This window comes from Jiangella endophytica (assembly GCF_003427025.1).
In the GTDB taxonomy this organism is placed as follows: domain Bacteria; phylum Actinomycetota; class Actinomycetes; order Jiangellales; family Jiangellaceae; genus Jiangella; species Jiangella endophytica.
Map to the genome: position 1 here is coordinate 1 of NZ_QVAI01000017.1, position 57,671 is coordinate 57,671.

General features: G+C 72.9%; 46 protein-coding genes and 2 pseudogenes (1 of these 48 running past the window's edge). 20 read left to right on the top strand and 28 right to left on the bottom strand.

The window, feature by feature from the left end:
* Nucleotides 1-257: pseudogene (locus tag DZA62_RS27090) on the top strand (carbohydrate ABC transporter permease); the annotation flags it as partial.
* 13 nt (nt 258-270) lie between these two features.
* Here DZA62_RS27090 and dnaG read toward each other — a convergent pair.
* Both dnaG and DZA62_RS27100 read right to left on the bottom strand, forming a co-directional pair.
* Nucleotides 271-2,199: a DNA primase gene (dnaG, locus tag DZA62_RS27095; RefSeq protein WP_116952080.1), complete on the bottom strand. Its 1,929-nt coding sequence runs from the start codon at nt 2,197-2,199 to the stop codon at nt 271-273.
* 9 nt (nt 2,200-2,208) lie between these two features.
* Complete coding sequence (locus DZA62_RS27100; RefSeq protein WP_198664245.1) at nt 2,209-3,081, bottom strand: helix-turn-helix domain-containing protein; 873 nt, start codon at nt 3,079-3,081, stop codon at nt 2,209-2,211.
* Nucleotides 3,082-3,184: 103 nt separating this feature from the next.
* Here DZA62_RS27100 and DZA62_RS27105 point away from each other — a divergent pair, with 103 nt between their 5' ends.
* A complete protein-coding gene (locus tag DZA62_RS27105) occupies nt 3,185-4,678 on the top strand; it encodes an MFS transporter (RefSeq protein WP_116952082.1) in 1,494 nt (497 codons plus the stop codon).
* Here DZA62_RS27105 and DZA62_RS27110 read toward each other — a convergent pair.
* A complete protein-coding gene (locus DZA62_RS27110) occupies nt 4,668-5,894 on the bottom strand; it encodes a deoxyguanosinetriphosphate triphosphohydrolase (protein ID WP_116952083.1) in 1,227 nt (408 codons plus the stop codon). The two genes, DZA62_RS27105 and DZA62_RS27110, sit on opposite strands and share 11 nt — an antisense overlap.
* 80 nt (nt 5,895-5,974) lie before the next feature.
* Between DZA62_RS27110 and lhgO the strand changes: the two genes are divergently transcribed.
* Complete coding sequence (lhgO, locus tag DZA62_RS27115; protein WP_116952084.1) at nt 5,975-7,177, top strand: L-2-hydroxyglutarate oxidase; 1,203 nt, start codon at nt 5,975-5,977, stop codon at nt 7,175-7,177.
* A gap of 86 nt (nt 7,178-7,263) precedes the next feature.
* Here lhgO and DZA62_RS27120 read toward each other — a convergent pair whose 3' ends face one another.
* The 8 genes and pseudogenes from DZA62_RS27120 to dusB form a co-directional block, all read right to left on the bottom strand.
* Nucleotides 7,264-8,010 carry an LPXTG cell wall anchor domain-containing protein gene (locus tag DZA62_RS27120; RefSeq protein ID WP_116952085.1) on the bottom strand — a complete coding sequence of 249 codons (747 nt, stop codon included), beginning with the start codon at nt 8,008-8,010 and terminating at the stop codon, nt 7,264-7,266.
* 143 nt (nt 8,011-8,153) lie between these two features.
* On the bottom strand, nt 8,154-10,880 hold the full coding sequence (ppdK, locus tag DZA62_RS27125; RefSeq protein WP_232827613.1) for a pyruvate, phosphate dikinase: 2,727 nt from the start codon (nt 10,878-10,880) through the stop codon (nt 8,154-8,156).
* 244 nt (nt 10,881-11,124) lie between these two features.
* Nucleotides 11,125-11,703, bottom strand: coding sequence for a hypothetical protein (locus tag DZA62_RS37025; RefSeq protein ID WP_116952087.1), 579 nt, complete (start codon nt 11,701-11,703; stop codon nt 11,125-11,127).
* Nucleotides 11,704-11,977: 274 nt separating this feature from the next.
* A pseudogene (locus DZA62_RS37720) lies at nt 11,978-12,121 on the bottom strand (type IV toxin-antitoxin system AbiEi family antitoxin domain-containing protein); the annotation flags it as partial.
* A 29-nt stretch (nt 12,122-12,150) separates the two neighbouring features.
* Entirely contained in the window at nt 12,151-12,399 is a 249-nt protein-coding gene (locus tag DZA62_RS37030; RefSeq protein WP_232827614.1) for a hypothetical protein, read from the bottom strand.
* A gap of 149 nt (nt 12,400-12,548) precedes the next feature.
* Nucleotides 12,549-14,057, bottom strand: a complete 1,509-nt coding sequence (locus tag DZA62_RS27140) for a glucoamylase family protein (protein ID WP_116952088.1) — start codon at nt 14,055-14,057, stop codon at nt 12,549-12,551.
* 28 nt (nt 14,058-14,085) lie between these two features.
* Nucleotides 14,086-18,348: a ThuA domain-containing protein gene (locus tag DZA62_RS27145; RefSeq protein ID WP_198664246.1), complete on the bottom strand. Its 4,263-nt coding sequence runs from the start codon at nt 18,346-18,348 to the stop codon at nt 14,086-14,088.
* A gap of 773 nt (nt 18,349-19,121) precedes the next feature.
* The gene (gene dusB, locus DZA62_RS27150; protein ID WP_198664247.1) at nt 19,122-20,264 is read right to left on the bottom strand and encodes a tRNA dihydrouridine synthase DusB; all 1,143 of its coding nucleotides are present in this window, start codon (nt 20,262-20,264) and stop codon (nt 19,122-19,124) included.
* Nucleotides 20,265-20,329: 65 nt separating this feature from the next.
* Between dusB and DZA62_RS27155 the strand changes: the two genes are divergently transcribed.
* A complete protein-coding gene (locus DZA62_RS27155) occupies nt 20,330-21,232 on the top strand; it encodes an ABC transporter ATP-binding protein (protein WP_116952091.1) in 903 nt (300 codons plus the stop codon).
* Nucleotides 21,229-22,056, top strand: coding sequence for an ABC transporter permease subunit (locus tag DZA62_RS27160; protein ID WP_116952092.1), 828 nt, complete (start codon nt 21,229-21,231; stop codon nt 22,054-22,056). Before DZA62_RS27155 ends, DZA62_RS27160 begins: the two co-directional genes overlap by 4 nt.
* 9 nt (nt 22,057-22,065) lie before the next feature.
* Here the strand turns inward: DZA62_RS27160 and DZA62_RS27165 are convergent, their stop codons facing one another.
* From DZA62_RS27165 to DZA62_RS27175, 3 genes are read right to left on the bottom strand one after another with little or no spacing between them, the layout of a single operon-like run.
* Nucleotides 22,066-23,445, bottom strand: a complete 1,380-nt coding sequence (locus tag DZA62_RS27165) for a glycine--tRNA ligase (protein WP_116952207.1) — start codon at nt 23,443-23,445, stop codon at nt 22,066-22,068.
* A gap of 34 nt (nt 23,446-23,479) precedes the next feature.
* The gene (locus DZA62_RS27170) at nt 23,480-24,706 is read right to left on the bottom strand and encodes a YibE/F family protein (protein ID WP_116952093.1); all 1,227 of its coding nucleotides are present in this window, start codon (nt 24,704-24,706) and stop codon (nt 23,480-23,482) included.
* On the bottom strand, nt 24,703-25,131 hold the full coding sequence (locus tag DZA62_RS27175) for an antibiotic biosynthesis monooxygenase family protein (RefSeq protein WP_116952094.1): 429 nt from the start codon (nt 25,129-25,131) through the stop codon (nt 24,703-24,705). Before DZA62_RS27175 ends, DZA62_RS27170 begins: the two co-directional genes overlap by 4 nt.
* Nucleotides 25,132-25,241: 110 nt before the next feature.
* On the opposite strand from DZA62_RS27175, the gene DZA62_RS27180 reads away from it, so the two are divergent.
* The 4 genes from DZA62_RS27180 (at nt 25,242) to DZA62_RS27195 (ending at nt 29,464) form a co-directional block, all read left to right on the top strand.
* Complete coding sequence (locus DZA62_RS27180; RefSeq protein WP_116952095.1) at nt 25,242-25,652, top strand: DUF6703 family protein; 411 nt, start codon at nt 25,242-25,244, stop codon at nt 25,650-25,652.
* 143 nt (nt 25,653-25,795) lie between these two features.
* Nucleotides 25,796-26,836, top strand: a complete 1,041-nt coding sequence (locus DZA62_RS27185) for an iron ABC transporter substrate-binding protein (RefSeq protein WP_116952096.1) — start codon at nt 25,796-25,798, stop codon at nt 26,834-26,836.
* Nucleotides 26,837-26,846: 10 nt separating this feature from the next.
* The gene (locus DZA62_RS27190) at nt 26,847-28,418 is read left to right on the top strand and encodes an ABC transporter permease (RefSeq protein WP_116952097.1); all 1,572 of its coding nucleotides are present in this window, start codon (nt 26,847-26,849) and stop codon (nt 28,416-28,418) included.
* Complete coding sequence (locus DZA62_RS27195) at nt 28,415-29,464, top strand: ABC transporter ATP-binding protein (RefSeq protein ID WP_116952098.1); 1,050 nt, start codon at nt 28,415-28,417, stop codon at nt 29,462-29,464. The genes DZA62_RS27190 and DZA62_RS27195 overlap by 4 nt, the downstream gene beginning before the upstream one ends.
* On the opposite strand, the gene DZA62_RS27200 is transcribed toward DZA62_RS27195, so the two are convergent.
* The 3 genes from DZA62_RS27200 to DZA62_RS27210 all read right to left on the bottom strand — a co-directional run bounded on the left by DZA62_RS27200 (nt 29,430) and on the right by DZA62_RS27210 (nt 37,945).
* A complete protein-coding gene (locus DZA62_RS27200) occupies nt 29,430-31,964 on the bottom strand; it encodes an AMP-binding protein (protein WP_116952099.1) in 2,535 nt (844 codons plus the stop codon). The two genes, DZA62_RS27195 and DZA62_RS27200, sit on opposite strands and share 35 nt — an antisense overlap.
* Nucleotides 31,965-32,073: 109 nt before the next feature.
* Nucleotides 32,074-37,278 carry a DUF6351 family protein gene (locus DZA62_RS27205; protein WP_157987942.1) on the bottom strand — a complete coding sequence of 1,735 codons (5,205 nt, stop codon included), beginning with the start codon at nt 37,276-37,278 and terminating at the stop codon, nt 32,074-32,076.
* Between the two features lie 253 nt (nt 37,279-37,531).
* Nucleotides 37,532-37,945, bottom strand: coding sequence for a Fur family transcriptional regulator (locus DZA62_RS27210; RefSeq protein WP_116952101.1), 414 nt, complete (start codon nt 37,943-37,945; stop codon nt 37,532-37,534).
* 218 nt (nt 37,946-38,163) lie between these two features.
* Between DZA62_RS27210 and DZA62_RS27215 the strand changes: the two genes are divergently transcribed.
* From DZA62_RS27215 to DZA62_RS27230, 4 genes are read left to right on the top strand one after another with little or no spacing between them, the layout of a single operon-like run.
* Entirely contained in the window at nt 38,164-39,114 is a 951-nt protein-coding gene (locus tag DZA62_RS27215; protein WP_116952102.1) for a metal ABC transporter substrate-binding protein, read from the top strand.
* A gap of 13 nt (nt 39,115-39,127) precedes the next feature.
* Complete coding sequence (locus tag DZA62_RS27220; protein ID WP_116952103.1) at nt 39,128-39,883, top strand: metal ABC transporter ATP-binding protein; 756 nt, start codon at nt 39,128-39,130, stop codon at nt 39,881-39,883.
* The gene (locus DZA62_RS27225; RefSeq protein WP_116952104.1) at nt 39,880-40,869 is read left to right on the top strand and encodes a metal ABC transporter permease; all 990 of its coding nucleotides are present in this window, start codon (nt 39,880-39,882) and stop codon (nt 40,867-40,869) included. The genes DZA62_RS27220 and DZA62_RS27225 overlap by 4 nt, the downstream gene beginning before the upstream one ends.
* Before the next feature lie 53 nt (nt 40,870-40,922).
* Entirely contained in the window at nt 40,923-42,167 is a 1,245-nt protein-coding gene (locus DZA62_RS27230; RefSeq protein ID WP_116952105.1) for an RNA polymerase sigma factor, read from the top strand.
* A gap of 35 nt (nt 42,168-42,202) precedes the next feature.
* On the opposite strand, the gene DZA62_RS27235 is transcribed toward DZA62_RS27230, so the two are convergent.
* Nucleotides 42,203-42,385: a hypothetical protein gene (locus tag DZA62_RS27235; RefSeq protein ID WP_116952106.1), complete on the bottom strand. Its 183-nt coding sequence runs from the start codon at nt 42,383-42,385 to the stop codon at nt 42,203-42,205.
* A 211-nt stretch (nt 42,386-42,596) separates the two neighbouring features.
* On the opposite strand from DZA62_RS27235, the gene DZA62_RS27240 reads away from it, so the two are divergent.
* Nucleotides 42,597-43,055 (top strand): MarR family winged helix-turn-helix transcriptional regulator, encoded by a 459-nt coding sequence (locus DZA62_RS27240; protein WP_116952107.1) that lies wholly within the window; start codon nt 42,597-42,599, stop codon nt 43,053-43,055.
* Nucleotides 43,056-43,062: 7 nt separating this feature from the next.
* Here DZA62_RS27240 and DZA62_RS27245 read toward each other — a convergent pair whose 3' ends face one another.
* The 9 genes from DZA62_RS27245 to DZA62_RS27285 all read right to left on the bottom strand — a co-directional run bounded on the left by DZA62_RS27245 (nt 43,063) and on the right by DZA62_RS27285 (nt 50,020).
* Nucleotides 43,063-43,848, bottom strand: a complete 786-nt coding sequence (locus DZA62_RS27245; protein ID WP_116952108.1) for an isoprenyl transferase — start codon at nt 43,846-43,848, stop codon at nt 43,063-43,065.
* A complete protein-coding gene (gene recO, locus DZA62_RS27250) occupies nt 43,845-44,573 on the bottom strand; it encodes a DNA repair protein RecO (protein ID WP_116952109.1) in 729 nt (242 codons plus the stop codon). The genes DZA62_RS27245 and recO overlap by 4 nt, the downstream gene beginning before the upstream one ends.
* Nucleotides 44,574-44,743: 170 nt before the next feature.
* A complete protein-coding gene (locus DZA62_RS27255; protein ID WP_116952110.1) occupies nt 44,744-45,523 on the bottom strand; it encodes a sulfite exporter TauE/SafE family protein in 780 nt (259 codons plus the stop codon).
* Between the two features lie 82 nt (nt 45,524-45,605).
* Nucleotides 45,606-46,313: a GntR family transcriptional regulator gene (locus DZA62_RS27260; RefSeq protein WP_116952111.1), complete on the bottom strand. Its 708-nt coding sequence runs from the start codon at nt 46,311-46,313 to the stop codon at nt 45,606-45,608.
* A 3-nt stretch (nt 46,314-46,316) separates the two neighbouring features.
* Complete coding sequence (locus DZA62_RS27265) at nt 46,317-46,796, bottom strand: PTS system mannose/fructose/N-acetylgalactosamine-transporter subunit IIB (RefSeq protein WP_157987943.1); 480 nt, start codon at nt 46,794-46,796, stop codon at nt 46,317-46,319.
* An 11-nt stretch (nt 46,797-46,807) separates the two neighbouring features.
* Nucleotides 46,808-47,974 carry an N-acetylglucosamine-6-phosphate deacetylase gene (nagA, locus tag DZA62_RS27270; RefSeq protein WP_116952113.1) on the bottom strand — a complete coding sequence of 389 codons (1,167 nt, stop codon included), beginning with the start codon at nt 47,972-47,974 and terminating at the stop codon, nt 46,808-46,810.
* Nucleotides 47,975-47,977: 3 nt separating this feature from the next.
* Nucleotides 47,978-48,823: a PTS system mannose/fructose/sorbose family transporter subunit IID gene (locus DZA62_RS27275; RefSeq protein WP_116952114.1), complete on the bottom strand. Its 846-nt coding sequence runs from the start codon at nt 48,821-48,823 to the stop codon at nt 47,978-47,980.
* A 13-nt stretch (nt 48,824-48,836) separates the two neighbouring features.
* A complete protein-coding gene (locus DZA62_RS27280; protein ID WP_116952115.1) occupies nt 48,837-49,601 on the bottom strand; it encodes a PTS mannose/fructose/sorbose/N-acetylgalactosamine transporter subunit IIC in 765 nt (254 codons plus the stop codon).
* Nucleotides 49,598-50,020 (bottom strand): PTS sugar transporter subunit IIA, encoded by a 423-nt coding sequence (locus DZA62_RS27285; protein WP_116952116.1) that lies wholly within the window; start codon nt 50,018-50,020, stop codon nt 49,598-49,600. The genes DZA62_RS27280 and DZA62_RS27285 overlap by 4 nt, the downstream gene beginning before the upstream one ends.
* Nucleotides 50,021-50,141: 121 nt before the next feature.
* On the opposite strand from DZA62_RS27285, the gene DZA62_RS27290 reads away from it, so the two are divergent.
* The 3 genes from DZA62_RS27290 to DZA62_RS27300 all read left to right on the top strand — a co-directional run bounded on the left by DZA62_RS27290 (nt 50,142) and on the right by DZA62_RS27300 (nt 53,536).
* A complete protein-coding gene (locus DZA62_RS27290) occupies nt 50,142-52,145 on the top strand; it encodes a TPM domain-containing protein (protein ID WP_116952117.1) in 2,004 nt (667 codons plus the stop codon).
* A gap of 64 nt (nt 52,146-52,209) precedes the next feature.
* Nucleotides 52,210-52,944, top strand: a complete 735-nt coding sequence (locus DZA62_RS27295; RefSeq protein ID WP_116952118.1) for a PspA/IM30 family protein — start codon at nt 52,210-52,212, stop codon at nt 52,942-52,944.
* A 97-nt stretch (nt 52,945-53,041) separates the two neighbouring features.
* Complete coding sequence (locus DZA62_RS27300) at nt 53,042-53,536, top strand: pyridoxamine 5'-phosphate oxidase family protein (RefSeq protein ID WP_116952119.1); 495 nt, start codon at nt 53,042-53,044, stop codon at nt 53,534-53,536.
* Between the two features lie 588 nt (nt 53,537-54,124).
* Here DZA62_RS27300 and DZA62_RS27305 read toward each other — a convergent pair.
* Entirely contained in the window at nt 54,125-54,970 is an 846-nt protein-coding gene (locus DZA62_RS27305; RefSeq protein WP_116952120.1) for a LysR family transcriptional regulator, read from the bottom strand.
* Nucleotides 54,971-55,063: 93 nt separating this feature from the next.
* On the opposite strand from DZA62_RS27305, the gene DZA62_RS35970 reads away from it, so the two are divergent.
* The 3 genes from DZA62_RS35970 to DZA62_RS27315 form a co-directional block, all read left to right on the top strand.
* A complete protein-coding gene (locus DZA62_RS35970) occupies nt 55,064-55,201 on the top strand; it encodes a hypothetical protein (RefSeq protein WP_157987944.1) in 138 nt (45 codons plus the stop codon).
* A gap of 114 nt (nt 55,202-55,315) precedes the next feature.
* Nucleotides 55,316-56,836: an ABC transporter substrate-binding protein gene (locus DZA62_RS27310; protein ID WP_116952121.1), complete on the top strand. Its 1,521-nt coding sequence runs from the start codon at nt 55,316-55,318 to the stop codon at nt 56,834-56,836.
* 4 nt (nt 56,837-56,840) lie between these two features.
* Nucleotides 56,841-57,671: the 5' portion of an ABC transporter permease gene (locus DZA62_RS27315; RefSeq protein ID WP_116952122.1), read on the top strand. Its footprint extends 123 nt past the window's final position; 831 of the gene's 954 nt are visible here — the first part of the coding sequence; the start codon lies at nt 56,841-56,843; its stop codon lies off the right edge, out of view.

Here is a 57,671-nt window from a genome sequence, read left to right on the forward strand (position 1 = left end):
CACCAATCCTCATCACGGTCGGCGTCTTCCAGACGATGTGGGTCTGGAACGACTTCATCCTCCCCAACGTGTTCATCTCCTCGCCCGAGAAGCGCACCGTCGTGCTGCAGGTCTACAGCTCGGTCGGCCAGTTCTCGACCGATTGGCCGGCGTTCATGACGCTCTCCGTCATCGTGCTGGTCCCGATGGTGGTCTTCTTCGCCTTCACGCAGCGGCACATCGTCAGCGGGCTGCTCGCCGGGAGCGTCAAGGGATGACCTGGAGCCCCGGTCAGCCGGTGGGGCCGATGCCTCGCTCGCGCAGGTCGCGGCGGTGCTTCTCCAGCGCCATCAGCTCGCCGAACAGCCGGTTGTAGACGTCGACCTGCGCCGACGGGTCGGTGCGCTGCAGCTTGGCCTTCAACGCGACCAGCTGGCGCGACACCCACACCTCGTGCAGCCGCAGCACCACCGAGTCGGCGTAGCGCTGGACGGCGCTCTCGTCGACCGGCATGGCCTCGACGGCGAGCTGCGTGACGACGTGCCGGGCGGCGTCGTCGGGCGCCACGGCGAGCAGCGCCTCGACCCACACGTGTCCACCGGCCTGGGTGGCGCAGCCGCCGGCCTTGGCGACGGTCTCGCGGACGGCGCGGTAGGCCGGCGAGAGGAACGCCTCGGGCGCGAGGTCGTCGAAGGTCGGCCCGGCCAGGGCGGGCCGCTGGACGGCGACGCGCAGCGCGGCCCGTTCCAGCTCGAGCGTCTGCGGGTCGACGTTGCCGTGCACCGGCACGCCGAGCGCCTGCTGCCCGGCCACCGGTGGCGCGGCGGCACGGCCCCGTCCGCCGGCGGCGCGGCGGTCGGGCACGCCGGCGGCCCCGCGCACCCGGGAGACGACGTCGCGTTCCCAGTTCTCCGAGTGGCCCTGCGGCGGGCCGACCCAGCCGGACAGCCGGACGGCGTACTGGTCGCGGATGGCGCGGTCGCGGATGCTGGCGATGAACGGGATCGCCTTGTCCAGCGCGCGGGCCCGGCCCTCGGCGTTGTCGAGGTCGTACTCGTCGATCATGCTCCGGATGGCGAACTCGAACAGCGGCCGGTGCCGCGCGATCAGCTCGCGCACGCCGGGGTCGCCGGAGGTCTGCCGGCGTTCGCACGGGTCGAGGCCGTCGGGATCGATGGCCACGTAGGTCTGCCCGACGAAGCGCTGGTCGCCCTCGAACGCCCGCAGTGCCGCCTTCTGCCCGGCGGCGTCGCCGTCGAAGGTGAAGATGACCTGGCCGCGGTACTCGTCCTGGTCGCGCAGCAGCCGGCGCAGGATCCGCGCGTGGTCCTCGCCGAACGCCGTCCCGCAGGTGGCGACGGCGGTGGTGACGCCGGCCAGGTGGCAGGCCATGACGTCGGTGTAGCCCTCGACGACGACGGCCTGCGACGTGCGGGCGATGTCCTTCTTGGCGAGGTCGACGCCGTAGAGGACGTGGCTCTTCTTGTAGATCGGTGTCTCGGGGGTGTTGAGGTACTTGGCCTCGATGCGGTCGTCATCGAACAGGCGGCGGGCGCCGAACCCGACGACGTCGCCCATGAGGTCGTGGATGGGCCACACCAGCCGGCCGCGGAACCGGTCGTACGGGGCGTTGCGGCCCTGCGCGACCAGCCCGGCGGTGATGACCTCGTGGTCGCTGAAACCCTTCTGCCGCAGGTGCTTGCGCAACACCTCGCCGCCCTGCGGCGCGTAGCCGATGCCGAACCGCTCGGCGGCCGCGTGGTCGAACCCGCGCTCGTCGAGGAACTGCCGCCCGGCCACGGCCTCCGGGGAGTCGACCAGCGCCTGGGCGTAGAACTCGGCCGCCACCCGGTGCGCCTCGACCAGCCGCGTGCGCTGCTCACGGTTCTGCCGCGGCGCAGGGCCGGACCCGGTCTCGTCGTAGCGCAGCTGCAGCCCGACCTTGTCGGCCAGCCGCTCGATCGCCTCGGTGAACGACAGCTGGTCGATCTTCTGGACGAAGCTGATGACGTCGCCGCCCTCTGAGCAGCCGAAGCAGTGGAAGAACCCGCGGGCGGGCGTGACGTGGAACGACGGCGACTTCTCGTCGTGGAACGGGCACAGTCCCTTGAGCGACCCGCCGCCGGCGTTGCGCAGCGCGACGTACTCGCCGACGATGACGTCGATCCTGGCGCGCTCGCGAATGGCTGCGATGTCCTCGTCCCGGATGCGACCTGCCACGCGCTGAGTCTACGACCGGGCGACGGCCCGGCGCAGATCCGTCCGGCCGGAGAGCTGGGCCAGCAGTCGCAACGCGACGGCGGAGCCGGCGTCGTTCGGCGTGTAGATCTCGAGCCGGTGGTCGGGGCTGTCCGGCTGGAGCCAGATCTGGTAGTCCACGTGCACCGCGCCGACGGTCGGATGCCGCAGGCGCATCGTGCCGACGGTGCAGTCGGCGACGTCGCCGCCGGCCCAGGTCGAGGCGAAGTCGTCGCTGTGCATCGTGAGCTCGCCGATCAGCGCGGCCAGTCGCGCATCGGTCGGATACCGGCCGGCCGTGAGACGCAGGTAGGCGACGTGGACGCGGGCCAGCTCGAGCCAGTTGCCGTGCAGGTCGCGGGTGAGCGGGTCGAGGAAGAACATCCGCGGGATCGACGGCCGCCGCTCGGGGTCCCCCGGCGCGTCGAACGGGACGTGTTCGGCGACGAGCGCGTGCCCGGAACGGTTCCAGGCGAGCACGTCGCCGCGGCGGCCGAGGACCAGCGCCGGAACGGCGGCGTCCAGCGAGTCCAGCAGGGCGAGCACGCGCGGGTGCGGGTGCTCGCGGCGCGGCTCGGCGAGGCCGGGCCGTGGCTGTCGCCGGGCGAGGTTGTGGAGGTGGACGGTCTCGATCGGGTCGAGCCGGAGCACGCGGGCGAGCGCGTCGAGCACCTGCTCGGACGCGGTGCCCGCCTGTCCCTGTTCCAGCCGGGTGTAGTAGCCCGCGCTGACGCCGGCGAGCTGAGCGAGCTCCTCGCGCCGCAGGCCGGGGACCCGCCGCGAACCGCCGTAGCTGCGCAGGCCGAGCTCGGCCGGGGTCACCCGGCCCCGACGGCTCTTCAGGAACGTCCCCAGACTCTCCACGCCGCCGAGCCTAGGCGGCCGGTGCGACGTCCGCCTGACCCTCTGAGGTGTACCCACGGCAGGTGGCTGGCTGTCCCGGCGGTCCGGCCGGACCGTCGGGACCATGAATCGACAGCACGCGCACGACCCGTCCGGCCGGCGAGCGTGGCTGGGACTCCTGGTGCTCCTCGGGCCGGTCCTGCTGGTCTCCATGGACGGGTCGATCCTGTTCCTCGCGATGCCGCGGATCAACCAGGCCCTCACCCCGACCGCCGACCAGGCGCTGTGGATCCTGGACGCCTACGGCTTCGCGGTCGGGTCGCTGCTGATCGCGTTCGGCAGCATCGGCGACCGTCACGGCCGGCTGCGGCTGCTGCTCGCCGGCGCCGCCGTCTTCGGCGCCGGCTCCGTGGGTGCGGCGTTCGCGCCGACCGCGGAGCTGCTGATCGCCTGCCGGGTGCTCATGGGCGTCGCCGGCGCGACGCTCCTGCCGTCGGCGCTGGCCGTCCTGAGCGAGTTGTTCCCCGACCCTCGGCGGCGGGCCAGGGCGATCGGCGTCTTCGCCGCCGCATTCGCGGCCGGGTTCGCGCTGGGACCGGTCGTGGGCGGCGTCCTGCTGCAGCGGTACTGGTGGGGCTCGGTCTTCCTGATCAACCTGCCGGTCATCGCCGGGTTCCTGGTCGCCGCGCCGGGGCTGCTCCGCGAGGTGCGTGCGACGCGGCCGGGCCGGGTCGACGCCGCCAGCGTGGTGCTCTCGGCCGGTGGCCTGGTGCTCACGATCTACGGCGTCAAGCACGCCGCCGCCGACGGGGTGTCGGCCGGAGCCGTCGCCGCCGCGCTCACCGGCGCCGGGCTGCTGGCGCGCTTCGCCCGCCGCCAGCGCCTGCTCGACCATCCGTTCGTCGAGTTCGCGCTGTTCCGCGACCGCGTCTTCGCCATCGCCATCGTCACCGGACTGCTGCCGCTGGCGGCGTGGTCGGCGGCCGCGTACCTGGCCGGCGTCTACCTGCAGTCCGTCCGCGGGCTGACGGTGCTGCAGGCGGCCGTCCTGGCGCTCCCCGGCGCGACGATGCTCACGCTCATGTGCGTCGTCACGCCCGTGCTCGTCGACCGCATCGGCAGGCGGAACGCGCTCGTGCTCTGCCACTTCTCGATCGCCGCAGGCCTGTCGCTGTTGCTCCTGACAACGAGCACCGGCGGCGCCGGCTGGTACGTCGCGTCCACGACCATCGCCGGCGTCGGCTACGGGATCTCGTTCAGCGTCGTCGCCGACACCGCGGTCGCCGCCGTGCCACCGCACCGGGCGGGGTCCGCGGGCGCGATCGCCGAGACCAGCAACGAGCTCGGCAACGCGCTCGGCATCGCGCTGCTCGGCTCGCTCGCCGCGCTGGTCTTCCGGGTCCAGGGACCGGAGCTCGCCCCGACCCTCGACGAGACGCTCCAGCTGCAGGGCCTGCCGGGCCTCGCGGCGGCCGAGGCGAAGGCTGCGTTCGTCACGGGCCTGCACGTCACCGCGGCGGTCGCCGGGCTGCTGCACGCCGCACTCGGCGTGGTCGCGCTGCGCCTGCTCCCACGCGACCGGAAACGGACGATGAGCGGCCGGCCGGTCAGCGGGTGAGGAGGGCGTGCAGGGCGACGGCGGAGTCGTCGGTCAGGGAGGCGACCTGGTCGACGATCACCCGCAGCCGGGCCGCGTCGCCCGGGGCGTCGGCCCACGCCTCCTGGAAGGCCGGTTCCAGCGACCCCGGCGCCCGCAGCCGCAGCGCCGCGACCAGCTCCTCGATGAGCTCGCGCTGACGGGCGTAGATCGGCGCGCGGTCCGAAGCCGTCATCACGTAGACCGCGGCCAGGCCCTTGAGCACGGCCACCTCGACGCGGGTGTGCCGGGGCACGACGAGGTCCGCGGCGTAGCGGGTGAGCCGCCCGCCGCCGTAGGCCGCATGCGTCGCCCGCTCGGCGTCGTCGCAGAAGCGGCCGATCAGCTGGCTGGTCATGTCCTTCAACGCCGCCAGCGAGCGCAGCCGCCCGTCGTAGGAGGCGACCCAGTAGGGCAGCGCGCGCAGCCGGTCCAGCGCCTCGGTGATCTCGTCGGACGTGGCGTCCGGCAGGTACCACTCGCGGGTCAGCCCGGCCACGCGCGAGCGCTCGTCCGGGTCGTCCAGCCGCGGGCCGGGCTGCAGCCAGTCGCTGACGATGGCGTCCTCGACGTCGTGGACGCTGTAGGCGACGTCGTCGGAGAAGTCCATGACCTGGGCCTCGAGGCAGCGGCGGTCGCCGGCGGCGCCGTCGCGAAGCCAGCCGAACACCTCCGCGTCGTCGTCGTAGACGCCGAACTTGCGGCCCTCGCGCTCGCCCCGGCGCCACGGGTACTTGGTCGACGCGTCGAGGCTGGCGCGGGTGAGGTTGAGCCCGGCGGAGCGGCCGTCGGGGTGGGCGGCCTTGGCCTCCAGGCGGGTGAGCAGCCGCAGCGTCTGCGCGTTGCCCTCGAACCCGCCGATACCGGCCGCGATCTCGTCCAGCACCTGCTCGCCGTTGTGCCCGAACGGCGGGTGCCCGAGGTCGTGCGCGAGACAGGCCGCGTCGACGATGTCGGGGTCGCAGCCCAGTTCCTTGCCGAGCTCGCGGCCGACCTGCGCGACCTCGAGCGAGTGGGTGAGCCGGTTGCGGACGAAGTCGTCGCTGCCGGGCGCCACGACCTGGGTCTTGGCCGCCAGCCGCCGCAGCGATGCCGAGTGCACGACGCGGGCGCGGTCGCGCTCGAACGCCGTGCGGACCGCACGCTTCGGTGGTTCGGCCGCCCACCGCTCGCGGTCCGCGTCGTCGTAGCCGCTCATCACGGCCAGAGGTTACGCTGCCCGGCGCGACGGCGTGTTCGGTACCCTGGCGCCACTGTCACCCGGGGGGAAGTGGCCGCATGAGTGGTCCGTCCAGCTTCGCCGTCGTCGGCGGCGGCATCATCGGCTCGGCCGTCGCCCGCGCGCTGGCCCGTTCCGCCGACGACGCCACCGTCACGGTGCTGGAGAAGGAGCCCGAGCCGGCCCGCCACCAGACGCGGCGCAACAGCGGCGTCGTCCATGCCGGCATCTACTACGCGCCCGGGTCGGCGAAGGCCCGGTTCTCCCGTCGCGGCGTCGGGCTGCTGCGCGCGTACTGCGCCGAGAACGGCCTGACCTACGACGAGTGCGGCAAGGTCATCGTCGCGCTGGACGAGTCGCAACGCGACCGGCTCGACGACCTGCACGGGCGTGCGGTCGCCAACGGCGTCCCCGGCGTGCGCATGCTCGACGCCGCCGGGCTGGCCGAGCTCGAGCCGCACGTCAGCGGCGTCGCCGGACTGCACTCCCCCACGACCGCGATCGTCGACTTCGCCGCCGTCGCCGCGGCGCTGCTGGCCGACGCCGCCGACGCCGGGGCGACGCTGCGGACCGCGTTCGAGGTGACCGGGTTCCACCAGTCCGACGACGAGGTGCGGGTCACGGGCTCGTCCGGCGAGACGCTCGCCTTCGACCGCGTCGTCGTGTGCGCCGGGCTGCAGTCCGACCGGCTGGCCCGCCTCGCCGGCGACGACCCGTACCCGCGCATCGTGCCGTTCCGCGGCGAGTTCGCGCTGCTGCGGCCCGAGCGCCGGCACCTGGTCAACGGCCTGGTCTACCCGGTGCCCGACCCCCGCTACCCGTTCCTCGGCGTGCACCTGACGAAGCGGGTCGACGGCGAGGTGATGGTCGGCCCGAACGCCGTTCTCGCGCTGGCCCGCGAGGGCTACCGCAAACGCGACGTCGACCCGGCCGAGTTGATGCGGCTGGCCCGCTGGAGCGGCTTCCGCCGGTTCGCCTGGGCCAACCGGCGCACGGCGGTGCACGAGCTGTACGGCTCGATGAGCCGGCGTCGCTTCGCCGCGGCCGCCCGGCAGTACCTGCCGACGCTCACGGCCGAGGATCTGGTGCCCGCCCCGGCCGGCATCCGGGCGCAGGCGATGAACGCCGACGGCACCCTGGTCGACGACTTCCGGTCCAGCCGCCGGGGCAACGTGCTGTGCATCCGCAACGCGCCCTCCCCCGCGGCCACCGCCTGCCTCGCCATCGCCGACGACGTGGTCGGCGAACTGCTGGCCGACTGACCGCCCGCCGACCCTCGGCGCGGCCCGGAAACGGGTCAGGCGCCCGGCCCCGTGCGGGACCGAGCGCCTGACCGGACGTGCGGACGTTACGGCTTCACGAACCGGTGCCGCAGCGCGACCAGGCCGGCCGCGACCAGCACACCGGCCGCCATCAGCAGGACGGCCGGGGAGCTACCGGTGTCGGGCAGGTCCTCGCCCGGCGTCTCCGACGGGGACTCGCTCGGGGTCTCCGACGGCGACTCGCTCGGGGTCTCAGACGGCGACTCCGACGGGGTCTCGCTGGGCGTCTCCGACGGCGACTCACTCGGAGTCTCAGACGGCGACTCGCTCGGGGTCTCCGACGGCGACTCCGACGGGGTCTCGGTCGGCTCCTCCGTCGGCGGCTCCGTCGGCTCCTCCGTCGGGGGCTCGGTGGGCTCCTCCGTCGGCGGCTCCGTCGGCTCCTCCGTCGGCGGCTCGTTGAAGTGGACCTTGCAGATCGTGTAGTTGCTGATCGCGGCGGGACCGCCGGACGCGTTGTCCGGGGCCTGCAGGTGGGTGAGGTCCGGGCCGAGGTAGACCGCGGTCTGCGGGCCACCCTTGACCAGGACGGCGAGGTCGATGCCGCTGTTCTCACCCTCGGAGGTGAGGACGACGTCGAGCCACTGGTTGTCGTCGGACAGATCCACGGTGAACCACCCGTGGTGGATGATGTCCGGGACGTCCGCGCTCTCCTCCCAGACGACATCGCCGTCGACGATGCCCTCGCAGGACTTGACGTTCCCGTCGAGGATCTGGTCGGGCTCGTTGTGGTCGGCGGCGGCGGGAAGGGTGCCGAGCAGGGCGGCACCCACGGTTACGGCAGGCAAAACGGCAGCAAAGTACGCAAGACGGCGCATGGTGCCCCTCAAGTATTAAAACGCGCTAATTCGACTCAATCGGGCAGGAGGTTATCGGATCTTCCCACTCGGTCGCAATGTGCCCCGCGGATCCGTTCTCAGCGGCTGTCGCTGCCCTCCGTGGCCAACGCCGCACGGCCCGCCTCGAGCCTCGCGACCGGCACCCGGAACGGCGAGCACGACACGTAGTCGAGCTTGATGGACTCGAAGAAGTGGATCGAGTCAGGGTCGCCGCCGTGCTCCCCGCAGACGCCCAGCTCAAGATCTTCCCGAGTCTCTTTACCCTCCCACGCGGCGATCGAAACCAGCCGGCCCACCCCGTCGGCGTCGATCGACTCGAACGGGCTCACGCCGAAGATCCCGCGCTCGAGGTAGGCGGGGAAGAACGTCGCCTCGACATCGTCGCGGGAGAAGCCCCAGGTGGTCTGGGTGAGGTCGTTGGTGCCGAAGGAGAAGAACTCGGCCGCCTCGGCGATCGCGTGCGCCGTCATCGCCGCGCGCGGCAGCTCGATCATCGTCCCGATCGGGAACCGCAGCGCCGCCCCGGTCTCGGCGGCGACCTCGGCCACCGCGGCCTCGGCCATGTCGCGGATCGCCTCCAGCTCCTGGACGGCGGCGACCAGCGGCACCATGATCTGCGGCCGCGGGTCCAGCCCACGGGCCAGCAGCGACGCCGCCGCCTCGGCGATCGCGCGCACCTGCAGCTGGAACAGCCCCGGTACGACCAGCCCGAGCCGCACGCCGCGCATGCCGAGCATCGGATTCTGCTCGTGCAGCCGCTGCACTTCGGCGAGCAGGGCGGCAGCGTCCGGATCCGGCGCCCCGGTCGCCTCCGCCACCGCCACCCGGACGGAGAGGTCGGTGACGTCGGGCAGGAACTCGTGCAGCGGCGGGTCGAGCAGCCGGATCGTCACCGGGTACCCGTTCATCGCCTCCAGGATCTCGGTGAAGTCGGCGCGCTGCAGCGGCCGCAGCTCGTCCAGGCCGGCGTCGCGCTGCTCCGGGGTGCGGGCGAGGATGACTCGCTCGACGATCTTGCGCCGAGCGCCGAGGAACATGTGCTCCGTCCGGCACAGCCCGATCCCGGCGGCGCCGAGGTCGCGGGCCCGGCGGGCGTCCTCGCCGGTGTCGGCGTTGGCGCGCACCTCCATCCGGCGGCGGTCGTCGGCATGGCGCATGAGCCGCAGGACGGCGTCGACGACCTCTTGCCGGGCGTCGCCCGGCTGGCCTCCATCGGACGAGACCGGCAGCGCCGGCTCCGGCGTGCCCCCGTACAGCGCGTCCACCACGGCCGACGGCGCCACCGGAACGGCGCCGAGGAACACCTCGCCGGTGCCGCCGTCGATGGAGATGACGTCACCTTCGACGACGCGGGCGCCGTCGGGGGTGGTGAACTCCCGCGCCCGCGGGTCGACCCGCAGCGCATCGACCCCGACGACGCAGGTACGGCCCATGCCACGGGCGACGACGGCGGCGTGCGACGTCTTGCCGCCGCGCGACGTGAGGACGCCGCGCGAGGCGACCATGCCGCGCAGGTCGTCGGGGTTGGTCTCGCGCCGGACGAGGATGACGTGGTCGCCGCGCTGGGCCCACTCGACCGCCGTCGCGGAGTCGAACGCGGCCTTCCCGACGGCGGCGCCGGGACTGGCGGCCATGCCGCGGGCGATCGGCGTCCGCTCGGCGGCCGGGTCGAACTGCGGGAACATCAGCTGCGCCAGTTGCGCGCCCGTGACCCGCGAGAGCGCCTCATCCTCGTCGATCAGGCCTTCGTCGACCAGCTGGCCGGCGATGCGGAACGCCGCGGCGGCCGTCCGCTTGCCGACCCGGGTCTGCAGCATCCAGAGTTTGCCGCGCTCGATGGTGAACTCGATGTCGCAGAGGTCGCGGTAGTGCTTCTCCAGCGTCTCCATGATGTCGAGCAGCTGGTCGTAGGACGTCTTGTCCAGCCGCTCCAGCTCGGCCAGCGCCAGCGTGTTGCGGATGCCGGCGACGACGTCCTCCCCCTGCGCGTTCGCCAGGTAGTCGCCGTAGACGCCCTGCTCGCCGGTGGCGGGGTCGCGGGTGAACGCGACGCCGGTGCCGGAGTCGGGCCCCAGGTTCCCGAACACCATGGCGACGATGTTGACCGCCGTGCCGAGGTCGTCGGGGATGCGCTCCTGACGGCGGTAGATGCGCGCCCGCTCGGTGTTCCACGACTCGAAGACGGCGCGGACGGCGAGGTCGAGCTGTGTGCGCGGGTCCTGCGGGAACTCGGTCCCGGCCTCGGCGCGCACAAGCTCCTTGAACTCGGCGACGAGGTCGCGCAGGTCGTCGACGGTGAGGTCGACGTCGGACTCGGCGCCGCGGTCCTTCTTGCGCGCCTCGAGCGCGTGGTCGAAGCGCTCGCCGTCGACGCCGAGCACGGTCTTGCCGAACATCTGGACCAGCCGCCGGTAGGAGTCCCAGGCGAACCGCTCGTCGCCGGCGACCGCCGCGAGGCCGGACACCGAGATGTCGGTGAGGCCGACGTTGAGGACGGTGTCCATCATGCCGGGCATCGAGAACTTGGCTCCGGAGCGCACCGACACCAGCAGCGGGTCGGTCGCGTCGCCGAGCCGCTTGCCCATCCGCGACTCCAGGCCGGACAGGTGCCGGTCCACCTCGTCGGCGAGGCCGTCGGGCTCGCGTCCGGTCGCCAGGTACGTGCGGCATGCCTCGGTGCTGATCGTGAAGCCCGGTGGGACGGGAAGTCCCAGAGAGGTCATCTCGGCGAGATTGGCACCCTTGCCGCCGAGTAGGTCGCGTTGGTCCTTGCTGCCCTCGGTGAAGTCGAAAACGTACTGCACAGGCCGGCCCTCCGTGTCGCGTACGGCATCCAACGTGCGAAGTTGCGCGGAGCCTAACGACGCGCACCGAGCGGTCGCCTGGACCACTTCAGGACCAATTTCACGGAACGCGAGCGCGCGAGCGACCCGTGCCCCCATTGACCGCGTCCGACCCCACAGCCATGGTGGGCGGCGCGTGACGCACGGCACACGCACTGGTACGGACCTCCCCCTACCAGTCGGCAGCTCCAGGTTCGAGGTGACGTCAGACCAGGAGGCGCGAGCGCGGACCGGCCGACTGCCACCACGGGAACGGCTCCCGGCGCACCGGGCACCGCTCGATCGCGGCCGCGAACCGCGCCGCCAGCTGCTTCCGGTCGTGGCGCGCCGGCTCCCAGCCGTAACGCACCACCCCCAGCCCGGCCTCGCGGAGCCGCCACTCGCGTTCTCGCTGGTCGGCCACCACTCGCCCCGCGTCCAGACGGTTGTCGTACTCGAGCGATCCGTCGCCCTCGAACGCCAGCCACCGGTCCGCGAGCAGGTGGCCGACGCGGTAGCGGCCGGCGGCGGTATCGACCCACGCGTTGGTGACCGGCACCGGCAGGCCGTGCTCGATGAAGGCCAGCCGTCCCCACGACTCCAGCGGGCTCTCGGCGTACGGATCGCCATGCTCGACCACCCAGACGGCATCGCGGCTGCCTCGCCACCCCGCCTGCGTACCCAGCACGGACCGCAGCTCTGGCTGCGTCATCGACGTGGACAGAGCGGCGTCGGCGATGACCAAAGCGTCGGCACGATGCGCCGTCCGCGCGATGTCGACGACGGTGCGAGGCAGCGAGGTCACCCGGCAACCATCGTGGAACCCGCACTGGTCCGCGGCAACGCCGCCACCCGCACCGTGCCGTAGCGCTGTTCACCGCCGATCCCGCGCCGCCGGCCAGGTGGACCAGGGGCTGGTCGGGCGGCGGGCCGATGGCGGGCAGGCCGTGCACGACGGCCGCGGACCACCCCGCCGCGAACGCGCGCGGGCCGCAGGCCACTGTGAACGCCCGCGACCTCAGGCCGAACGCGGTCCACACGTCGGCGCCGAGGTAGGTGGCCGCACCCGCATAGACTCCGCGCGCGAGCCGCACCACCAGCCCGGATCGCTCCAGTCGCCCCACGCGATGCCTGGTGATCCGCCGCGACTCCGCTTCGGCGACGCTGAAGACACCGTGACCGGCACGCAGCAGGCGGGCGACGTCGTCAGGCACGATGCGCACGCCATCGACGACAGCAGGGCCTGCCGAGCTCAGCCGGTCGAGGACGACCCGCCGGGGAGGTCCTCGCCGATGGTGTCGCTGAGCTGGTCGACGTTGAAGACCAGCCAGATGAAGATGCCGGCCGCGAGCGCGGACACGATGATCGTGCCGAGCGAGAACTTCGAGTGCACGGCCTTGTAGATGACGAACACGATGGCGACGGTGACGGCCACCGTCCGCAGCACCGGCTGCAGGTCCACGGCGGTGGTCGACGCCCAGTCGAGGATCCCTGCCTGCATGCCTTGGAGGATACGGACGGCCGGCCGAACGCGCTCCCCTTCGCCCAATTCGCGGACGTCGGGCGAGGCTGGGCGGCAGGGGTAGGCGCGGGCGTCCGAGCGAGGCGGGCGGAGCCGGCATCCCCGCCCGGCCCCGCCCGCTCCACCCGTCAGCGGTAGTTGGTGAACTCCTCCATGGCGATGACCGGCTTCACCCGCGACTGGAACCGCGGCGTGACGAACGCGTCGCGCAGCAGGTCGTCGGCCAGGGCGTTGCCGATCGCGCCCATGATCATGCCCTGGTCGAGGGAGAGGAAGTACTCGTCGACGGCGCCGGTGTCGACGTTGACGGCGTCGCGGAAGCCCCAGCCGGAGTAGATGTCGAAGTCGCGCTCCAGGTTCGCGAGGTTCTCCATCGCCTCCTCGGGGGCGTAGCGCAGCGCCAGGAACGTCGCGTGCGGCGTGACGACGCCGTTCGTGTACTCCTCCGGGCCGGGCAGCGGCCGGCCCTCACGGCAGCCCTCGAAGCCGGGGTCGGGCCGGGTGTCGTCGTTGTTGGACGGATAGCCGTTCGGGTCCATGCCGATCAGCGGGACACCGTAGACGTTGTAGCCGCCCTCGGTGTTGTTCGACGGCGAGAAGCCCCAATAGCCGTACTGCGCCTCCTCCATGCCGTGCTCGATGTGCGCCTGGACGGTGTTGGGGTGGTTGACCGCCCAGCTGCGCCGGCCCCACTCCTCCTCGGGCACGAACAGCGACGGCATGAGCGCCTCGAACATGCTGCCGCCCCAGCCGGGCACGACCTCCAGTCCGCGGTACTGGTAGGCGCCTTCCCAGACGTCCTGCCGCAGGTAGGTACGCCATTCACCGACCGGCTTCGACTGCTGCCAGCTCCAGTCGCAGGTGTCGGGGAAGCTGCGCCAGGTGCCGAAGTAGGTCTCGCGCGGCAGCTCGCCCTTCGCGATGCCGATGTAGGTGGCGATGCGGCTCTCGCTGACGAGCGTGTCGTAGCAGCACGGCGCGGCGCCGGTGCTGGGCGCGTAGTGGAACAGGATCCGGTTGACCTCGGGCCGGTAGTAGAACCCGAAGTCCATGCTGTCGAACAGCTCGCCGGCGGGCTGCGCCAGCTCCGGCACCGCCTCGCGGACGACCTGCAGGCCGGTCGCCAGCCAGCCGTTGTCGACCGACGACAGGTGCGGCACGATCGTGCTGCCGTCGTCGGGCCAGGTGGTGATCACCTCGCCGGTGCGGTGGTCGTACCAGTTGAAGAACTGGCCGCTCTCCTCGTGCCGTTCCAGCCCGGCCAGCGTGTCGAGGGTGACGGCGAGCCGGTCGACCAGTTCGTCGCGGCCGATGATGCCGAGCTCCTCGGCCACGACGGCGCTCCACAGGTAGGCGCCGATGTTCGTGGTCGACGTCTGCGCGCTGGCGGTGCCGTCGGCCTTCAACTTGTCCGCGGGCATGCCGCTGGCCTCGTCGGTCATCGCGACGAACGACGCCCAGGTGCCCTCGGCGTAGCGCTGCAGCGTGGCGCGGTCGTCCTGCGACAGGCCGTCGCCCGGCCGGTTCGCGGCCGTGGGCGCCTGCGGCGCGGCCTGGGTCGGCACCGCCAGGCCGGCGACCAGCACCGTCGCGGCGGCTCCCAGGACCAGTGCCTTCGCTCTCGATCGAATCTGCATCGACAATCCTCTCCGGGGGTGGACGGGGTCAGCTGCGGCCGGCGGCGGCGATGATGGCGCCCCGTTCGGCGCGGGTCAGCACGCCGTCGTGGACCAGGTGCTGGGTGACGCTGCGGACGTGCATGAGGAACCGGCCCTCGTTCGGCCACTCGATCTCGTCCTCGATGAGGTCCTCGACGGTGCAGCCGTCGTCGCGCTCGTAGTTCGGCACGCCGGAGTCGACGTCGCGGATGACGACCGTCGGGCTCTCGTCGGAGTCCGGGCAGGCGTCCGGCGGCTCGGACTCGAGCACGTGGAACCAGTCGAACGCGACGGTGGTCGCCTGCGTCTGTTCCTGGCCGAACGCGTAGAGCCCGACGTCGGCCGTGGCCAGGCGGTCGTTCTCGATGACGCCCACCGGCTCGAAGGTCACGCCGTCGGAGCTGTAGTAGCCGGTGTAGGTCGTGCCGGTCTTCTCCAGCCGCAGCCACCAGGTCGTGACGCCATCGGGCAGGGTGACCTCGGGGAACGCGGGCTGGAAGATGTCGTCGATCTCGTGGCGCATCTCGATCTTGCGCTCGCACGGCTCTCCGACCGGCGACGTACCGACGTAGTCGAGCTTGAGGAAGGTCCGGTCGCTCTCGTAGACCAGCAGGCCGCCCTGCTGCCAGCGCTCGCAGACCGGGCCGGACACCTTCGTCTCGATCACCCAGTCGCCCGCCGGCAGCGTCTGCAGCATGAGGTTCGGCGCGTTGTTGTGCTGGTCGAACAGGTTGGTCGGGGTGGTGTCGATCTTCAGCTGGCCGCCCTCGACCCGGAACCGGTTGAGGTCGGGCCGGACCACCTGGTCCCAGCGGCAGCCGTCCAGGCGGTCACCGTCGAACTCGTCGTCGGGCGCGGGGTCGCTGCCCGGGTCGGCGCACTCGATCGGCGGCGACGCCTCCGGCACGGCCTCGACGCGGACGGAGTCGTGCGCCTGCGAGCCGGCGGCATCGGTGACGGTGACCGTCGGCCGGTACACGCCGGACAGCTCGTACGTGTGCGTGACCTGGGCCCCGGTGGCCGTCGTGCCGTCTCCGAAGTCCCAGGCGTAGGTGAGTTCCTGGCCCTCCGGGTCGGTGGCCTCGGCGCTCAGCGTCACCTCGTACGGCAGCTCGCCGGACGGCGGCGTCGCCTCGACCGACCAGATCTCCGGCCGCGCGTCGACGGAGACGCCCTTGCCGCGGAACTTCAGGTAGTTGAGGTTGAACAGGCCGGTCGACCCGGGCTCGTGCCGGAACACGAAGAACAGCTCGTGCGTGCCGCCGGGGTCCTCGACCGGGACCGTCACGTCGGTCCAGGACTGCCAGCCGCCGGTCGGCGGGATGAACCCGCTGTCTCCGACGAGCGGGCCGTCCGGCGCGCCGGAGCGGATCTCGATGCGCCCGCCGCTGCCGCCGGACGCGAGACGGTAGGTGATGGCGTCGATCCCCGCGAGGTTCATCGGGTCGTAGGAGATGTAGTCGCCGTCGTCGATGAAGCCGATGTTCTGCCGGCCGCCGCGCGGGTCGCTGGTCGCCTCCAGCTGGACGCCGCTCTGCGTCTGGTAGTGCTCGGCCTCCTTGAGCTTGGGCTGCAGGACGTGCAGGTCGCGGCCGGTCAGCGCGCCGACACCGGCGCCGCCGCGGTCGGTGTAGCGGGCCTCCAGCACCCAGAACAGGTCCTCGCCGGCCGGGTGGCCGGCGTCGGTGCTGGTGGCGACGGTGCCCTCGCAGCCGGGCAGCACCTCGACGGGGTGCGCGTGGCCCGCGTGCCCGAACAGCACCTGCAGGTCGACGCCGTCGCAGCCGATGCCGCTGCCGGTGGAGCCGTCCTCGGCGTCGGTGACGTCGATGCCGTACGCGATGTCGTCGCCGAAGTCGAAGAAGCCGCCGTCGGCCGGCGGGTCGAGCGTCACCTCCGGTGCGGTGTTGCCGGCGGTGATCTGGACGGTCTGCGAGCGGGTCGCGCCGTCCTCCGCCGTCACCGTCAGCCGGGCGGAGTACTGGCCGGCGACGGTGTAGGTGTGCTCCGGGTCGGGGTCGGCCGACTCGGCGCCGTCGCCGAACGCCCAGTGGTACGTGACCGGCAGGCCGCTCGGATGGCCGGAGCCCTCGCTGCTGAACCGCACCGTCAGCGGCAGCGCGCCGGACGTCGGGTCGGCGCTCACCTGCGCGACCGGCCGGGTGCCGACGCCGGTGTACTCGACCCGGTAGATGCCGGAGTCGGCGTTGTTGCCGCCGAACCCGGTCCCCCACTCGATCAGGTACAGCGCACCGTCCGGCCCGAACGTCATGTCCATCGGGCGCAGGAACTCCATGCTGCTGAGCAGCGGGTTGACGTCGTGCACCGAATCGCCGTCGAGCCGGAACTCCCAGACGTCGTTGTCGAACGGCCGCACGTAGCCGTCCTCGGTGTTCGTCCACTCGTAGAACAGCGCGGCGCCGTCGTAGTAGGCCGGCCACTTGACGTCGGAGTCCAGCGACTCGTCGTAGCGGTAGACGGGGCCGGCCATCGCGCCGCCGCCGGTGCCCAGCTCCGGCCGGTTGGTACCGGTCTCGGAGCGGCCGTAGTAGACGTCCGGCGCGACCACCGGCGGGAGTTCGGCCAGTCCGGTGTTGTTCGGCGAGTCGTTGACCGGGTTCGCGCAGTCGAACGCCGGGCCGGCGGTGCGGGTGGCGAAGTCCCAGTCGCGGAACGGGCCGGCGCCGTGGCAGTAGGGCCAGCCGTAGTTGCCGGCCGCGGTGATGCGGTTCCACTCGACCTGGCCCTCGGTGCCCCGGTCCGGGTTCGCCTGCGGCGCGTCCGGGCCGTAGTCGCCGACCAGCAGCGCGCCGGTGGCACCGTCGACCTCGATGCGGAACGGGTTGCGAAAGCCCATCGCGTAGATCTCCGGCCGGGTCTGCGCGGTGCCGGACGCGAACAGGTTGCCGGCCGGCACGGTGTAGGTGCCGTCGGGCTCGGGGTGGATGCGCAGCACCTTGCCGCGCAGGTCGTTAGTGTTGCCGGAGCTGCGCTGGGCGTCGAACGAGCCCCGGCCGGGCCGCTCGTCGATCGGCGCGTAGCCCTCGGACTCGAACGGGTTGGTGTCGTCGCCGGTCGCGAGGTACAGGTTGCCGGCCGCGTCGAAGCTCAGGGAGCCGCCGGCGTGGCCCGAGACGGCCCGGTCGACCGGGACCTCGAGCAGCTGCACCTCACTGGCGAGGTCGAGCGTCGTGCCGGTGAGCGTGAACCGCGACAGCCGCTGCTCGGCCTGTGTCCCGTCGGGCGAGTAGTAGAGGTAGATCCAGCCGTTGCTGACGAAGTCGGGGTCCAGCGCGACGCCGAGCAGGCCGTCCTCGCGCTGCGTGTAGACGTCGAGCGTGCCGACGACGGTCGTCTGGCTGCTCTCCGGGTCGATCACCCGGACCTCTCCGGCCCGCTCGACGTAGACCACCCGGCCGTCCGCCGCGACGTCCAGCTCCATCGGGTTCGCCGTGCCGGTGTCGAGCGGGACCTTGTCGAAGCTGTCCCAGACGGTGCCGCCGCAGTCGGCCGCTGTCGCGCCGGCCGCGGTCTCGATGCCGCCGAGCAGGTGCTGCAGGAACTCCGGCTCGGCGTAGCTCTCGGTCGTGTGGCCGCCGGCGGTGTACCAGGCGCGGCCGCCGTCGTAGGTCTGGCACCAGGCGATCGGGTGGTCCAGGCCCATCGGGTTCGCCTCGGGGTCGTACGTGGACTCGTCCAGGCTGGCCAGCACGTGCACGTCGCCGCGCGGGTTGGTGCGGAAGCTGTACCACTCGTCGAACCGCTCCCAGCCGGCGTCCAGGTGAGCGGTCGAGGGGTGGGTGCGGTCGGCGACCTGGATGGTGGCGTCCTGGTTGCGCGGGTGACCCTGGAAGTAGGCGCCGACCAGCTCGCCGTACCACGGCCAGTCGTACTCGGTGTCGGACGCGGCATGGACCCCGGCGTAGCCGCCGCCGGCCTGGATGTAGCGCTCGAACGCCGCCTGCTGGTCGTCGTTCAGGACGTCGCCGGTGGTGGACAGCCAGACGACGGCGTCGTACTGGGCGAGGTTCTCGTCGGTGAACGCGGTGGCGTCCTCGGTGGCGGTGACGGTGAACTCGTGCTCGGCGGCCAGTTGCTGGATCGCGGCGATGCCGGCCGGGATCGAGTCATGCCGGAACGCGGCCGTCTTCGAGAACACGAGGATCGAGTAGCCGCCGTGTCCGGGGTGGGCAGCGGCCTCGGGCGCCTGCGCTGCCTGCGCGCCGAGCGCGGCCAGCAGCCCGGCGATCAAGGCGACGACCGCGACCAAAGCGGCCGGTCTGCGCGGGTGTCGGGCGCGTCTGCGGCGCGGTCCGGGCTGAGCCATGAGCGGTTCCTCTCCGTTGAGTCCCCCTGCCCCACTGCCCCCCGTGCCTTGCCCGGCCTGGCTGCGCATTCGTCTGGGCGCCCGCCGAATGTAACCGGTATCAGTAACCGGTTACGAGGAGAGAGTTCCGTACCGAATGTCCGGTGTCAAGAGGTCGGCCGCGGGTGGCGACGTCGACCGGCGCCCGATGCGCTCCAAGATCATCCACGATTCGTTGCGTGATAGCGCCGCAGATCCTGGATGATCATGGCGACGGCGTCGTTCGGTGTCGTCGGCCGGCACAGGGCGCGTCGGCGCGCGTACGCAGGCCGGACAGGCGGACGTTGTCGGTGCCCGCCCGTAGAGTGACCAGCCCACCCAGCCGGGAGGGGACCGTTCCCGGGCAGAACGCGACCGCACCCGGACAGTCGGGGACTACGACCGCCGATCTGAAAGACCCGCGCGACCGCAGCTGCCGAAACGGACCAACCCCAGCCCCGACCCGCCGCGGAGCCCGACCCGCCCGCGAAGCCCCACCGACCCGCCGGCTCCGACCAGCCCGTCAGCCCGCGAAGCCCCACCGACCCGCCGGGCCCGACCAGCCCGTCAGCCCGCGAAGCCCGACCAGCCCGCCGCGGAGCCCACCAGCCCGCCGCAGGGCCAGCCCGCCACGGAGCCCACCAGCCCGCCACGAGCCCGAACCCGGGCACCAGAGCCGACTGCCACGGGCCTGGGTGTCAGCCGCCGGAGATGTCGAGCTCGGCGTCGGCGAGGTCGCCGGTGACGCCGTCGGCGTCGTCGAGCCAGCCGGCCGGGAGCGCCACCTTGCGCGGGCTGCCCTGCCGGCCGCGCGGCTGGCCCAACTCGGCCTCCGGGTAGGGCTGCGCCGGGTCGAGGTCGGCCAGCAGGGTGTCGAGCTCGGCCAGCGTCGACACCATGCCCAGTGACGCGCGGACCTGCTGCCCGGCGACGAACCCCTTGAGGTACCAGGCCATGTGCTTGCGCATGTCGCGCAGGCCGCGATCTTCGCCCATGAGGTCGGCGAGCAGCTCGGCGTGCCGGCGCATCATCGCGGCCACCTCGCCGAGCGTCGGCAGCGACGGCGGCGGCGAGCCGCTCAGCACGGCCGCGAGGTCGCGGAACAGCCACGGCCGGCCGAGGCAGCCGCGGCCGACGACGACGCCGTCGGCGCCGGTGGCCTCGAGCATGCGGACGGCGTCGGCGGCCTCCCAGATGTCGCCGTTGCCGAGCACCGGGATCGACACGTGCTCCTTGAGCCGCGCGATGGACGTCCAGTCGGCGGTGCCGGAGTAGTGCTGGACGGCGGTGCGCCCGTGCAGCGCGATGGCGGCGCAGCCGGTGTCCTCGGCGATGCGGCCGGCGTCGAGGTAGGTGAGGTGGTCGTCGTCGATGCCCTTGCGGGTCTTCATCGTGACGGGGATGCCGTACGGCTGCGCGGCACCGACGGCCGAGCGCAGGATCTGCTCGAGCAGCCCGCGCTTGAACGGCAGTGCCGCGCCGCCGCCCTTGCGGGTGACCTTGGGCACCGGGCAACCGAAGTTGAGGTCGACGTGGGCGACGCCGTACTCGCCGGCGAGCACCTTCACGGCCTCGCCGACGTAATAGGGGTCGACGCCGTAGAGCTGGACCGAGCGGACGTCCTCGACGTCGGCGAAGACCAGCATGTTCAGCGTCTTCTCGTCGCGCTCGACGACGCCGCGGGAGGTGATCATCTCGCACACGTAGAGTCCGGCGCCCTGCTCGGCGCAGAGGCGGCGGAAGGCGGCGTTGGTGACGCCCGCCATCGGCGCGAGCACGACGGGCGGGTCGATCTGCAACGAGCCCAGGCGCAGGGGGGCAACAGAGAGCACGGTGGTCATGGCGTCGCCCATTGTCCCTCATCCCGCCCCCACCCGGCTAACGTCGGCGGTGACGGGAGGCGAGCATGGCCGACGACGCTGCGCTCATCGACATCACCGGACTCACCAAACGCTTCGGCACACTGACGGCGGTCGACTCGCTCGACCTGCAGGTACGAGCCGGCGAGATCTACGGTCTGCTCGGGCCGAACGGCGCGGGCAAGTCCACGACCATCCGCACGCTGATGGGGTTTCTCCGCCCCACCGGCGGCCGTGCGGGACTGCTGGGCGGCACGGCCGACGATCTCACCATCCGCGCCAGGGTCGGCTACGTGGGCGGCGACGTCGTCCTCGATCGCGGGCTGCGTGCCGGAGACCTGCTGCGCTGGTACGCGGGCCTGCGGGGTGGCATCGACCCCGCGCGAGTGGACCGGCTGTGCGCGCTGCTGTCGCTGGATCCCACACGGCGGATCGGCGAGTTGTCCAGCGGCAATCGGCAGAAAGTCGCCATCGTCCAGGCGTTCATGCACGAGCCCGGCGTGCTGGTGCTCGACGAGCCGACGGCCGGTCTGGACCCGCTGCTGCAACGCGGCGTGCTCCGCCTGGTCCGCGAGCGGCGCGACGCCGGAGCCGCCGTGCTGTTCTCGTCCCACCTGCTGCCGGAGGTCGAGGACGTCGCGGACCGGGTCGGCATCCTCCGGGCCGGCCGGCTGGTGCGCGAGGACACCATCGCCAACCTGCGCGAGATCGCCCGCCACCGGCTGGAGCTGCGCTTCGCCACGGAGGTGCCGTCCGGCCTGTTCGACGCCATCCCCGGCGTCACCTCCGCCGAGACCGATGGGCGCACGGCCCGGGTGGTCGTCGACGGCAGCGTCGCGGACCTGATGCGGCGCGTCGCCGGCTACGGCGTCGACCGGATCGTCAGCCGCGACGAGGACCTCGAGGACATCTTCTTCGCCTACTACCAGGACGAGGACGGTGGCCGATGAGCACGGCGACGGGGTCGTCGGCGCGGCGCGGTGGCGTCCTGCGCCAGATGCTGGCGGAGCGCGTACGCACCCTGCTCTGGTGGTCCGTCGCGATCGCCGCGCTCGCCGCCGTCGTCGGTGCCAGCTACCCGGCCGTGCGCAGCGTCGGCGGGCAGATCGACCAGCTGATGCGCCGGCTGCCCGAGGGCGTGCTCGAGCTGATGGCCGCGAGCGGCGGGCTGGTGAGTCCGGCCGGCTATCTGAACAGCCGCTTCTACTCCGGCTTGTTCCCGGTCCTGCTGCTGGTCTTCGGGATCATGGTCGCGGCGTGGACGATCGCCGGCGCCGAGCGGGAGGGAACGCTGGAACCCCTCCTCGCCAACCCGGTCAGCCGCACCCGGGTCGCGCTGGAGCGCTACGCGGGCGCCATCGTCATGGTGGCCGTCCTGGCGGGCGTCGGGACCGCGGTATTCGTGCTGCTGCGCGGCCCGTTCGAGCTCACCGAGCTGAGCCTCGGCCGGCTGGCGGCGGCGGGCGTCGGCGTGTTCCTCCTGGTGTCGGTGTTCACCAGCCTGACCTTCGCCGCCGGCGCCGCGGGCGCCGGCAAGGGCGGGGCGATCGCCGCCGGGGCGGGCACGGCGGCCGTCACCTACCTCGTCTTCGCCCTGTCCGCGTTCGTCCCGTTCTTCCGGAACCTGCGCTGGCTGTCGCCGTGGTACTGGTTCCTGTCGCCGTCGCCGCTGACCGACGGCTGGACCGCCCAGGCGCTCTGGCCGCCGCTGGTGGTCATCGTCCCGGCGGTGGTCGTGGGGACGATCTGGTTCGCCCGCCGAGACCTGCGGTGACGGGCCCGTTCAGCAGGTGGGCAGCCGCTCCCCGAGATAGGCCTCGACGTGGTCGATGCCGATGCGCTCCTGGTGCATGGTGTCGCGGTCGCGGACGGTGACCTCGTCGTCGTCGAGCGTGGCGAAGTCGACGGTGACGCAGAAGGGTGTGCCGATCTCGTCCTGACGGCGGTAGCGCCGGCCGATGGCGCCGGCGTCGTCGAACTCGACGTTCCACCGCGTCCGCAGCAGCGCGGCGAGGTCGCGCGCCTTCGGCGAGAGGTCGGCGTTGCGCGACAGCGGCAGCACGGCCACCTTGACCGGCGCCAGCCGCGGGTCGAAGCGCAGCACATGGCGGGTGTCGACGCCGCCCTTGGCGTTGGGCGCCTCGTCGACGTCGTAGGCGTCGAGCAGGAACGCGAGCACCGAGCGGGTCAGCCCGGCGGCCGGCTCGATGACGTACGGCGTCCAGCGCTCGCCCTTCTCCTGGTCGAAGAAGCCGAGGTCCTGACCGGAGTGCTCAGCGTGTGTCGTGAGGTCGAAGTCGGTGCGGTTGGCCACGCCCTCGAGCTCGGCGAACTCGGTGGACCCGAAGCCGAAGCGGTACTCGATGTCGACGGTGCGCTTCGAGTAGTGCGAGAGCTTCTCGGCCGGGTGTTCGTAGAGCCGCAGGTTGTCCTCGGACAGCCCGAGGTCGAGGTACCAGTTCCACCGCTCCTGCAGCCAGTACTCGTGCCACTGCTCGTCGGTGCCGGGCGCGACGAAGAACTCCATCTCCATCTGTTCGAACTCGCGGGTGCGGAAGATGAAGTTGCCCGGCGTGATCTCGTTGCGGAACGACTTCCCGACCTGCGCGATGCCGAACGGCGGCTTCTTGCGCGAGGAGTTCATGACGTTGACGACGTTGGCGAAGATGCCCTGCGCGGTCTCGGGCCGCAGATAATGCAGCCCCTCGTCGGACTCGACCGGGCCGAGGTGGGTCTTGAGCAGGCCGTTGAACATGCGCGGTTCGGTCCAGGAGTCCTTCGCGCCGCAGGTGGGGCACGGCACGTCGGCCAGCCCGCCGCCGACCGGCAGGCCGGTGCGGGCGGCGTGCTCCTCCTCGAGTTGGTCGGCGCGGTGGCGGCGGTGGCAGGACTGGCACTCGACCAGCGGGTCGACGAACTCCTCGACGTGCCCGGACGCGACCCAGACCTCGCGCGGCAGGATGACCGCGGAGTCGAGGCCGACGACGTCGTCGCGCAGCTGCACCATGGAACGCCACCACTGCCGGCGCACGTTCTCTTTCAGTTCCACCCCGAGCGGCCCGTAGTCCCAGGCCGAGCGTGTACCGCCGTAGATCTCACCCGTCGGGAAGACGAAACCACGGCGCTTGGCGAGGGAGACGATGGCGTCGACGGGCGCAGGCACGGTGGTCACTCCATTCGGGGTCTCGGCGTCCAGGTCAAGCTTCGAGGGTAGACGACACCGGCTTGCGGCGTCGGCCAGCGGGCCGGGCCGATCGTCCCCGTACCGCCAGGACCGCCAGCGCCGTCGTGACCGGCACCGCCGCGATGATGCCGAGGCCGCCGACCAGCGCACGGACGATCTCCTGCGCGACCGCCTCGGTCGTGATGACGTCGGTCACACTCTGCCCGACGACGCTGAACAGCATCAGCAGCGGCAGTGAGGCACCGACATAGGCGAGGACCAGCGTGTTCACCGTGGCCGCGACGTGCTCGCGGCCGATGCGCAGCCCGGCGCCCAGCAGCGACCGGCGCGACGACGTCGGGTCGGCCGCGGCCAGCTCCCACACCGCGGCGCTCTGCGTGACGGTGACGTCGTCGAGCACGCCGAGGGCGCCGATGACCAACCCGGCGAGCAGCAGCCCGCGCAGGTCGATCTCGGTGTTGACGGTGCCGATGTACGACGACGCCTCGCCCGCCAGCCCGGTGAAGTGCGCCACCGACGTGAACAGCGAGCCGAGCAGCCCGGTGAGAGCGAGACTGACCAGCGTGCCGATCAGGGCGACGGACGTGCGGATGGACACCCCGTGCGCGAGGTACAGCGTCACGATCATGATCAGCGACGCCCCGACCACCGCGACCGGCAGCGGCGACTCCCCCGTGAGCAGCGCCGGCAGGACGAACACCAGCAGCACCACCAGCGAGACGCCCAGCCCGCCCAGCGCCGCCAGCCCCTTCCAGCCGGACAGCACGACGACGGCGACGGAGAACAGGCCGGCCAGCCAGAGCAGCGGCACGTCGCGCTGGAAGTCGAGCACCTCGTAGCGGCTCTCCAGCGGGGCGTCGGGCAGCGCGCTGAGCACGACCGCGTCGCCCTCGTGGAACTCCGGCGCCCCGACGCCGAACGGCAGCGGCACGACGGTCTCGACACCCTCGTCCGGACCCGCGTCGACGCGGACCTGTGCCTGCAGGCACTGGGCGGCGGTGTCCTCACCCTCCGGCGTCGGCGGGGTGTCGACGACGTCCTCGCACGGTTCGACGGACAGGATCGTGCCGTCGGTGCGCACGCCGGCCTCGATGCTGGGCGGATCGCCGTCGGGCCAGAGCGCGATGAGACCCGCGATGGTGGCCAGGACCAGCGGTATCAGCACCGCCAGCACCAGCCGGCGCACCTGCGGCCCGGCCGGCGGCGCGGGTTCGCCGCCGTGCAGGTGGACGGCGCTCACTCGTGGTCGCCGCGGTCGGAACCGGCCGAGGCACGCGTCTCAGCCGAGGCCGCATCGAAATCCGTCGGGACGGTGGGCGCGGCGGCCTGGCCGAGCCCCACCTCGTCGGCGTCGGAGGCCCGGACGCTGGCGCCGGAGCTGTGCACCGTCGCGATGATCTCGAACGCCGTCGGCTCGTCGATGGCCAGCGACAGCAGCGGCACCGCCTCGAGCTTGGCCTCGTACGACGACAGCGCGCGGCGGTAGGAGCCGACGTTCCGCCACTCGCTGCTGACCACCCACAGCTCCGGATCGTCGGCGGCTCGGCCGACGTGGCCGCCGAGCCAGCCAGGCTTGGTCGCGAGCACCTCGAGGGCGCGCCGCGCGCGATCGCGGAACGGGACCGCGTCCGCGGGCGGGACGCGGTACCGGGTGACGACGAGCATCGTGATCCTTTCGAGGCTGGCGGCCGGCTCGACTCTGTCCGAGCCATGCAGCAGTATGTCGACCAACCACCGTACGATGCTCGGTCGTCACCCGTCCCGAAGGATCTCCCGTGCCGCAGAACCGCCAGCCACGCCGCAACCCGAACCGCCGGCCCGCCGCGCCGGGCGCCGGGTCGCGCGCGCCGCGGTCCGGCGGCAGCCGCCGCCCCGCCCCGGCCGGTCCGCCGCCCAAGTCGAGCCTGCGCGCCCGCATCGAGTCCGTCAGCTACCCGGTGCTGGTCAAGCTCACGGCGGCGCCCAAATGGCTGCTCGGCGCCGTCACGGCGGCGGTGCTGCTCGGCGGCCTGCTCGCCCCGCCGCCCATCGGGCCGGCGCTGCTCGGGCTGGTGGTGCTGTTCCTCGCCTGGCTGCTGGTGCTGGCCTGGCCGCGGCTGTCCGCCGGTCAGCGGCTGAGCCGCGGCTTCATCGTCGTGGCGCTCGGTGCACTGGTCGTCGCCCGCGCCGGCGGCTGGCTGGCCTGACGCCGCAGCCGTCCCGCTCACCGCACCCGGCCGGCGCGCGAGTCGTTCTTCGCCGCCCTGGCGTGACCCCATTGATGGCGAAATGTCCTAGTTAGGTTAGGCTATTCTCGCCCGTCAACGACCGCACGCCTTCCGGGGATCCCATGACCCGCCGCCCACGGGCCGCGCTCGCCGCCGGCCTCGTCGCCGCCGCTCTCGGCCTCACCGCCTGTTCCGGCGACGGCACCGAGCCCGACGCCGTCGCCGCCGCCTCCGACGACACCCTGGTCGTCTACAACGCGCAGCACGAGCAACTCACCCAGGAGTGGGCCGACGCGTTCACCGAGGAGACCGGCATCGAGGTCGTCCTGCGCAACGGGTCCGACGCCGAGCTGGGCAACCAGCTGGTCCAGGAGGGCGACCGGTCGAGGGCGGACGTGTTCCTCACCGAGAACTCGCCCGCGATGTCACTGGTCGAGAACGCGGGCCTGCTGGCGCCCGTCGACCAGGCGACGCTGGACCAGGTGCCGGAGCAGTACCGGCCGTCGTCGGGGCTGTGGACGGGCATCGCCGCGCGCTCCACCGTGTTCGTCTACAACCCGGACGAGCTGTCCGAGGCCGAGCTGCCGGCGTCGATCATGGACCTCGCGGGGCCCGCCTGGAAGGGCCGCTGGGGCGCGGCGCCGGGCGGCGCTGACTTCCAGGCCATCGTGTCCGCGATCCTCGAGCTGGAGGGCACCGACGCGACCAGCGCCTGGCTGGACGGGATGAAGGAGAACGTCACCGTCTACCAGAACAACATCGCGACCATGAAGGCCGTCAACGCCGGCGAGGTACCGGGCGGGATCATCTACCACTACTACTGGTTCCGCGACCAGGACGGCACCAAGGAGAACAGCGGCAACACCGAGCTGCACTACTTCCGCAACCAGGACCCGGGCGCTTTCGTCAGCGTCTCCGGCGGCGGCGTGCTCGCGTCGAGCCGGAACCAGGACGAGGCGCAGCAGTTCCTCGCGTTCCTCACCGGCAGCACCGGCCAGGAGATCCTCGGCACCGGCTACAGCATGGAGTACCCGGTGGCCGGCGGCGTCCCGGCCAACCCGGCACTGCCTCCGCTGGACACGCTGCAGGCGCCCGCCGTCGACCCGTCGAACCTCAACAGCGTCGAGGTCACCGATCTGATGACGGACGCAGGGCTGCTCTAGGAGTCACGCCGTGTCCGTCACCTCCGTTCAGACACCGCGGCGCGCGGGCCGCGACGCCGGCCCCCGCCCGCCCGTCGCACTGGTCGTCGTCTGCGCCGCGCTGGCGATCGTGCTGCTGGTGCCGCTCGGCTACGTCGTCTCCGTGGTCGCCGACGTCGGCTGGGCGACACTGGAGCCGCTGATCTTCCGGCCGCGGGTCGGCGAGCTGCTGGTCAACACCGTCCTGCTGGTGGTGCTGGGGGTGCCGCTGACGGTGCTGCTGGGCGTCGGCGGGGCGTGGCTGGTGGAGCGGACGACGCTGCCGGCGCGGCGGTTCTGGGCGGTCGTCCTGGTGGCGCCGCTGGCGATCCCGGCGTTCGTGAGCAGCTACGGGTGGGCCAGTGTGGTGCCGTCGATCCACGGGCTCAGCGGCGGGCTGCTGGTGTCGGTGCTGGCGTACTACCCGCTGGTGTACCTGCCGGCGATGGCGGCGATCCGCGGGCTGGACCCGGCGCTGGAGGAGTCGGCGCGGTCGCTGGGCTCGAGTTCGTGGGCGGTGTTCGGCCGGGTCGTGCTGCCGCAGCTGCGCCTGGCGGTCCTGGGCGGCGGGCTGATCGTCGCGCTGCACCTGCTGGCGGAGTACGGCGCGTTCGCGTTCATCCGGTTCGACACGTTCACGACGGCGATCGTCGTGCAGTACCAGTCGACGTTCGCCGGCCCCGCGGCCGGCGCCCTGGGCGTCGTCCTGTCAGCACTGTGCCTGACGTTGCTGATCGCGGAGGCGGGTGCGCGTGGCCGGGCGCGGTACGCGCGCATCGGGTCGGGGGCGCCACGGGCGGCGGTGCCGCAGCGGCTCGGCGCCTTCACACCGCTGGTACTGCTGGCGCTCGCCGCGCTGGGCGTCGCCGCCGTCGCCGTCCCGCTGGCGAGCGTGGTGCGATGGCTGGGGCGGGGCGGCGGGGGCGGTGCGTGGTCGCAGCCCGAGCTGCCGGCGGCCTTGACGCAGACGGTGCTGCTGGCCGGCGGCGGCGCGGTGGCGGCCGTGCTCGTGGCGCTGCCGCTGGCCTGGCTGACGGCGCGGCACCCCGGCCCGCTCGCCCGGCTGCTGGAGGGCACGTCGTACGTCGCCGCCAGCCTGCCGGCGATCATCGTCGCGCTCGCGCTGGTGACGGTGACCCTGCGGGTGCTGCCGGGGCTCTACCAGACGGCGTTCACCGTCGTGCTCGCCTACGTCATGATCTTCCTGCCGCGGGCGTTGGTGCCGCTGCGGTCCGGGATCGCGCAGGCGCCGGTCGCGCTGGAGGAGACGGCACGGTCACTCGGCTACACGCCGCTGGTCGCGCGGCTGCGGGTCACGCTGCCGCTGCTGGTGCCGTCGCTCGCCGCCGGTGCCGCGCTGGTCGGGCTCGGCGCCGCCAACGAGCTGACGGCGACGCTGCTGCTCGCGCCGACCGGCACCCGGACCCTCGCGACCCAGTTCTGGTCGCAGGCGTCGGCGATCGACTACCCGGCCGCGGCGCCGTACGCGCTGCTGCTGATCCTGCTGTCGGTGCCGGCGGTCGCGCTCATGTTCGCCCAGTCACGGAGGTGGGGTGTCCGATGACCACGCTGTCTCTCGCCGGCGTCGCCAAGTCGTTCGGCCGGGTCGAGGTCCTGCGGGACGTGTCGCTGACGGTGCCCGCCGGGACCCGCACCGCCGTCGTCGGGGCGTCCGGGAGCGGGAAGAGCACGCTGCTGCGGCTGATCGCCGGGTTCGAGCGGGCCGACGAGGGCTCCATCACGCTGGGATCGACGACCCTGGCCGGGCCGGGCCGGTTCGTCGCGGCCCACCGCCGCGGCATCGGCTACGTCGCCCAGGACGGCGCGCTGTTCCCGCACCTCACCGTCGAGCAGAACGTCCGGTTCGGGTTGCCGCGGCGGCACCGCGACCCCGCCCGCGTCCGCGAGGTCATGGAGCTGGCCTCGCTCGACCCCGCGCTGGCCGGCCGATACCCGCACCAGCTCTCGGGCGGGCAGCAGCAGCGGGTCGCGCTGGCCCGCGCCCTCGCCCCGCGGCCCGCCGTCGTCCTCCTCGACGAGCCGTTCAGCGCCCTCGACACCGGGCTGCGCGACCAGACCCGGCAGGCCGTCATCGACGCCCTCGAGGCGAGCGACGTCACCACCGTGCTCGTCACCCACGACCACGACGAGGCGCTCTCGTTCGGCCGGCAGATCGCGGTCATCGCCGCCGGCCGGCTGGTGCAGTCCGGCCCGCCGTCGGCGGTCTTCGACAACCCCGTCAGCACCGAGATCGCCGCCTTCCTCGGCGCGGCGATCGTGCTGCCCGCATCGACGTCCGGCGCGGACGGCGTGGAGTGCGCGCTCGGCCGGGTCCCCGTCCGGCACGACCGCACCGGCGGCGGCCCGGCCGCCCGGCTCCTCCTCCGGCCGGCGCAACTGGGGCTGAGCCCCGCGAACGGCACCCACAACGCCGTCGTCGAGGACGTCCGCCCACGCGGGTCGCACGCGGAGCTGCTGCTGCGGACCGCGGGGGCGGCGCCGGTGCTGATCCCGCTGCGCGTGCCGGCCCACGAAGGCCCCTCCTACCACGCCGGGATGACCGTCTCGGTCACCGTCACCGGCGGCGGGGTGCTCTACCCGGCAGACTGACCAGCGTCGTCACCCGGCCGGCGAACCACCGGACGGCGACGCCGGCGGCGAGGGAGGCGGCCAGGGCGAGGCCCGGGTGGATGTCGTCCAGCCAGGGGTAGACCTGCCAGTGGACCAGGTAGACGTAGAGCGAGCTGCCGGCCAGCACGGCCACCACCCGGTGCAGCGGCGCCGGGCAGGGCACGGTCGCCAGCCACACCAGCAGCGCCACTCCGCCGACGATCGCCAGATCGCGCGCGGAGTCGCCGAAGAAGCCGGGCACGGTCGCCGCCAGCACGACCGTCAGCCCGAGCCGCTGCCACCACCGCGACGCCCGCGCCGCCGCCCAGCCGAACGCGAACAGCCAGAACACCGGCATGGTGTGCGGGACGCCGAGGTCGACCAGCTCGTAGCGGCCGAGCAGCCCGAGCCCGAGCAGCACGACCGGGAACGCGAACGGGAACCGCCGCTCCAGCCGGTCGACGAACGGGACGGCGAGCAGGGCGGCCAGGACGACGAGGATGTAGAGGAGCACCTCGACGAACCAGAAGTGCCAGGCCGGCGTCCATGACGGCGGCCCCAGCAGGCCGTTGAGCAGCAGCACGTTGAGCGGCCCGTACTGGTCGGTCAGCAGCACCACGCCACCGATCCAGACGACGGCGGGCACGGCGATCCGCGCGATGCTGACCGCCTGCTGCCGCAGCCGCGTCACCCGGCCGGCGGCGGTCAGCCGGAACCGGGCGAACCCGAAGCCGGCCACCGCTATCAGCACGTGCGCGCCTCCGAGCAGCGTGAACAGGCCGGCGTGGGTGCCGACGACGCAGACGATCGCCAGCGCCCGCAGCGCCGCACCGGTCTCGACCCGGCGCATCCGCCACCGACCGCGACGGGCGACGGCGGGCGCGGCGGCCAGCTCGCGGATCGGCGTCAGGTGCCAGTTCGCGGGGACGGTACCGAGCTCGTCCTCCAGCCGGATCGACACCTCGACGTAGGAGAGCGAGTCGCCGCCGAGGCCGGCGAACGTGCTGTCGAGCGACGCGTCGGGGCGGCCGAGCAGCTCGGCGTACAGGGCCCGCAGGCGCTCCGGCAGCGGCCCGCCGTCGTCCGCGGGAGCGGTGGACGAGGACGCGGCCGCCGCCGTCACCAGCGCACCCAGCGCCGGGTAGTCGACCTTCCCGCTGGCCAGCCGCGGCGTCTCCGCGACGGCGGCGACGGTGACCGCCCCGGCGGGCAGGCCGAACCGGCCGGCGATCTCCTGACGGACGTCGTCAGGCGCGGCTCCCTCGACGGCGACCAGCAGCGCACCATCCGCACCGGTGCACCGGACGGAGACGCCCGGCCCCGTCAGCGCCGCCTCGACGTGGTCGAGGTCGACCCGCAGCCCGGCGATCTTCACGAACCGGCTGCGCCGCCCGACGATCTCGTACAGCCCACCGGCCGTGCGCCGGGCGAGGTCGCCGGTGCGCAGCGCCGTCACCGTCCGGCCGAGCGCGAGATCGGCGGGCGACGTCGCATACCCGAGCATGACGTTCGGCCCGCGGTAGACCAGCTCGCCGACGTCCCGCGTCGTCGCCTCGGGCGCCGGCTCGAGGGTGAACGAGCCGCCCGGGATCGGCACGCCCACCGCCTCCGGATGGGCCGCTGCGAGCGCCGGCGGCAGGTACGCCATCCGCGCGGTCGCCTCGGTCTGCCCGTACATGACGACGAAGTCCCAGCCGTCGCGCCGCCCCAGCCCGGCGTAGCGGCGCACGTGCTCCGGGTCGAGCCGCCCGCCGGCCTGGGTGACGTAGCGCAGCCGCGGCAGCCGCCGGCCGGCGAACCCGACGCGGTCGAGCAGGTCGAACGTGTGCGGGACGCCGGCCAGCGCCGTCGCGCCCTCGGCCCGGAACAGGTCCCAGAAGCAGGCGTCCGCGACGGACAGGTCGGTGAGCACCACCGCCGCCCCGCGCAGGAGGTGGGTGTTCACGACGGACAGCCCGTACACGTAGTGCATCGGCAGCGTCGTGACCGCTCGGTCGGTGTCGCGGATGCCGAGGAACGTCACGATCGACTCCGCGTTGGCCTGCACGTTCTCGTGCGACAGCCGGGCCAGCTTCGGAGACCCGGTCGACCCGGACGTCGGCATCAGCAGCGCCAACTCCGGGTGAAGGTCGTGCGCGGACGCCGCCCGGCGCACGTCCAGCTCGCCGCCGGGCAGCAGCACGGCGTCCGGGTCGTACGCGGCCGCGACGGCGCCGGCCTGCGCGGGCGGCACCAGCAGCGCGACGTGCCCGGCGGCCAGCGCGGCGAGGTACGTGACCAGCTGGCCGGCGTCGTTGGCACCGCTGACGAGCACCAGCTTCCGGCCGGCGCCGAGCCGGTCCGCCGTCGCGCCGACCCGCTGGGCCAGCTCGCGGTGGGTCCAGCGCTGCGTGCCGGCGACGACGGCGAGCCGGTCCCCGTGGCGGGCGAGGTCGCGCGCGAACGGGACGGCGGCAGGAGTGGCGGCCGAGGGCTGGGACAGCGGCGACACCAGCGTCATGACCTACTCCAGCACGTCCGTCTAAGGCGAGCCTTACCTTAGATGGACGTGCGGGGCATTTCAACACCAGTGGGGCAAGGCATCCCCCGACGCCGGCCGTGGCCGCGGCTCAGAACCGCAGCCACGTCCCGGCCAGCGGCTGCTGCTCGACGCCGGGCCGGGTGTAGTCGCAGACTCCGCCGTCGAACACGGTCGTGAGGCGTTCCCACTGCGCGTCGGTCCAGTCCACGGCGTAGTCCGAGCGCAGTGGCTCCCGCAGCGCACACTTGACGACGTCGGCGGCGACGGACTCGCCGGCCACCTCGCGCGGGAACGACGCCGTCGGGTACAGCTGCTCGCAGGCGCTGGACGGATCGCGGGCCAGCCGCTCGGCGATGAAGACCGGCTCGGCGTCGCGGGTCATGCATCCCTCGACCAGCGCGGCGGGCCGGGCCGCGGCCACCCGCTCGACGCCCGGCTCACCCGGCGACACCGCCAGCGTCCGCAGCCATGCGTCCATGCCGTCGACGGCATGACGCAGCAGCGGGCTGTCGGTGCTGAAGCCGGCGTAGCGCATGTCCTCGACCAGCCCCACGACGTTCGCGGCGGACCCGTTGGCCTTCTCCAGCCGGGCGAGCATCGAGAACGAGTGGTAGCGCACGTGCAGCTCACCGTTCGGGTTGTCGTCGCGGTAGGTGCGGTAGTCGATGATCGGGATCTCGGCCAGTCCGCCACCGCCGCTGGTCAGCCGGCCGGTGCGGTAGGCGGCCCGGATGGCCACCGGGTCGCCTGTCGTCCGCGACGGCACCAGGTTGGCGTCGTGGTCGAACCCGCCGACGTGCTCGTTGAGGTCGAGGAACTGGTCCGGAGTGATCGTCGCGTCGTTCAACGCGGCCAGGCCGTACTGGACGCCGACGTTGTCGAGCGGGCGACGGGCGAATCCCGTCGCCGGGTCGCGGCCGTAGACGTTGGCGGCGTGGTCGTAGACACCGCACCGGACGCCGCCGGGGTTGGCCGACGGGTCGTAGCGCTGCGCCTCCGGCACCATCGCGCAGTAGGAGCGCGGATCGATCCTGCGGGCGCCCTCCGCGACGGTGGCCGCGGTGGCGTCCGTGGCGAACCCGGTGACGGCCATCCGCTCCGCCTCGGTCCACGCCGCACCGCGGCCGGTGAAGTAGGCGTCCAGCAGCCAGGCGTCGGAGATCATGTTGACGGTCGCGAAGCCGACGTCGGGGAACGAGCAGCCGACGATGATGCCGTCGAGGATCCCCGGGTAGTTGTCCGCGATCTGGTAGGCCTGGTACGAGCCACCGGAGCAGCCGAAGCCGATCACGTGGTCGACCGGCCCGTACCGCTCGACGAACCGCTCCTTCACCATCGACGCGGTCTCGGCCGCCGTCACGTCGTTGCAGTTCGAGCCGAACACGTTGAGCGACGACGACATCAGCCCGTACCCCTGCCCGAGCAGGTACGGTTCGACCACACCTCCGGTGTTGCGGCCCTGCCGGTACCAGCCGTTGGTGCATCCGCCGCCGAAGGTGAACACGGTCGCGCCGTTCCAGGCCGGTGGCGGCGCGGACGGGCCGGGCGCGGCGTCGGAGAGCGGGTCGTGCAGCACGGTGGTCTGGTAGACGGCGCGGTTGACGGTGCCGGTCTCCATGCGCACGACGAACGGCACCCGCACGCCGCCGCTGGTGGTCGTGGTGACCAGGTCGGCCGGGTACTCGGTGGCACCGGCCGGCCACGGCGCGAACGTGTCGCCCGTCGTGCGGTAGAAGTGGTCGACGCGGCCCGCGATCGAGCAGTTCTCGTCCAGCGGGGCGCCGAGCGTGCCGCCGATGACCGGCACCGTGAACTGCGCGGTCTCGCAGCGGAACGGCTGCTGGTGCGGCCCGGAGAAGACCGGCCCCTCGATCGGGTGACCCGCCAGCCTGGCGGTGGTGCGCGACGCCGCCGTCCCGGCCTGCGCGGCCAGGACGTTGGCGCCGTCGCGCAGCCCGGCGACCAGGCCGGTCAGTGAACGACCGGCCTCGTCCGGAACGAGTGACGCGGTGACGTCGACGTCGTTGACGCTGACCGCGACGGCGTCCAGCGGCACCGCGTCGTCCGCGACGTCGACCCGTACCAGAGCGTCGTCGCCGGTCACCGCGTCGGGCCGGCTCGACAGCACGCTCAGCGCGAGCGTGCCGTCGCCCTCGGAGTCACCGGCCTCCGGTGTGGTGACGGTGACCGTGCCGGACGCGCGTCCGGCCCGCGCCGGGCGGCCGGGGTCGGGCTCGGCGAACGCGTAAACGCGGACCTCGTACGCCGTCTCCGGCGCCAGCCCGGTGACGTCGAGCGAGGTCTCCCCCGCGCCGACCCGGCCGGCCAGCTCCCACAGCTCGGTGCCGGCGACGCGCAGCTCGACGTCGTAGCCGTCCGCTCCGCCGGTGGCGTCCCACGAGACCCGCGCCGCCGACGGCGACGACGCGCTCGCCGTCACGCCGGTGACCTCGCCGGGTACCGGGTCGCGGGTGACCATGACCGCGTCGGCGATCACGAACCCGTCCGCGGCGTTGGACAGCTCCACCCGCCCGGCCGCGCCCGCCTCGAACCGGTACGCCCCGAGGTCCACCCAGACCCCCGGCCGCGTGTCGCCGACGACCCGGGCCTGACCGCGTTGGTCGACCCGCACCGTGGTCGCGCCGTCGGCGTGGTGCACGGTGAACGGCGCGTCGGAGGCGCGGTTGGCGTGCGCGACGGCCCAGGCCAGCACGTGGTACTCCCCCGTGACCGGCACGTCGACCTGCCAGCCGGCAGTCCGGTCGCCGGTGCCGGCCGGCGCGGACCGGTAGCTGACGCCGTAGTACGGGTGGCCGGCCTGCCCGGTGGACCGGCTCCACGTGCCGGTCATCCGGAACGCGCCGACCGACTCGTCGTCGAGGACGATGTCGCGGTGCGCCTCGTCGGACGGGTGCTCGGCGGTGATCAGCGTGAGCTCGTCGGGCGCGATCGTCGTGCCGCCGAGCCGGCCGGGCTCCAGCAGCGTGAACCGGATGCGGTGCAGTCCGCGCTCCAGGTCGACGGTGCCGTGCTGATAGGTCTGGTAGGCGGCGCCGACGTCCAGGCTCGGGTCGAACACGCCGTCGGGCAGCACCTGCCCGTCGACGCTCACCTGGATCCGGCCCGCGTCCTGGCCGCGGGCGTACCGGACGGCGACCTCGAAGGCACCGTCGTCGCGGGTCAGCCGGAACGGCAGCTCCAGGTAGTCGCCCGGGCCCGTGGCGGCGTAGCGGAGCGCGGCGCCGCCGCGGGCGTTCTCATCGGCGACGGCCTCCGGACGCGGCTCGGGCACCCGCTCGCGGACGGTCCGGTCCAGCGGCAGGTGGACGACGGGGTCGGCGGCGCCGTCGGCGTCCCGCGAGCCGGCGAGCGCCGCGACCTCGTCCGCCGTCAGCACCCGGTCGTAGAGCCGGACCTCGTCGACGCCGCCGACGAGCCGGTTCGCGCCGTCGGGCCGCTGCCCGACGTGGATGCCCTCGCGGGCGCTGAACGCGAGGTCACCGGTCGGCGTGGCCGCCTGAGCGACCGGCACGCCGTCGACGTACAGCTCGATCGAGCCGCCGCCACGGGTCAGCGCGACGTGGTGCCACCGTCCGTCGGCGTACGCGCCGGGCGCGGTGAGCGAGGCGGTCGCCTGACCGGTGTCGACGAGCGCCTGGATCCGGTCGCTGCCCGGCTCGGCGCGCAACCACCACTGCGCGGTGGCCGAGCCCCAGCCGTAGGCCCACAGGACCGACTGGGAGTCCTGGCCACTGGTCCGGAACCAGGCCGACGCGGTGAACGTGTCGCCGGCGCCGCGGACCGCGGCGGTCGCCGGGACCTCCAGGTGGTCCTCGCCGCCGAGGGCGAGCCCGCCGTCGGCCGCGACCGGCGCGCCGGTGACGACCGCGTCGTTCCCGCCGGCGACGTCATGGGTGATGGTCCGCGTGGCCGGCGGGCCGGTGGGCGGCCGGGTCTTCGCGCCGGCGGCGTCGCCGAGCTCGACGGCGTGCTCCGTCAGGCCGGTGGCGCCGGTGTCGCGGCCGCCGGTCAGCCAGGTGAGATCGAACCGGGCGACGGCCAGCCGCGCGGGCGAGCCGAGGATCTCGCCGTCGCGGCCGTAGAACAGCAGGATCGTGCCGTCGGACAGCACCGCGAGATCGGAGTAGTACGACGGACCCGGGTTGACGATCGTGTCGTAGCGGTAGGTCGCGCCGTCGTCATAGCTGACGGAGACGGTGAGCGCCTCGCGGCGAGCGGAGTCGGGCCGGGCGTGCAGCAGGCGGCCGACGCCGTCGGGACCCTCGAAGCGCAGGAACCCGGCGTCGACGGCGGGGTAGCGGCCGGTCGCGGGCTCGATCACCGGGTCGGACCACGTCTCGCCGCCGTCGGTGCTGACGGCGCTGATCCGCTGCCGGTGCCCGCCCGCCGCCGACCGCCCGTTGACGACGATCGCGCCGTCGGCGCGCTCGTAGATGCGGCTCTCGTTGATCGGGTAGTTGACGTCGACCGGGATCGGCTCGCCGGTCTGCCAGCTGGCGCCGTGGTCGTCGCTGTAGATCATCGAGACGCCGTAGAGCCGCTCCGGGGTCGTGTGGCCGACGACCTCGCGGCGGTGCAGCACCTGCATGACCAGGCGGCCGTCCTCCAGCTGGATGCCGTGGCCGGGGCCGGGGCCGTGCAGCGTCCAGTCATAGGGGTTGCCGGCGAACAGCTCGTCCAGCTCGACCGGGGCGCTCCAGGTGACGCCGTCGTCGGTACTGCGGCTCAGGTAGATCTCCTGGCGGTCGCCGGAGCAGCCGGTGTTGCCCGGGTCGAGCAGCGACAGGCCGAAGAACAGGAAGATCTCACCGGTGTCGCCGTCGACGACCGGCGTCGGGTTGCCCCACGACTGCCCGTCGTCCGACGGGACGACGATGCGGCTCGGCTCCCACGTGTCGCCGGCGTCGGTGCTACGGCGCAGGACGATGTCGCGCGGCCCGGCGTCGCAGACCTCGTGCCGGCCCTCGGTGAACGCCAGGATCGTGTCCGCCTGCGTCACCGCCAGGCCCTGCACGTGATAGCTCTCGTGCGGGCCCTCGGCGGAGTCCCACAGGACGGTCTCGTCGAACTCCCCCGGCCGGTCGGCGGTGGCGCCCGCGGTCTCCGTGCCCGCCTGGCCGGCCGTGCCCGCCTGGCCGGCCGTGGCCGCCTGGCCGGCCGTGCCCGCCTGGCCGGCCGTCGCCGCCGGGGCCAGTCCCGCCACCACCACGGCGGCCAACGCCACGCCCATCGCCCGCCACCGCCGCCGAGTTCGCCACGTCCGTCGTCGCACGCCGCCTCCTAATACGTATTAGGCAGATGCGGACGACGTTACCGGGACGTTTCGGATGGGGGCAATGGCTCGCTCACGCACCGGACGACGCCACGAGGCGCCACCACCACCGCCGCCCCGCGGTAAAGTTGATCTTGGAGTTCTTCGGCCATCTACCGGACATTCCGGACTCGAGCGGCGAACAACTCCAAGATCAACTTCAGGTGGGTGGCGAGTTGGACGGGCTGAGCGCGGCGCCGCGCCGGAGCGGGCGTCAGGCGGCGGCGCAGCGGGGGCAGGTGCCGAAGATCTCCAGCGTGTGCGACACGTCGGAGTAGCCGTGCTGGTCGGCGACGGACTTGGCCCAGCGCTCGACCGCCGGACCGGCGATCTCGACCGTGGCGCCACAGGACCGGCAGACCAGATGGTGGTGGTGCTCCTCGCGGACGCAGCGCCGGTAGACCGCCTCACCCGCGTCGGAGCGGAGCACGTCGACCCGGCCGTCGTCGGCGAGGGTCTGCAGGGTTCGGTAGACCGTGGCCAGACCGACGCCGGCACCGCGGGCGCGCAGCAGGGCGTGCAGTTCCTGGGCGCTGATGAAGTCCTCGGTCTCGTCGAGCACGTCGTCGACCGCGGCGCGCTGCCGTGTCCGGCGGTGTTCCTTGGCCGGCTGTTCGCGTACCGTCACCTGAGTCGCTCCCTGTCGATTCTCATTACCAACGAGAGTCTATCTCCGAAGACCCATCGGAGACGAGCGCCGCACGGACCCGCCGCAGTGAACCCGCCCGGCGAACGGGACCGCACACCGGGCGGGCGACACCCCACCTCCCAACGACTGGACACCGCGAACCCGTTCCGTCCGGGTGGTTTTGACAATGGTTGTCAGTCTTGATGAGAATGTGTCCCATGAAGAACCGTCGTGCGGCCGCGGCCGCGCTGAGCTCCGTCGCCCTCGCCGGACTGGCCCTCACGGCCTGTGGCTCCGACGACGACCCCGCCGCGGGCGGCGACGGGCTCACCGTCGCAGCATCGTTCTACCCGCTGGCGTTCGTGACCCAACGGGTCGCGGGCGACCACGCCACCGTCGACAACCTCACCCAGGCCGGCGGGGAGCCGCACGACCTCGAGCTGACCGCCCGCCAGGTCGGCGAGATCTCCGACGCCGACCTGGTCGTGTACCTGGCCGGGTTCCAGCCGTCCGTCGACGAAGCGGTCGAGCAGAACGCCGAGGACCGCGCCGTCGACGTCGCGGGTCTGGTCGAGCTGCTCGACGAGCCGGAGCACGACGAGCACGGCGAGGAGGAGGACCACGAGGGGCACGACCACGGCGACCTCGCGGGCGACCCCCACATCTGGCTCGACCCGACCAACCTGGAGCCGATCGCGGCGGCCGTCGCCGACCGGCTGGCCGAGGCCGACCCTGACAACGCCGACGCCTACCACGCCAACGCCGACGCGCTGACCGCCGAACTGCGCGAGCTCGACCAGGAGTTCGAGACCGGCCTGGCCCAGTGCCCGCAGCGGGTGTTCGTCGTCGCGCACGAGGCCTTCGGCTACCTCGCGCACCGTTACGACCTCGAACAGGTCGGCATCTCCGGCATCGACCCGGAGGCGGAACCGTCGCCGGAGCGGCTGGCCGAGGTGCATGACGTCGTCCGCGAGGAGGGCGTCACGACGATCTTCTACGAGCGCCTCGTCAGCCCGGACGTCGCCGAGACGCTGGCCGGCGACCTCGGCGTCCAGGCCGCCGTCCTCGACCCGATCGAGGGACTCACCGACGACACCGCCGACCAGGACTACTTCAGCCTGATGCGGGCCGACCTGGAGGCACTGCGAACCGCCAACGGCTGCTCGTGAGTACGGTGACCCCATGAGATCCGCCGTCGTCGACGTCCGCAGGCTGCGGGTCGACCTCGACGACCGCCCGGTGCTGCACAGCGTCGACCTCAAGGTCGTCGAGGGCGAGGTCGTCACCCTGCTGGGCGCCAACGGATCGGGCAAGTCGACGCTGGTCCGGGCGACGGTCGGCCTGGTGCCGGCCGCCGACGGCGAGGTGCGGCTGTTCGACACGCCGTTGAAGTCCTTCCACGACTGGTGGCGGGTCGGCTACGTGCCGCAGCGCACGACGGCGGCGGGCGGGGTCCCGGCGACGGTCCGCGAGGTCGTCGCCGCCGGACGGCTCTCCCGGCGAGCGCTGTTCCGGCCGGCCGGCAAGGCCGACCGCGCCGCCGTCGACCACGCCATCGAGCTGGTCGGACTCACCGATCACGCCACTCGAAGCGTCGCCAGTCTGTCCGGCGGGCAGCAGCAGCGGGTGCTCATCGCCCGGGCCGCCGCCTCGGAGCCGGACCTGCTGGTGCTCGACGAACCCAACGCCGGCGTCGACCACCGCAGCCAGGAGGCGTTCGCCCGTGCGCTGCGCACGTTCGTGGCGTCCGGCCGGACGGTGCTGCTGGTGCTGCACGAGATGGGCCCGCTGGCGCCGCTGGTCGACCGCGGCGTCGTGCTCGACGGCGGCCGCATCGTCCACGACGGCCCGCTGCCGACACCGCCGATGACGCTGACCGGCCCGCCGGACCACCACGACGACCACCGCGAGGACTACGGGGCGGGCCTGTTCGGATGAGCTTCCTCGACTACGACTTCATGCACCGGGCCCTGATCGCGGCCGTCCTGACCGGCCTGGCGGCGCCCGCCGTCGGCACCTACCTGGTGCAGCGGCGGCTGGCGCTGATGGGCGACGGCCTCGGGCACGTCGCGCTGACCGGTGTCGCCGTCGGCCTGCTGACCGGCTGGGCGCCGGTATGGACGTCAGTGGCGGTGGCCGTGCTCGGCGCGCTGGCCATCGACGTCGTGCGGGCCAAGGGCCGGGCGTCGGCCGACGTCGCGCTGGCGATGCTGTTCTACGGCGGGATCGCCGGCGGCGTGCTGATCACCGGCCTGGCCGGCAGCACGGCGGCGACGCTGAACACCTACCTGTTCGGCTCGATCACGACGGTCTCCCAGGACGATCTCTGGGTGGTCGCGATCCTGGCGGCCGTGGTCATCGCGCTGGCCGTGGGGCTGGCGCCGCAGCTGTTCGCCGTCTGCCAGGACGAGGAGTTCGCCCGGGTCAGCGGCCTGCCGGTGCGGCTGTACAGCATGCTGATCGCCGTCATGGCCGCGGTCACCGTCACCGTGGCCATGCGGACGGTGGGCCTGCTGCTGGTCAGCGCGCTGATGGTGGTGCCGGTGGCGACGGCGCAGCAGCTCACCCGCAGCTTCCGGACCACCTTCGCGTTGGCCATGCTGCTCGGCGTGGTGCCGTCGCTGGGCGGCGTGGTGTTCTCGTACTACGTCGACGTCGCGCCGGGCGCCAGCATCGTCGTCGCGTCGCTGATCGGCTTCGTGCTGGCCTGGCCGGCCGGTTCGCTGCTGCGCCGGCGGCGGGCCAGGCGCTCCGTCAACGGCGAGGACCCGCGGGTCACCGGCGCGCACGTCCCCACCGAGCAGCACCCGCACCAGCACGAGCCCGAGTGCGGCCACCCCACCGTCGAGCACGGCGACCACACCGACTACCTGCACGACGGCCACCTGCACGCCGCGCACGGGCGCCACTACGACGAGCACTGACCACCCGCGGGTGGGGCGAGAGCCTGTCGGTGGCATGCCTCACAATGGGGCGAATGGACGGGGGAATCGACGACCTGCTGCGCGAGCAGGCGCCGCAGGTGCTGGGTGCGCTGGTGCGCCGCTACGGCCATTTCGACGCCGCCGAGGACGCCGTCCAGGACGCGCTGCTGGCGGCCGCGGTGCAGTGGCCCGACGACGGCGTGCCCGACAACCCGCGGGCGTGGCTCATCACCGTCGCGTCGCGCCGGCTGACCGACCAGCTGCGCAGCGAGTCGGCCCGGCGCCGGCGCGAGGAGTCGGCCGCGGCGCTGACGCCGTCCGACGCCCAGTTCACCGCCCCGCCCGCCGACGAGCAGCCGCCCGACACCGACGACACACTGACGCTGCTGTTCATGTGCTGCCACCCGGCGCTGTCCGCGCCGTCGCAGGTGTCGCTGACACTGCGCGCCGTCGGCGGTCTCACGACGACGCAGATCGCGCGGGCGTTCATGGTGCCCGAGACCACCATGGGGCAGCGCATCAGCCGCGCGAAGCAGAGCATCAAGACCGCCGGCGCGCGGTTCGACCTGCCGCCCGAGGAGGACCGCGCCGACCGCCTCCGCGCCGTCCTGCACGTGCTCTACCTGATCTTCAACGAGGGCTACACGGCGACGTCCGGAGCCGACCTGCAGCGCGTCGAGCTGGCCGCCGAGGCGATCCGGCTGACCCGTCAGGTGCACCGTCTGCTGCCCCACGACGGCGAGGTCACCGGGCTGCTGGCGCTCATGCTGCTCACCGACGCCCGGCGGCCGGCCCGCACCGGCCCCGACGGCAGCCTGGTGCCGCTGGCCGAGCAGGACCGCGGCCGCTGGGACAAGGCCGCCATCGACGAGGGCGTCGTGCTGGTCACCGGCGCGCTGCGGCACGGCGAGCTGGGTCCGTACCAGGTGCAGGCGGCCATCGCGGCCGTGCACGACGAGGCGCCGGCGTCCGAGGACACCGACTGGCCGCAGATCGTCGCGCTGTACGAGGTGCTGGAGCGGCTCTCCCCCAACCCCATGGTGACGCTCAACCATGCCGTCGCGGTCGCCATGGCCGACGGACCACGGGCCGGGCTGGCGCTGCTCGAGACACTGGCCGGCGACAGCCGGCTGGCCGAGCACCACCGGCTCGAGGCGGTCCGCGCACACCTGCTCGAGATGGCCGGCGACGACGATGCCGCGCGGGCCGCCTACCGGCTGGCCGCACAGCGCACCACGAGCCTGCCGGAACAGCGCTACCTGGAAGACAAGGCCGCTCGGCTCACCCCGCCGAAATGATCAGAACGTCACCACCAGAAATGAGGTCACCGATTTCAGCCTGTGGTTTCCCGCCGGCGCTCGACGAATGCGCACAGCAGTCGCGCGAACGTCCGCCGCCGTTGCGCCGCGGCCGTCACCAGCCGCGATCCGTCGCCGCTCAGCATCAGCACACTGCGCCGGTCATCAGCGGCGTCGGCCGCGACGAGGCGCCGTTCGGCGAATGTCTCGTCAATCATGGCGACAACCGCATACAGAGCAGGCCGAGCCCACATAATCTGATGAAGAGGAATGCCGCGGTCGCCGGCGAGAATGTGCCCGCAGGAGCGCTATCATGACGCGTTCGATCGTGGCGAGTGAATCATTCTCCGGTGTGCTGGCGGACATGCCTGTTAATTTGCACGTGGTTGTACGCATACAGGTGAGTTTTCGGTGCTCAGAGGAGCTGTCATGAACGCGTCGGAAGGGCCCGCGGAGCGGCACCCCATCGGGTACTGGCTCAAGCTGGTCGATCGTCTGATCGACCAGGGGTTCGACGCTGTCCTGGGCAGCGCGGCGGTCACGCCGCGGCACTGGCAGATCCTCAACCTGCTCGAGGACGGCCCGGCCAGCTACGCCCAGATCGACGACGAAGCGGCGCTGTACCTCGCGCCGCACATGCCCACCGTCCGCCCCGTGGTCGACGACCTCTGCAACCGCGGCTGGGCCATGCCCGTCGGTCCCGACCGCGTCACCCTGACCGAGACCGGCGTGAAGGCGCTCAGCGACATCCAGTCCCGGGTCGCCGCCGACCGGCAGCGCGTCACCGAGGGCATCACCGACGCCGAGTACCGCGCCGCCGTCGAGGTGCTGGCGCGCATGGCGACCAACCTGGGCTGGCGCGAAGAGCGCGACATGGGCCCGGTCTGACGGCGGCTCAGACGGCGGGCGCGGCGGGATCCGCTCCCCCGTACCGGCGGTCGCGCCGGGCGTACTGCTCGATGGCCGCCCACAGCCGGCGCCGGTCGAAGTCGGGCCACAGCGTGTCCATGAACACCATCTCGGCGTACGCCGACTGCCAGAGCATGAAGTTCGACGTCCGCTGCTCCCCCGACGGCCGGACGAACAGGTCGACGTCGGGAAGATCGGGGTTGTAGAGGTAGCGGCCGAGGGTCCGCTCGTTCACCTTGTCCGGACGCAGCCGCCCGGCTGCGACGTCGGCGGCCATGGCCGCGGCCGCGTCGCCCAGCTCGGCCCGGCCGCCGTAGTTGACGCAGAACTGCAACGTGATGACGTCGTTGTCGCGCGTGCGCTGCTCGGCGTCCTGCAGCTCGCTGATGACGCTCTTCCACAGTCGCGGCCGCCGCCCGGCCCACCGGATGCGGACGCCGAGCCCGTCGAGCTCGTCGCGGCGGCGCCGGATGACCGTGCGGTTGAAGCCCATGAGGAAGCGCACCTCCTCCGGCGACCGGCGCCAGTTCTCCGTCGAGAACGCGTACACCGACAGGCAGCGCACGCCGATCTCGATGGCCCCGTGAATGACGTCGAGCAGGACCGCCTCGCCGGCCTCGTGGCCCTTGGTGCGCGGCAGCCCGCGGGCGCCGGCCCAGCGGCCGTTGCCGTCCATGACGAGGGCGACGTGGGCCGGCACCAGTTCCGGCGGGACGGGCGGCGGGACGGCTCCGGACGGGTGCGGGGTGGGCGGGGTGTAGGTGCGCTTCACCGCTCCACCAGGCCGAGCGAGCGCAGCCCGCGTTCCAGGTGCCACTGCAGGAACGCCGCGGTGATGCCGCTGGCGTCGCGCCGGGCCCGCGGCTGGCTGGCGTCGGCGACCGGCCAGTCGCCGCTGAGCAGCGCCGCCAGCAGCGCGACGGTCTCGGCGGAGGGAGCGACGGTGCCGGCCGGCCGGCACGACCCGCACACCATGCCGCCGGCCTGGACGGAGAACAGCCGGTGCGGCCCGCGGGCGTCGCAGCGGGCGCAGTCCTCGAAGCTGGGCGCGAACCCGGCGATGGACAGCCCCCGCAGCAGGAACGCGTCGAGCACCAGCCCGGGGTCGTGCGCGGCGCCGGCCAGCGTGCGCAGCGCGCCGACCAGCAGCAGGTACAGCTGGACGGCCGGCTCGCGCTCCTCGGCGGTGAGTCGTTCGGCGGTCTCGAGCATGGCGGTGCCGGCGGTGTAGCGGCCGTAGTCGTCGGTGATGCTCATGCCGTACGGCGCGATGGTCTCGGCCTGCGTGACGATGTCGAGCGTGCGGCCGGTGGCGAACTGGCAGTCGACGTGCATGAACGGCTCGAGCCGCGCGCCGAACCGGCTGGTGGTGCGCCGCACACCCTTGCCGACCGCGCGGATGCGGCCGTTGCCCCTGGTGAGCAGCGTGACGATGCGGTCGGCCTCGCCCAGCTTCTGGGTGCGCAGCACGACCCCTTCGTCACGATAGAGCGGCACGCGACCTCCTGACCTGCATTCACGTCGCCACTACTTTAGTCCGTTCCCTCCCCGTCCTGTCGGACGCCCGGCCGGTACGGGCTCCCTCCCAGATGCCCGCGAAGCATGATCATGGTTCTCACGGCACGCCGCCGTACCCGGTGCGGAACGCCGTCCGCCGCCGCCGAGCATCAGTCCAGCAGCTCGTGGCCCAGCGACACGACGGCGACCACGATGATGAGACCGCGCAGCACCCAGTCGGGCAGCGCCTTGGCCAGCCGGCCGCCGCTGTAGCCGCCGATCGTGGCGCCGACGGCCATGACGGCGACGGCGAGCCATTCGACGTCGGCGTGGCCCATGAAGTAGGCGATCGTGAACCCGGTCGCGGCGGTGACGTTGACCGTCAGCGTGAGCAGGTTCTTGATGCCGTTGGACGTGCTCAGCGGCCGGCCGCTGAACGCGCTCAACGCGCCCAGCAGCAGGATGCCCTGCGCGGCCGCGAAGTAGCCGCCGTAGATGGAGCAGCCGAGGATCGAGAGGCGCAGGCCTCTGCTGCCGAACGGGTTGTCGCCGGCCCTCGACGCCACGCGGGCGCGCGCCATCGCCGCGAGCCTCGGCTGGACGATCACCAGGACCAGCGCGAACCCGATGAGGATCGGCACGATGACGTCGAGGGCGTCGGAGCTGGTGGTGAGCAGCAGGACGGAGCCGATGACGCCACCGCCGACCGAGATGTAGCGCAGGGCACGGATGTGCCGGCGATCCTCGCGCAGCTCCTTGCGGTAGGCGAGGGTGCCGCCGAGCGCCGAGGTCACCATCGCGATGGTGTTGGTCGTGACGGCCGCGGCGGGGTCCAGTCCCAGCGCCAGCAGGACCGGGAGGGTGACGAGCGACCCGGAGCCGACGGCCCCGTTGATCGATCCGGCTGCCAGGGCGGCGAGCAGGAGCAGGCAGAGCTCGATGACGGACATGGCACTCTTTCTCAGCCGGCTCTCGCCCGGCTGCGGCTCTGGCGAGGGGAGCGGCGCCCGTGCCGCTCACCCGGCGGAGCGGCTACTGACCGGTGAACTCCAGCAGCTCCCTGGAGTGGTCGATGTGGTTCAGCATGAGATCGCCGGCGAGGTCCGCGTCGCGGGCCGCGATGGCGTCGAGGATGGCCCGGTGCTCGGCCCACGAGGACGGCGCCCGGTTGGTGATGATGGTGGCGAGGTACCAGCCGGCCCGGCGCTCGAGGTCGGCCAGCAGTGCCAGCGACACCCGGTTGGCGCCGATCTCGGTGATGGCCCGGTGGAAGGCGCGGTTGAGCTCGATCAGCCGCCGCGGGTCCTCGTTGCGCTGGGACGCCTCGTGCCCCTGCGTGTAGATGGCCTCCAGCCGCCGCACACCGTCGTCGTCGACGTTCTGGGCGGCCAACCGGCAGCTGTCGGACTCGAGCAGGGCCCGGACGTGGAACACCTCGCGCGCCTCGCGGGCGGTCGGCTCGTGGACGAACGCGCCGCGCCCGGCGCGCAGGTCGACGAAGCCCGCGACGGACAGCGACTGCAGTGCCTCACGGACCGGTTGCCGGCTGACGCCCAGCAGCTCGGCCAGCGACTCCTCGGCGAGGTGTTCGCCGGGCGCCAGCTTGCCGAACACGATCAGCTCCTCCACGGCCTGGCGCACCTGCTCGCGCAGGCTGGCCCGGCGCATGACCGGGATGTCGCCCCGGGACAGCTGCCCGGCCGTGCCGGCCGGGGCGTCGAGGGAGTCGGAGGCGGCCATGGCTCAGAGCTCGGCGACGAGCTTGCCGAGGTCGGTGCGGGCGGTCCCGGGTAGCCACTGGGCCTCGAGGCGGACGCCCTCGCGCGACAGCTCGCGCCAGATGGCGATCTCGTCGTCGGTGGCGTGCACCTCCTTCGTCAGCCGCTTGCGGCCCGGCCCGGTGTGCACGTTGCCGACGTTGACCTCGCTCATCTTCAGGCCGGCGTCGTAGAGCGCCTTGAGCTCGGTCGGCCCTTTCACCACGATGATCGTCGGAACGTCGGACGTGGACTGCTCGACGATGCGCGCGGAGTCGGCGATCGTCAGGATGTCGGCGCGAACTCCGGCCGGCACCGCGAGGAGCATCAGGTTCTTCTGCGTGGGGTTGGCCGCCGTGGCGTCGTCGGCCACCAGGATCTGCTGGATGCCCAGCGCCTGCGTCCATCCCATGACGACCTGGCCGTGGATCAGCCGGTCGTCGACGCGGATCAGAGCGATGTCCATATCGATCCTCTCTAGGGCCTTTCCCATTGTCCATGCACGATCGTGTGGATGATCGCCGCCTCGTCGTCGACGACGATCAGGTCGGCCCGCAGCCCGGCGGCGACGGCGCCCCGATCGGTGAGGCCGAGCGAGCGGGCCGGGTTGCGGCCCGCCGCGGTGAGCGCCACCGGCAGCGGCACACCGGCCGCGAGCAGCACCCGGACGCCGTCGATCAGGGTCGACGTGCTGCCGGCGATGCCGCCGGACGGGGTGAACGCGCGGCCGCCGGTGACCCGCACCGCCGTGCCGTCCCAGCGGTGGTGGTCGCCGTCGGGCCGGCCGGCGACGTCGGTGCCGTCGCTGACGAGCATCAGCCGGTCCCGGACGCCGGGCAGCGCGGCGAGCGCGCCGATCAGCTCCGGCGCGACGTGCAGGCCGTCGGCGACGATCTCGAGGTACACCGACTCGTCGGCGAGCAGCGCGGGCACCGGGCCGGGGTCGCGGTGGTGGATCGGCGGCATCGCGTTGAACAGGTGGGTGGCCCGCCGGGCCCCCCAGCCGATCGCCGCCCTGGCCTGCTCGAACGTCGCCGCGGTGTGCCCGACCGAGACCCGCACGCCGGCCGCCGCGAGGGTGCGGACGGCGGACTCGGCGTGCGGCAGCTCCGGCGCGATGGTGCAGATGCGCAGTGCCCCGCCCGCGGCGGCGAGCAGTTCGGCGATGCGGGCCGGTTCCGGGTCGACGAGGTTCTCCCGCTGATGCACACCGCGGAAGTCCGGGCTCAGGAACGGCCCTTCCAGGTGGACGCCCAGCAGATCGGCGCCGCCGGGCCGGGCCGGCCCGGTCGCCGCCGCCAGCCCGCGCACCGCGTGCAGGATCCGGTCGAAGGAGACGGACGCCGTGGTGGCGACGAACGAGGTGACGCCGGCGGCGCGCAGCCGGCGCCCGATCGCCCGCAGCGCCGGCTCGTCGGCGCTCATGACGTTGTACCCGAGGCCGCCGTGCACGTGTGTGTCGACGAAGCCGGGCGCGACGATGCGCCCGCCGAGGTCGATCCGCTCGGCGCCGGGCGCGGCGTCGTCGTCGGGGCCGACGCCGGCGATCAGGCCGGCCCGGACGTGGACGGCGCCCGGCTCCAGCCGGCCGTCGGGAAGCAGCACCCGTGCGCCGGTCAGCACGTACTCGTCGGTCGCGGGCATGGCTCAGCCCAGGATGCCGAAGTAGCCGAGCACCAGTCCGACGACCAGGGTGCCCAGGAGCACCCAGACCGGCGAGACCCGGCGGCGGATCAGCGAGTAGACGATCAGTGTCGCGATCAGCGGCAGCAGCGCCGGCAGCACGAGATCGAGCTGGTCCTGCAGCGCGATGGTCTGCTCGCCGCTGGTGTAGGTCCAGGGCGTGGTGACCTTGAGCATGGTCGCCACCAGCGCACCGGTGACCGCGAGCCCGACGATCGTCGCGCCCCGCTTGATCTGGTCGATCTGCGCGGGCGAGAGCTTCTCGAAGAACTGCATGCCGGTGCGGTAGCCGGTCGCCGTGCCACCGACCCGCATGAGCACCTGGATGGCCAGCAGGGCCAGGAAGAAGATGATCGGCCCGGCGATGTTGCCGTCGATGGCCAGCCCGGCGCAGACCGCGGCCAGGATGGGCCGGATCGTGCCGAAGATCAGCGAGTCGCCGATGCCGGCCAGCGGGGCCATGAGGCCGACCTTGACGGAGTTGATCGCCTCGTCGTTCAGGTCGGTGGCGCCCTTGGCGCGCTGCTCCTCCATCGAGGCGGTGACGCCGGCGATGGGGCCGACCACCCACGGGTTGGTGTTGAAGTACACCATGTGCCGCTGGTAGGCGGCCGCCCGGTCGACCGGGTCGGGGTAGAGCCGGTCCAGCGTCGGGCGCATCATCCACCAGAACCCGAGGTTCTGGAACCGCTCGTAGTTGAACCCGCCCTGCAGGAGCAGGCCGCGAATCGTCAGCCGCCGGATCTCCCGGTTCTGCTCGTCTGGCCGCTCGAGGACCGCGGTGGCGGTGTTGCTGCTGTTCTCGGTCATGTCTCTTCTCCGCTCAGATCAGCGCCGACGACTGCGGGCTGGACGGCGTCTGCGGCGTGCGGTTGCGCAGGATGGTGACGACCAGCGCGGTCGCGATGATGGCGACGCCGATCACCGTGAAGTCGGTGAACGCGGCGACGGCGAACCCGGCGAAGAAGACCGGGAACAGTGCCTTGTTGTAGAGCACCGACAGCAGGATCCCGAAGCCGACCGCGGGCAGCAGCGCCGCCGACGTGTTCAGCGCGTTCTGGACGTCGTCGCTGAGTGCGTTGAGCACGCCCTCCAGCGCGTTGGCGCCGAACTGCAGCACCAGGAAGGTCGGCACGAAGTAGGCGAGGAAGTGGATCGCGTTGCCGATCCAGATGATGCCCAGGATCGTCCGTCCTCGTGCTTGTGCCGCTGCCGCGTCGGCGCGGTGCACCAGGAAGGAGCAGACGGTCTTCGCGAACAGCTCGCAGAACGTGCCGAGCACCGCTGCGGGGACCGCCGCCACCAGCGCCGTCTCGGCGCCCTGACCGGCGGAGATGGCCAGCGCCGTGCCGACGGCCGCGCCGATGGCGACGTTGGGCGGCGCGGTGCCGCCGAACGTCGCGGCGCCGATGAAGATCAGCTCCAGGGTGCCGCCGACGATCAGCCCGGTCTCGAGGTCGCCGGCGATCAGGCCGACGGCGGGACCGAGGATGATCGGCCGCTCCAGCTGCGGGTCGCCGAGGATCCGGCGCGCCAGGTAGGCCAGAGCGACCACCAGCGCGATGAGGAACGCCTGCCAGAGCGTCATGACACTCCTTCTTCCGGCCGGACGAGGGCTCCGGCGTCACGAATACCGTCTTGTCCCGCGGTGACGGCCCGGGCGGCGAGCTCCGCGGCCGACGCGGCGCCCGCGCTCAGCGCGAGGTCGATGACCATGGGCAGGTTGACGCCGGTGACGGCCTCCGCCCGGCCGGCCGCCGCCTCGGCGAGCGCGACGCGGGCCGGCGAGCCGCCGAGGACGTCGGCCAGGATCAGCACCCCGCCCGGCTCACCGGCGGGGTTCACCTGGTCGATCACCGCGGCCACCCGTGCGGTCAGGTCATCGACGCCGGTCCCCACCGGGAAGTCGACGGGGTGCACATGCTCGGTCGGGCCGACGATCATCTGCGCCGTCTCGACCAACGACGTAGCGAACGAACCGTGGCCCGTCACGACGATTGTTGTCATCCATACTGCATACAGTATGGAGCGAGACCGTCGCAACTCGGGAGACGTGGGGTGACGGCACGACCGGGCGCCGGGCCGAATCCGCCGGAATCGATTGTGCGACCACCGCTCACCAGGCAAGATGGCATCCGTGACTGCCACGCGTCAGCGGGGGCTGGTAACGCTCGTCGTAGTCGCGTTCACCACGTTCCTCGCCGCCGGCTCGGCGGTGGCCGAGCCGCCGTTCAACGTCCCGGGGCCCATCACGGACCGGGCCGGTGCCCTGTCGGGCGACGACGAGCAGCGCGTCCAGGCGTCCTTCGACCGTCTGACCGACGACGCCGGGCTGCAGATGTTCGTCGTCTACGTCGACAGCTTCGACGGCGTCGACGGCCAGGCCTGGGCGAACGAGACCGCTACGGCGTCGGGGCTGGGCACCGACGACATCCTGCTGGCGGTCGCGCTCCAGGACCGCTCGTTCGGCATCTCGGTCGCCGACGAGCTGGACCTGACCGACGAGCAGCTGGACGAGGTCCGGCAGAACGACATCCGCCCGCGGCTCAGCATCGAGGACTGGGCCGGCGCGGCCATCGCCGGCGCCGACGGGTACCGCGAGGCCGCCACCGGCTCCGGCTCCGGCGGCTCGGCCACGCCCTGGGTGGTCGGCGGCGTCGTGGTGGCCGGCGCGGGCGCTGCCGGCTGGTGGGTCCTGCGCCGCCGGCGGCGCGACCAGGCCGGTGCACCGGTCGGTCCGGACGGGCAGCCACTGGACGAGCTGGCCGGGCTGTCGCTGGACGAGCTGGACAAGCGCGCCAGCGCGGCGCTGGTCGACATCGACGACGCGCTCAAGACCTCGGAGCAGGAGCTCGGGTTCGCCCAGGCGCAGTTCGGCATCGAGGCGACCACCGAGTTCGGCGAGCTGCTGACCACCGCGAAGACCCAGGTCGCCGGCGCCTTCGCGCTGCGACAGCGGCTCGACGACTCCGAGCCCGAGACCGAGCAGCAGGCACGCGCCATGACGACGCAGATCATCGTGACCTGCCGCGAGGTCAGCGACGCCCTCGACGCCCAGGTCGACGCGTTCGACCAGCTCCGCGACCTGCAGGCGCGCGCACCGGAGGTGCTGGTCGAGACCGCGCAGCGCGCCGCCGAGGTCGAAGGACGGCTGCCCGCCGCCCGGGCCCAGCTCGAGCAGCTCGCTCTCCGCTATCAGCCGGCCGCGCTGGCCTCGGTGAGCGGCAATCCCGACCAGGCCGCCCGGCTGCTGACGGCGGCCAAGGAGGCCGTCGCGGCCGGGCAGCGGTCCATGCAGACCGACGACCGCGCGACCGCCGTCGCCCAGGCGCGGGCCGCCGAGGACGCCGTCGGGCAGGCGGCCAAGCTGCTCGACGCCGTCGCGAGCGCCAGGGACGAGCTGGAGACCGCCGGTGAGCGCATCGGCAAGGCGATCGAGTCGGTGTCGCTGGACATCGCCGACGCCGCGCGGCTGGCGCCGTCAGATCCGGCCGTCTCCGCGGCGAGCGCGACCGCCCAGCAGGCCGTCGCAGCGGGACGGGCCGCCGACCAGGGCGACCCACTGGCCGCATTGCGGCAGCTGGCCGAGGCCGAGACGAAGCTCGACGACCTGCTCGCCCCGGTGCGCGCGGCGGCCGAGGAATCCGAGCGCGCCCGGACCGCCCTGGCCGAGACCGCCGGACGAGTGACGTCGCAGGTCAAGGCCGTCAACGACTTCATCGAGACGAGGCGCGGCGCGGTCGGCACCGAGGCACGGACCCGGTGGTCCGAGGCGGCGCGCCATCTGGAGCAGGGCCGGTCGCTCGCGGCGTCGGACCCGGCGGCCGCCCTCGAGGCCGTCAACCGGGCGGACCAGCTGTCACGGCAGGCCCAGCAGCTCGCCGAGCAGGACGTCGGGCAGTGGGAGCGGCAGCAGAGCGCCGGGCGCGGCGGCGGCACCGACCTCACCTCGATGATCCTCGGCGGCATCCTGATCAACTCGATGGGCCGCGGCGGCGGGATCTTCGGCGGCGGCTCCGGGGGTGGGTTCGGCGGCGGCGGGCGCGGCTCCGGTGGCGGTGGCCGTCGGTCGCCGGGCAGTTTCGGAGGGGGCGGCACCCGGGGTCGCCGGGGAGGCGGTGGCCGGTTCTGACACTGCGTTGTGACTCTCATCCGATTCGCGGCTCCACGGGGGGCCAGGAACGAAGGACGACACCATGGCTGAGAAGCAATCGATCCTCGGGCGCATCTCCCAACTGGCCAAGGCCAACATCAACTCGCTGCTGGACCGGGCCGAGGACCCTGAGCTCATGCTCGACCAGATGGTCCGCGACTACACCGCGAACATCGCCGAGGCCGAGCAGGCCGTCGCGCAGACCATCGGCAACCTCCGGCTGGCCGAGCAGGACCACGCCGAGGACGTCCGCGCCGCCACCGAGTGGGGCAACAAGGCACTGGCCGCCTCGCAGCGCGCCGACCAGCTGCGCGCCAGCGGCGACACCGCCGACGCCGACAAGTTCGACAACCTCGCCAAGGTCGCCATCGGCAAGCAGATGGGGTTCGAGACCGAGGCCAGGACCGCCGAGCCGATGATCGCCTCGCAGCGCGAGGTCGTCGAGAAGCTCAAGGCCGGGCTGACCGGCATGAAGGACAAGCTCGGCGACCTCAAGAACAAGCGCGACGAGCTGGTCGCACGGGCCAAGAGCGCCCAGGCGCAGGCCCAGGTGCAGGACGCGGTGAAGTCCATCGACATCTTCGACCCCACCAGCGAGGTCTCCCGGTTCGAGGAGAAGGTGCGGCGGCAGGAGGCGCAGGTCGCCGGCGCCGCCGAGGTCGCCGCGTCGTCGATCGACATGCAGTTCGAGGAGCTCGAGGACAGCGCGAAGTCGGTCGAGGTCGAGGCGCGGCTGGCCGAGTTGAAGAGCGGCCGGGCGCCGGCCATCGGCAGCTGACCGGGCCCGCCGGCCGGGAGGACGGTTACCGCGGAGTGCCCGACGCACTCCGAAGTGCCGTCTTCCGCTCCGGCCCGTCGCGTTCGACGATGACGATGTGAGCACCGCGTTCGCCGAGCTCCGGCCCGACGCCGAGCGGATCCTCGGCAGCATCGTCTACGCCACCATGACCACCGTCGACCAGCTGCACCGGCCGCGCTCGCGGGTGCTGATCGCCGTCTGGGAGGTGGCCGACGGCGCCCCGCTCGGCTGGCTCGCGACGTTCCCGACGCCGGTCAAGGTCGCTCACCTGGCCGCGAACCCGCACGCGACGTTCTCGTACTGGAGCGCCGCCCAGGACACCGTCGCCTTCGACACGGTCGCGACCTGGGTCGACGACGCCGAGACGAAGCGGCGGGTGTGGCGGCTGTACGAGCAGGGCAGCCCGCGCGGCGTCGGCTACCCGCCGGGCCGGTTCTGGCCGTCGCCGGAGCACGCGTCGTTCGGGGTGCTGCGGCTGGAGCCGTACCGGGTCCAGGTGCTGCTCGGCCGCGATCTGGCCGCCGGCCGGCCCTCGCGGATCTGGACCCCGGCACCGGCCGCCAGCGCCTGACTCACACCGGCCTCGGGCCGCTGTCGTGCGACAGTTCGCCGATGCGGGCCGCGTTGGCCGTCCCCGGCTGGTCGCGGCTGAATGCTCGCCCCGTTACCCATTCGCCGTGGTCGTCGGCCTCGTCGCTGCCGCGCGTTGACCTGCGCCCGTTGCCCGGCGCCTGGTGCGCGTTGTCCGGTCTTTGATAGCCGGAGAGCTGGTTCCGGTGCCGTTGGTGGGCTGTTCGCGTGGTTCCGGCTATCGAGGTCGGCCCGGGGCGGCGGCGTCACTCGTCTCGTGGGCACGTCACCCGCCGTATCGCCGCGTGGGCGTCGTCGGAGGCGGGGGTGCGGTGCTGGCGCGGGTGAGGTGCTCCCGGCCTGAGAGATCGGGCGCCAGGGGACGGCCAACCTGCGGCCCCGGCGAACGCGGCGGCCAAGCCACGAGAACCCCGGCCCGACCCCCACACCGCGCGGACGTCAACACCCCGAAACCACGCGCGCGGCAACCGAAAACGTGCCAGCACAACACACCGCCGCACGCGCCACCACCCCGCGACCACCGGCCCATCCACGGCTGCGGCGACCGAAACGCGGCAGGACGCACGCGTCAGGGACCCCTGACCACCTGCGCGACCGCCTCGGCGGCGACGGAGGCCAGCGACGCGGGCGCCCCGGCGCGAACCCGCAGGCGCAACGCCGCCGGCTCGATCGGCGGCAGCCCGGCCAGCGGCACCAGTCCCTCCGGCCGTCCGCCCACCCCGGCCAGCACCGCCACCCCGAGGCCGGCCCGCGCCGCCGCCAGGATGCCCGCGAGGTAGGCCGCCTCGCAGGCGATCGCCGGCTCCCGCCCGGCCGCCCCGAGCGCGTCGACCGCCCGCCGCCGCAGCGCGCACGGTTCGTCGAACACCACCAGCGGCAGCGGCTCGCCGGGCGGCGGCAGCCGGAACGTCGGCGCGGCGTACCAGCGCAGCGGCAGCATGCCGGCGAACTCGCCGCGGTCCGCGCTCAGCACGACCGCGACGTCGACGCTGCCGTTGTCGACGGCCTGGGCGAGCCGGCCGCTGCGGTCCAGCCGGAACCGGACCTGGCGTCGCGGGAAGACCGCCCGCAGCGCCGTCGCGATCTCCGGCAGCAGCTGGTCGGCGGCGTGCTCGGAGGAGCCGACCACGATGACGCCGTCGGAGGTCTCGACGCCGAGCCGGCGCAGCGCCTCGTCGTGCGCGGTGAGGATGCGCCGGGCCTCGGCCAGCAGCGCCTCGCCCTCAGGGGTGAACCGGCCGCGGCGCCCGTCGCGCACGACGAGCGGCCGGTCGAGTACCTTCTCCAGCTTGCGGACGTGCTGGCTGACCGCGCTCTGGGTGATGTGCAGGGCGGCCGCGGCGCGGTGGAACCCGCCGCACTCGGCGACGGCGACGAGGCTGCGCAGCGGCACGATGTCGAGCACGGCGCTCATGCCACGACCACCGGACCGATCAGCGATCGCGATCGATCACGATCAGTATTCGATGTTGGACAGAACGGGGCCGATCCCCCCAGAATCGTTGGCATGACCCCACTCCAGGACACCGCCACCGGCGAGCGGCTCGCTCGCACGGCACTGCGGTGCGCCCTGGAGCCGGCCCGCATCCTGACGGTCCGTCGCAGCGTCGACCTGCTGCGCACGGCCAGCGCGCTCTGTCGCTGATCTCCCACTCCGGCACCACCTCGCTCGCCTGACGGCGGGCGGCCGCCTGCCGCCATCACGACCTAAAGCCTACTAAATCGATCGGCTTAGAGTTTTTCAATCGACGGAGCGCCCATGAAGAGCACTCGCATCCTGACCGCCCTCGCCGCCGCCCTGCTCCTGCTGGCCGGCTGCGCGGGCGGCGACACCGCGCCGACCAGCCAGGACGGCGACCAGACCAGCGGTGGCAGCCTCACCTGGGGCTGGCACCTCCCGTCCACCTGGGACCCGGTGACGTCCACCGTCGGGCAGGACGTGCACGTGCTGTCGCTCGCCTACGCGGCGCTGACCAAGCAGGACGTCGACGGCAACGCGGTACCGGCGCTCGCGGAGTCGTGGGAGTACAACGAGACCGGCGACGAGGTCACCTTCACGCTGCGCGAGGGGCTGACGTTCACCGACGGCACGCCGCTGGACGCGGAGGCCGTGAAGTCCAGCCTGCTGCGCGGCCGTGACGCACCGGACTCCACCATCGGGGCGCAGCTCGCCGTCGTCACGGACGTCCGGGTGGACAGCCCGACCGAGGTGACGCTGCTGCTCAACCAGCCCGACTACCAGATCCCGCTGCTGCTGTCGGGCAAGACCGGGATGATCGTCAGCCCGGCCGCGGTCGAGGCCGACGTCGAAGCGCTCGCGACGAAGCCGGTCGGCGCCGGACCGTTCGCGCTGGACGAGTACGTGCCGGCGTCGCACGCCACGCTGCACAAGAACGAGGACTACTGGGACGCCGACGCCATCCTGGTCGACGACTTCGAGCTGCGGGTGCCGCCGGACCCGACCGTCGCCGTCGCCGGCATCCAGTCCGGCCAGTTCGACGTCGCCGTCATCCCGCCGGCGCAGATCGAGGCGGCCCGTGCCGCCGGGCTCGAGGTCGAGGTCATCGACGTGTTCACGGTGCGCGTGCTGGACGTGAACAACACCGTCGAGCCGTTCGACGACCCGCGGGTCACGCAGGCGATCAGCCACGCCATCAACCGGCAGGAGCTGGTCGACGTCGCGTTCTTCGGCGAGGGCGACCCGAACTGGCAGCCGTTCCCGCGCGACTACCTCGCCTGGAACGAGGAGCTGGACGAGCTGTACACGTTCGACCAGGACCGCGCCCGCGAGCTGCTCGCCGAGGCCGGCTACGCCGACGGCGTCGCTGTCACGCTCACCACGCAGGCCGAGAACGACCCGCTCGCCGAGCTGCTCCAGCAGCAGCTCCAAGCGGTCGGCATCGACGTGACGCTGGAGGTCGCGACGCCCGGCGCGAACAACTACGTGACCCGGCAGTACCCGTTCGTCGTCGACAGCTTCTCCGGCCGCGAGTCGCCGCTGCAGGCACTGGAGGTGCTGTTCGGGCCGGAAGGGCTGATGAACCTGGGCCGCAACGCGCCGCCGGAGATCCAGCAGGCCATCGACGTCGCTCGATCCACCCCGCTGGACGACCCCGGCTACGACCAGGCGGTCCAGGACGCGGTCGCCGCCGCCGTCACGACGATGCCGAACACGTTCCTGTTCACCTGGCCGCGGATCTTCGCCCGCGACCCGTCCGCGCAGGGCCTCGAGCACTACATCGGCACCCAGCGGTTCGAGGGCGTCACGGTGGGGCGGTGACGGTGTGCGGGCACTGCACGCGGTGGGCCGGGCCGCGCTGATCGCCGTCCCGGTGCTGCTGATCTCGACGTTCATCACGTTCGGGCTGGGCGCGCTGAGCGATCAGAACCCGGCCGCGGCGGCGATGGGCGAGACCGCGACCCAGGCCGACATCGACCGGCTCAACCACGAGTTCGGGCTGGACCGGCCGTTCCTGGAGCGGTACGTGACCTGGATCGCCGACGCCTTCACCGGCAACCTCGGCCGGTCCTGGTTCACGCACATCCCGGTGGCCGAGAGCATCGGGCAGCGACTGCCGGTCAGCCTGTCGATCGCGGCGCTGGCGCTGCTGCTGGCGGTCGTGCTGGGCGCGGCCGCCGGCATCGGGGCGGCGCTGAACGCGGGCGGCTGGTTCGACCGCGCGGTGACGGCGGTGTGCGCGGCGCTGTCGACGATCCCGGCGTTCGTGGCCGGCATCGCGCTGATCGTGGTGTTCGCGGTGCTGGTCCCGGTCTTCCCGGCCGGCGGGTACGTGCCGCCGTCGCAGGGCGTCGGACCGTGGCTGACCTATCTGATCCTGCCCGCCGTCGCGCTCAGCCTGGACAGCGCGGCCGACCTCGCCCGCCAGCTGCGCACCGGCCTGGTCGGGACGCTGCGGGAGAACTACGTGACCGGCGCGGTGGTCCGCGGCCTCGGCCCGCGCCGGGTGGTGTTCGGCCACGCGCTGCGCAACGGCGCCGGCCCGGCCGTCGCGGTGCTCGGGTTGCACGTGCCGCGGCTGATCGGCGGCGCCGTCATCACCGAGACGGTGTTCGCGATGCCGGGGCTCGGGCAGCTGGCGACGACCGGCGCGCTG

What these genes read in the sequence shown, in the direction of transcription:
- DZA62_RS27185 (WP_116952096.1), top strand. Translation starts at nt 25,796, where the DNA reads ATGACCCGCCGCCCACGGGCCGCGCTCGCCGCCGGCCTCGTCGCCGCC.
- DZA62_RS27260 (WP_116952111.1), bottom strand. Translation starts at nt 46,313, where the DNA reads ATGGCCGCCTCCGACTCCCTCGACGCCCCGGCCGGCACGGCCGGGCAG.
- DZA62_RS27105 (WP_116952082.1), top strand. Translation starts at nt 3,185, where the DNA reads ATGAATCGACAGCACGCGCACGACCCGTCCGGCCGGCGAGCGTGGCTG.
- DZA62_RS27175 (WP_116952094.1), bottom strand. Translation starts at nt 25,131, where the DNA reads ATGCTCGTCGTCACCCGGTACCGCGTCCCGCCCGCGGACGCGGTCCCG.
- DZA62_RS27290 (WP_116952117.1), top strand. Translation starts at nt 50,142, where the DNA reads ATGGCATCCGTGACTGCCACGCGTCAGCGGGGGCTGGTAACGCTCGTC.
- DZA62_RS27275 (WP_116952114.1), bottom strand. Translation starts at nt 48,823, where the DNA reads ATGACCGAGAACAGCAGCAACACCGCCACCGCGGTCCTCGAGCGGCCA.
- DZA62_RS27155 (WP_116952091.1), top strand. Translation starts at nt 20,330, where the DNA reads ATGGCCGACGACGCTGCGCTCATCGACATCACCGGACTCACCAAACGC.
- DZA62_RS27285 (WP_116952116.1), bottom strand. Translation starts at nt 50,020, where the DNA reads ATGACAACAATCGTCGTGACGGGCCACGGTTCGTTCGCTACGTCGTTG.
- DZA62_RS27295 (WP_116952118.1), top strand. Translation starts at nt 52,210, where the DNA reads ATGGCTGAGAAGCAATCGATCCTCGGGCGCATCTCCCAACTGGCCAAG.
- DZA62_RS27225 (WP_116952104.1), top strand. Translation starts at nt 39,880, where the DNA reads ATGAGCTTCCTCGACTACGACTTCATGCACCGGGCCCTGATCGCGGCC.
- DZA62_RS27240 (WP_116952107.1), top strand. Translation starts at nt 42,597, where the DNA reads ATGAACGCGTCGGAAGGGCCCGCGGAGCGGCACCCCATCGGGTACTGG.
- DZA62_RS27140 (WP_116952088.1), bottom strand. Translation starts at nt 14,057, where the DNA reads ATGCAGATTCGATCGAGAGCGAAGGCACTGGTCCTGGGAGCCGCCGCG.
- lhgO (WP_116952084.1), top strand. Translation starts at nt 5,975, where the DNA reads ATGAGTGGTCCGTCCAGCTTCGCCGTCGTCGGCGGCGGCATCATCGGC.
- dusB (WP_198664247.1), bottom strand. Translation starts at nt 20,264, where the DNA reads ATGACCACCGTGCTCTCTGTTGCCCCCCTGCGCCTGGGCTCGTTGCAG.
- DZA62_RS27265 (WP_157987943.1), bottom strand. Translation starts at nt 46,796, where the DNA reads ATGGACATCGCTCTGATCCGCGTCGACGACCGGCTGATCCACGGCCAG.
- DZA62_RS27215 (WP_116952102.1), top strand. Translation starts at nt 38,164, where the DNA reads ATGAAGAACCGTCGTGCGGCCGCGGCCGCGCTGAGCTCCGTCGCCCTC.
- DZA62_RS27255 (WP_116952110.1), bottom strand. Translation starts at nt 45,523, where the DNA reads ATGTCCGTCATCGAGCTCTGCCTGCTCCTGCTCGCCGCCCTGGCAGCC.
- DZA62_RS27195 (WP_116952098.1), top strand. Translation starts at nt 28,415, where the DNA reads ATGACCACGCTGTCTCTCGCCGGCGTCGCCAAGTCGTTCGGCCGGGTC.
- DZA62_RS27310 (WP_116952121.1), top strand. Translation starts at nt 55,316, where the DNA reads ATGAAGAGCACTCGCATCCTGACCGCCCTCGCCGCCGCCCTGCTCCTG.
- DZA62_RS37030 (WP_232827614.1), bottom strand. Translation starts at nt 12,399, where the DNA reads ATGCAGGCAGGGATCCTCGACTGGGCGTCGACCACCGCCGTGGACCTG.
- DZA62_RS27230 (WP_116952105.1), top strand. Translation starts at nt 40,923, where the DNA reads ATGGACGGGGGAATCGACGACCTGCTGCGCGAGCAGGCGCCGCAGGTG.
- DZA62_RS27280 (WP_116952115.1), bottom strand. Translation starts at nt 49,601, where the DNA reads ATGACGCTCTGGCAGGCGTTCCTCATCGCGCTGGTGGTCGCTCTGGCC.
- DZA62_RS27110 (WP_116952083.1), bottom strand. Translation starts at nt 5,894, where the DNA reads ATGAGCGGCTACGACGACGCGGACCGCGAGCGGTGGGCGGCCGAACCA.
- DZA62_RS27160 (WP_116952092.1), top strand. Translation starts at nt 21,229, where the DNA reads ATGAGCACGGCGACGGGGTCGTCGGCGCGGCGCGGTGGCGTCCTGCGC.
- DZA62_RS35970 (WP_157987944.1), top strand. Translation starts at nt 55,064, where the DNA reads ATGACCCCACTCCAGGACACCGCCACCGGCGAGCGGCTCGCTCGCACG.
- nagA (WP_116952113.1), bottom strand. Translation starts at nt 47,974, where the DNA reads ATGCCCGCGACCGACGAGTACGTGCTGACCGGCGCACGGGTGCTGCTT.
- DZA62_RS27235 (WP_116952106.1), bottom strand. Translation starts at nt 42,385, where the DNA reads ATGATTGACGAGACATTCGCCGAACGGCGCCTCGTCGCGGCCGACGCC.
- DZA62_RS27200 (WP_116952099.1), bottom strand. Translation starts at nt 31,964, where the DNA reads ATGACGCTGGTGTCGCCGCTGTCCCAGCCCTCGGCCGCCACTCCTGCC.
- DZA62_RS27305 (WP_116952120.1), bottom strand. Translation starts at nt 54,970, where the DNA reads ATGAGCGCCGTGCTCGACATCGTGCCGCTGCGCAGCCTCGTCGCCGTC.
- DZA62_RS27220 (WP_116952103.1), top strand. Translation starts at nt 39,128, where the DNA reads ATGAGATCCGCCGTCGTCGACGTCCGCAGGCTGCGGGTCGACCTCGAC.